The sequence below is a fragment of the Curtobacterium sp. AC273 genome (assembly GCF_979253735.1).
The window spans coordinates 1-55,468 of sequence record NZ_CEEDDU010000013.1 but is presented as its reverse complement, the minus strand read 5'-3'; the positions used below and the strand labels follow the sequence as shown (position 1 = coordinate 55,468).

Sequence of the window (55,468 nt, the reverse complement as noted above, 5' to 3'; positions counted from 1 at the left end):
GGTAAGTCGGGACCTAAGGCGAGGCCGACAGGCGTAGTCGATGGACAACGGGTTGATATTCCTGTACCGGCGAACAACCGCCCAAGCTAATCCAGTGGTGCTAAGAGTCCCAACCCGGTTCCAGCGGATCCCTTCGGGGTGATGCGGTCCGGTCTAACGCTCGAACCCATGCTGGTGCGGTTAGCGTATGAACAGGTGTGACGCAGGAAGGTAGCTGAGCCAGGCGATGGTATCCGTAAGGTGAACCTGGTGTAAGGATGTAGGGCTGACGATAGGCAAATCCGTCGTCTGTGTGCCTGAGATCCGACGCGTACCCGTAAGGGGAAATCAGTGATCCTATGCTGCCGAGAAAAGCATCGACGCGAGGTTGCAGCCGCCCGTACCCGAAACCGACTCAGGTGGTCAGGTAGAGAATACCAAGGAGATCGAGATAATCGTGGCTAAGGAACTCGGCAAAATGCCCCCGTAACTTCGGGAGAAGGGGGGCCGGACACGTGACCGGATTTACTCCGCGAGCGTTGAAGGCCGCAGAGACCAGTGGGAAGCGACTGTTTACTAAAAACACAGGTCCGTGCGAAGTCGCAAGACGATGTATACGGACTGACGCCTGCCCGGTGCTGGAAGGTTAAGAGGAGGGGTTAGCCTTTGGGCGAAGCTCTGAATTTAAGCCCCAGTAAACGGCGGTGGTAACTATAACCATCCTAAGGTAGCGAAATTCCTTGTCGGGTAAGTTCCGACCTGCACGAATGGCGTAACGACTTCCAGCTGTCTCAACCGCGAACTCGGCGAAATTGCACTACGAGTAAAGATGCTCGTTACGCGCAGCAGGACGGAAAGACCCCGTGACCTTTACTACAGTTTGGTATTGGTGTTCGGAGTGGCTTGTGTAGGATAGGTGGGAGACTGTGGAGCGGGCACGCTAGTGTTCGTGGAGTCATTGTTGAAATACCACTCTGGTCACTTTGGATGTCTAACGTAGGACCCTGATCGGGTTCATGGACAGTGCCTGATGGGTAGTTTAACTGGGGCGGTTGCCTCCCAAAGAGTAACGGAGGCGCCCAAAGGTTCCCTCAACCTGGTTGGCAATCAGGTGGCGAGTGTAAGTGCACAAGGGAGCTTGACTGTGAGACTGACAGGTCGAGCAGGGACGAAAGTCGGGACTAGTGATCCGGCAGTGGCTTGTGGAAGCGCTGTCGCTCAACGGATAAAAGGTACCTCGGGGATAACAGGCTGATCTTGCCCAAGAGTCCATATCGACGGCATGGTTTGGCACCTCGTGATGTCTGACTCGTCGCATCCTGGGGCTGGAGTAGGTCCCAAGGGTTGGGCCGTTCGCCCATTAAAGCGGCACGCTATGAGCCGGGTTTAGAACGTCGTGAGACAGTTCGGTCCCTATCCCGCTGCGCGCGTTGGAAATTTGAGAAGATCTATCCCTAGTACGAGAGGACCGGGATGGACGAACCTCTTGTGTGTCAGTTGTTCTGACAAGGGCACCGCTGATGAGCTACGTTCGGACCGGATAACCGCTGAAAGCATCTAAGCGGGAAGCCGTCCTCGAGATGAGATTTCCATGCACCTTGAGTGTGAGAGGCTCCCAGCAGACTACTGGGTTGATAGGCCGGATGTGGAAGCGGGGACTAACGACCCGTGGAGCTGACCGGTACTAATAAGCCGAAGACTTGACAACACAACTATTTCCCACACCTTCGGGTGTGGGGCTCGCGTCCACTTCTGTGGTTCCCGACAGACGATCGGGAACATGAAACTGAATGGGCCGCGCCGACGCGCGCGGGATAGCTTGATCCGTAACAGGTCAAGTCGAAGGTGTTCCGGTGGTCATAGCGAGAGGGAAACGCCCGGTCACATTCCGAACCCGGAAGCTAAGCCTCTCAGCGCCGATGGTACCTGCAAGGGGGACTCTTGTGGAGAGCATAGACGCCGCCGGACTCAACGTTGCAACACCAGGGAACCCCTGACCATCCGTGGTCAGGGGTTTTCTGCGTTCAACGGGGTGTTCTGCGCAGGGAGCGGGGACGCCACAGGATCAGCCGACGGAGGAATGATGACCGAAGCCTGGCCGGCGATGCCCGAGGGCTCCCGACTGGCATTGCGGGAGATCCTCATCCACGGCGTGCTCTCGCGGGCTGAGGATCGCTCGGTCGCTCGGGCTCTCGCGTGCAAGCCTCACGCGGGCGATGCGCACCCTCGTGGCACACCGGATGGTCGTCGAGGTGGGCACGGATGTGCGTGGCGCCACCGGGCGTCCGCCGGAGTTGCTGCAGACGAGCACGGGGAGTGGGAGTTCCTGGGCGTCAAGCTCACGAAGGACCGGCTCTACGCCGCAGTGACAGACCTCGGCGGCCGTGTGCTCGCCCTGCACGAGGAGTCGATCGAGTCCTTCGTCGCCCGAGGACCTGGCGGACCAGGTCTCGGCGGTGTCCGAGCAGCTCCAGTGCGGTCCACCTCGGCGATCTGTGCCGTGGGGGCCCTGCCTGCTGGGTGACATCGTGCTTCGTGACGGTCGGGCCGCCGTGGTGTCGTCGCAGTTCCTCGGCTGGCAGGACGTCCCCCTCGCCGCCATGGTCGAGGAGCGTTCCGGGCTGACGGTGTTCACCGCGAACGACGTCCTCATCGCCCTGACCTCGCGAAGGAGCACTGGCTCGGCGCGGGCGCTTCGGTCGCCGGTCGATGGTGCTCGTCACGGTCGGCAGAGGGCATCGGGCTCGGGCTGATCGGCAAGGACGGACAGAGTCTCGATCGGGGAGCATCGGGCGCCTGCCGGACGGATCGGGCACAAGGCACGTCCTCGGCGGAGGGCCGGACTGCGGCCTCGGTCACCACGGCTGCACCTCGAGCTTCCTGCCGAGCCCCGTGATCGCACAGGAATCGCCGGATACGACGGCAAGACCTACGACGAGGTCGTCGAGCTCGCCCGCGCCGGGGACACCCGGGCCACGGCGGCGTTCGAGGATGCCGGGCGCGCGCTCGGGGTCGTGCTGGCGAGTGCGGTCCTCATCGCGGACCCGGTCGGCGATCGTCCTGACCGGCGACGGCCTGCCGGTCTACGACCTCGCGCGGCCCGCCGTGGACGAGGCACTCCGCGCTGCCCTGGCGCCTGCACGACGAGCCCGCCCAGCCGATCGAGGTCCAGCCGTTCGAGTTCTCCGAGTGGGCCCGGGCCGGAGCGGCGCTCGCGATCCGCCGGCTGCTGGGTGAGTGAGGCGCGCAGATCGGCGCCGACGGGCTTAGTTACACACGTTGACAAACTCGGGGAGACCTGGAGAGGCTGGTGCGGTCCACCCATCGAAGGGAGATGCGTCGTGCCCGCTGCCCCAACCGTTCCCTGGCCCACCGACGGCTTGTCGTTCGGCGGTGACTACAGCCCCGAGCAGTGGCCGCGCGAGGTCTGGCACGAGGACGTCCGCCTGATGCGCGAGGCGGGGGTGAACTCCGTCTACGGTCGGGGTCTTCTCGTGGGCGCTGCTCGAGCGGTCGCCGGGGGAGTTCACCTTCGAGTGGCTGGACGAGGTGCTCGACCTGCTGCACGAAGAACGGGATCGCGGTGGACCTGGCGACGCCGACCGCCGCACCGCCGAACTGGCTGCTGACCGCCCACCCCGAGATCCTAGCCGGTCGACGCCACTCGAACGCCGCGAGCAGCCTCGGTGGACAGCTTCGTGGTGTGCGGCCTCGGTGACGTTCTGGGAGCACGCGCTCCGCATCGTCGGGGCCCTCGCCGAGCGCTACGGTCGGCACCTCGCGGTCCGGCTGTGGCACGTCAGCAACGAGCTCGGCGGCGGGAATGGACGGCGCTACCGCGAGGAGTCGGCTGCCGACTTCCGCGACTGGCTCACCGACCAGTACGGGGATCGTCGACGCCGGCGAACGCCGCGTGGGGCACGGCCTTCTGGGGGCACATCCTACACGTCGCTTCCGACGAGGTCTCGCCGCCGCGCGGGGTCGGCGGTGCCCCGAACCCCGGGCTGGCGCTCGACTTCGAGCGGTACTCGTCGGATGCGCTGCTCCGGCACTTCGACGCCGAGAAGGCCGTGATCGAACGTCACTTCGGAGGTCCTGGTGATCACGAACTTCATGGTCGGCGCGGGCTCGCAGGTCGCGGACTACGCCGAGTGGGCCCGGCACGTCGCGATCCCGGCGAACGACCACTACACGCTGGTCGACGACCCCCGGCGCGAGCAGGACCTCGCCCTGGCCGGGGACCGGATGCGCGGCATGACGCGCGGCCGCGGCCCGTGGCTGCTCATGGAGCACTCGACGGGCGGCCCGGAGTTGGCAGCAGCGGAACCGTGCGAAGCGATCCTGAGCGAGTCTCGTCCGGGAACGCGCTCGCCCACGCCGCCCACGGCTCCGACGGGGCCCTCTTCTTCCAGCAAGCGCGCAGTCGACCCGCGGCGCGGAACAGTTCCACCCCGCGATGCTCCCGCACGCCGGCACCGCGACGCGGGTGTGGCGGGAGGTCCTCGCGCTCGGCCGGGCCCTGCGTGCGCTCGAGCCCGTGCAGGGCAGCCGCGTCGAGCCGGCCCGGGGCGTGGCGATCGTCGTCGACGAGGCCTCCGCCGGGCGCCTGCAGTCCGGCCTCAGCGCCCCACCGGGGGCCGCGCTACGCCACCGAGATCCGTGCGTGGCACCGGGCCTTTCCTGCACGACCGGCAGGTGCTGACCGACGTCGTCCCGCTCGACGCCGACCCGGACGGCTACGACGTCGTGGTCCTGCCGACCCTGCTCATCGTCGACGACGCCTCCGGCCGCCTCGGCTCGCCGCCGTAGTCGACCGCGGTGCCGCCCTGGTCGTCACCTACCTGTCCGGGGTCGCCGGACGAGACCGCGCGGATCCGGACCGGCGGGTACCCCGGCGCCTTCCGCCAGGTCCTCGGTGCGCGTGTGAGCGAGGAGCCTGGACGCCACTGCAGGTCGACGAGACGCGGACGCTCGACGACGGCGGCGTAGTCACCGACTGGGCCTGCTGAAGGCCGTGGTCATCGAGGACGCCGAGGCGGTGCTGTCGTACGACGGATCCGCTCGCCGAGTGAGTGCGGCGGTGACCCGCCGCGCCGCTGGTGCGGCGGCGCCTGGTACGTGTCGGCGAGGCTGCCCGACCAGAGCACCCAGCGGGTGGTGGACTGGATCATCGCGGAGGGGGCGGTCCCGCGGACGGTCACCGCGCCCTCCAGGGCCTGGAGGCTGTGCGTCGCGTCCGTGACGACGGCTCGGCCTTCCTGTTCCTGCTGAACCACACTCGACGGCGACGGGGTCGTCCTGGTCGGCCGCCGGGACCGACGTGCTCGACGGGACCGTGCACGGGCCGGACACGGTCGTGCCCGCCGGTCGCGTCCGCGTACCCGCGAGGAGCGCGCAGTCGTGACCGTCCTCGATCGCGAACCCACGCCGGCCGGGGCCGCGGAGCCGGTGCGGCACCTCCAACGTCCTGCGGGGCGGCGGGGCGTCCCTCGTGCTCGGCGACCGCCGTGGACGGACTGCCCGAGGTGCTGCACTGGGGCGCGGACGTCGAGCCGCTCGCGCTGGTCACCGACGCCGAGGACCTGCTCCGCGCGCCGGACGGCCGGTCACCCCGAGCGGGTTCGACGTGCCGTGGCCGCTCTCACCGTGCTGCCGACCGAACGTGACGGCTGGGAGGGGCGTTCCTGCGATCGCCGGGCATGTCGACGGGGAACTACCGTTCGCCCTGGGCGGCGCGACGTCGAGGTGGTGGCCGGAGTCCGGTAGCGCCTCGTGACCGCGACCTCCGACAGCCTGACGCTCGCGAGTGCGTTCACCCTCGACGAGGCCGGCGTGCTGCGCGTCCGGCACGCCGTGACGAACGCCGGGCACCGGCCCGTGCACCTGCAGGCGCTCGACGCCACGCCACCCGTCGGGGAGCGGTCGCCGAGGTGTTCGACCTCGCCGGCCGGGTGGACCCGCGAACGCACCCCGCAGCGCGCCGTGCCCTGACGCAGGGCGCGCACACACGAGAGACCCGACGCAGCGGCCGCACCGGGCACGACGCCCCGACGCTGCTCGTGCTCGGCACCGCCGGGTTCTCGGACGACACCGGGGAGCCGGGGGCCGTGCACCTGGCGTGGAGCGCGGACCTCGGTGTACCGCCATCGACGTCCTCCAGGAGGCTCGGCCGGTGCTCGGCGCGGGCGAGCTCCTGCGATCGGGTGAGGTCGTGCTCGCCGAGGGCGAGACCTTCACCAGCCCGGACGTCGTGTTCGTCTGGAGCGACGCCGGGCTCGACGGGCTGTCGGACCGACTGCAACGACTCCCTCCGCGCCTCGACCCGGTCACCCGCGGCGACCGCGCCCCGTGGTGCTCAACAACGTGGGAGGCCGTCTACTACCGGCAGGAGCTCGGGGCGCCCGCAGCCCTGGCCACCGCCGCGGACGTCGGCGTGGAGCGCTTCGTGCTGGACGATTTCGTGGTTCCTCGGCCGGCGCTCGGACGGCACGGCACCGACTGGAGCGTCGACCCGGACGGTCTGGCCGACGGCCTGGCGCCGCTCGTCGACCACGTGCGCGGCCTCGGCATGGAGTTCGGCCTCTGGTTCGAGCCCGAGATGGTCAGCCCGGTGTCCGAGCTGGCGGCGGCGCACCCCGAGCGGATGCTCCAGCGGCCCGACGACGACGTCCGCACTCTGGCGGAACCAGTACGTCCTCGACATGGCGAACCCGCTCGCCCGCGCACACGTGCTCGAGGCGATGTCGGCGGTCATCGGGGAGCACCACGTCGACTTCGTGAAGTGGGACCAGAACCGCGACATCGTGCACGCGGTCCATGACCGTCGGGCCGGGATCGACGCGCACACCCGCGGGGTCTACGCCCTGATGGACGAGCTGCGACTCCGGCACCCGTGGCTCGAGATCGAGGCGCGCGAGCGGGGAGCGCGGACCGACCTCGGCGTGCTCGAGCGGACCGGACCGGGTGTGGGCGTCGGGACTCGAACGACGCCATGGAACGCCTGCCGATCCAGCGCTGGACCGAGCTGCTGCTGCCCCTCGAGCTGATCGGGTCGCACGTCGGGCCCGAGGTCTCGCACACGACCCGGCGGCACCTCGACCTGGACTTCCGGATGGCGGTGTCGCTGTTCGGCTCCGCGGGCATCGAGACCGACATCACCCGCCAAGCCGCCCGACGAGCTCGACCGGATCCGGGCGTGGGACGGCGCTGTACCGGCGGGAGCGCGGGCTGCTCACTCCGGGCGGGTGCGGCACCTCGACCTGGGGGACCCCGGGTTGGACGCCACCGCGGTCGTCGCCCGGGACGGCTCACGCGCGCTCGTCCGGGTCGCACGGACCGTGACCGGACCGGAGGTCCCTCGCGGTGCCGTTGCGGATCCGCGGGCTCGATCGCAGCCGACGCTACCGGCTGGCTCCGGTGGACGGGCTCGCCGTGCCGCGCGGCCTCGACCCGGTGCCGCCGCCGTGGCTCGGCCGGGGGCACCTCGAGCTGACCGGGGCGGTGTTCACGGACGTCGGGGCGCGGCTGCCGATGCTCGCGCCCGGGGACCGCGATCGTGCTCGGGCTCGACGCGGTCGACTGACCCGGGCCGGGCCGGGTCCCGTCCCCCGTCGCCCGCAAAACGCAACTGTGGCGGTTGCTCTTTCGCGGTACTGCGCTGCGAGCAACCGCCGACGTTGCGTTTTGCGGGCAGGGGCCAGGGCGGGCCGAGGCGGGCGCCGGCTAGCGGTGGAGTGAGCCGGCGTGGCGCAGCACGAACGGGGACGTCAGGGAACCCGGGTCGATGCCGGGAGCGCCGGACACGGTGAACGTCACGGACTCGCCGGAAAGCAGCGACACCAGGCCGTCGTCGACCCGCGCCGCACGGTCGACCCGGTCCGGGAAGAGCGAGACGTCGCGGGCGTACGAGCGCGTCGTCACGGTCACGTGCGCGCCGTCGGGGTCGCCTCGACGGACGCCGAGAGCGGGTCCGCGTCGAACACCTGGTCGACGACCTCGGCGAAGTCGTGCACCCGTGCGAGGTCCCCGCCCCGGTGACGACGAGGACCTCGAACCCGGCGTCCTCCGGGACCGCGAGGGACTCCGGCAGCGTCGCCCGGTCGGCGTCGGCCGGGTCGGCGGCGAGCGGGAACGACGCGGACTCGAGCACGGTGCCGTCGAACGCCACACGGGACACCGTGACCTCGTCGGACACCGGCACACCCGACGCGTTGACGAGCACGACCTCGAGCCCGCCCTCGGACGAGCCGGCTGCCCGTCAGCGGCACCGGCTGGTACGCCTGCCGCACCGCGTACCAGACCGGCTTCCGGATGCCGGCGTGGTCGACGAGTGCCCACGAGACCACGGGCCAGTCGTCGTTGAGCTGCCAGACGACCATGCCGGTGTTGTCGGGCGTGCGGGACCGGAACCACTCCATGCCGAACCGGATCGCGTGCGCCTGGTTGAGCTGCGCGGCGAAGTGCCAGTCCTCGATGGGCCACTCGGAGATGGTCGCCGCCGAACCCAGGTGCCCGACCATGCCGTCGGCGAGCTTCCGGTTGCCCTCGTGCGCCCCTTCTGGTGCACGAGCATCTCGTGGCCGTCCGGGTCGAGCGGTTCGCGTCACGACGTCGAGAGGGTCGACCACGCGGGCGACCCCGAACTCGAACTCGGCGACGAAGCGGGGCTTCCAGTCGCGGTACCCGTTAGTCGCGCTGGTTCCACACGTCCCAGATGTGCACGCTGCCGTTGCGCTCGTCGTTCGGCGTCAGGTACTCGTCGAACGAGAACGGGCTGCCCGGCGTGTACGGCCGGGTCGGGTCGAGCTCGGCGACGACGGCGGGGAGCAGCGAGCGGTAGTACCCGTTGCCCCAGGTGGCGGCTGACGAGCGACGGCCGCTTATCCCCACTCCGCGTAGGCGACGAGGTTCTCGTTGTTGCCGTTCCACACCACGAAGTGAGGGGTGCGGAGCTGAGGCGGGTGACGGCCTCGCGGACCTCGGGCTCGACCTCGTCGGCGAGCCAGGGCTCCTCCGCGTAGGCGGCGCAGGCGAACAGGAAGTCCTGCCAGACGAGCACGCCGAGTTCGTCCGCACCGGTCGTACAGGTCCTCGGACCTCGTAGATCCCGCCGCCCCAGATGCGGAGCAGGTTCACGTTCGCGTCGACCGCGTCCTGGATCCGGTCGGCGTAGCGCGCGGGGGTCATCTCGGTGAGGAACGGCGTGATCGTAGGATCAGGTCCGCGCCTCGACGATACCGGCGCGGTCGGGTCGCGCGGGAGGCAGGGACGGTGCGCCGCCGGCGTCGGCGCGCGGCATGTTGACCGGCATCAACCCGGCACGGCCGAGCGTCCGGACGGCGTCGCCGACCTCGACGCGGACGTCGTAGAGCGGCTAGTCACCCTCGCCCAGTGCGCCACCGGGCGGCGACGTCCGGCAGCCTCGAGGCGCACGGTCGCCGATCCGTCGGTCACCGGCCGGGACCCGCCTACGATCGGTGCGTCCGGGCCGGGAGAGCGCGGTGTCGGGAACCGACGACGCTGCGGACGCGGTGCGGTGCGGGGCCACGGTGATCCGTGCCTCCAGGCCACGACGGATCCCGGACCCAGCTGGCGGACGCGGCCGGTGCCGTGCCGATGGCCTGCGAGAAGCGAGCCGCCGAGCCCGCGGACCTCGACGTCCACGGGGCGGTCAGTCGACGCCGGTGGTGCCGTCGACGTCGACGAGCGGGCGGACCGCGGCGATGCGCACGCCGCTCCACGACTCGATGCCGATCGACTTCCAGATGCCGCTCGTGGCGACGTCGATGCCCCAGTCCCACCCAAGTTCGACGCGTTCTTCCGGAGCGCGTTGTACGGGTGGGTGGTTGACGTGGGGGAGCTCGCCGCCGTGCTGCGTGGGAGAGGCGGGACCGCGGCGGGGGACGGGGGCGTCGAAGGTGACGACGACCGCGTTCGTGCCGGGGCGGAGCAGGTGCCCGACCGGGAAACGGTACGAGCGGTGCTGGTTCCGCGTGGTGCCGACGACGATGCCGTTCACCTCGACGGTGGCGAGGGTGTCGAGGCCCTCGGCGACGAGGTCGTGGCGCTGGGCGCCGGTCGCGCCGGGTGCGTCCGTCGCGCTGTCGGCTGCGTTCTCCGGCCACTCGAACGTTCGCCGGTACCGCCAGACGGTGTTGCCGATCCACTGCGTGGCAGCCTCCTGGTCGCCGTCGAACGGGTCGGCGATCCGCCCCGCTCGCAGCAGGTCGGTGTGCACGCAAGGGCCGGGGACCACCGCCTCGACCGGGAGAGCGGAACGCTGCCGACTCGGCGGAGCCCGCTCACCGCCTCGACCGTCCACGTGCCGTCCAGTGTCGTCCGCTCCATCGCGTCTCCCATGCTCGTCGGCCGCTTCGTCGCAACTCTCTGACCACCCTTAGTTTAAGCGTGTAACAATCGCGCTCACAACGTGGACCTGCGATGACGCAGACCGGAAGGACAACGATGTTCAAGACAACCCGTTCACGGCTCGCCATCGGGCGGCGCCGTGCTCCTCGCTGCCGGCCTCGCGCTGCAGGCGGCTGCCAGTGCCAGCGGCTCCGCCACCGCCGGCGACGCCGACTCGACCCTGGTGGCGTACACCGGACAGTCCGGCGACTACCAGATCAACTACAACCCGTGGTCTGCCGTCGAACATCGGCGGCGTCGGCACGATCTACGAGTCGCTCTTCTTCATCACCAACGTCAACACGAACGACCCGAAGCCGCTCCTCGGCAAGTCGTCGGAGTGGAACAGCGACGGCACGCAGCTCACCATCACGCCTCCGCGACGGCGTGCAGTGGAGCGACGGCAAGCCGTTCACTTCGAAGGACGTCGTCTTCACGCTCGACATGCTCAAGAAGCAGAAGGCGCTGAACTCGATCGGCTACGACGGCACCGCGAAGGCCGAGGGCGACTCCACGGTCGTCGTGACGTTCGCCAAGCCGTCGTTCGTGCTCGGCCCGAACCTGCTCGGCAAGACCTGGATCGTGCCCGAGCACCTGTGGAAGGGACATCGACCCGACGACCGACGTCGTGCCGGAAGCCCGTCGGCACCGGTCCGTACACGCTCGGCACCTTCAAGGCGCAGGCGTTCACGCTCGAGGCCAACAAGAAGTACTGGGGCGGCGCCCCCGCGGTGAAGACGATCCGCTACCTGTCGCTCTCCGGCAACACCGCCGGCGCCGACGCCCTGGAAGCAGGGGTCGATCGACTGGCAGACCGGCCCGGTGCCGAACATGGACCCCATCCAACCACCAAGGGCGTAGCCGACGGCATCACCGTCGGCCAGAACCAGATGGCGCTCCTCACGTGCTCGTCCGAGGCGATGGAGTTGCACGGGACCCGCAGACCGACCAGGCCGTCCGGCACGCGATCGCCGACGCGATCAACCGCAAGCAGCTCAACTCGCTCGCGTTCATGAACACCGCCAGCGACATCTCGCCGACCTTCGCGCTCCACCACGACGCAGAAGGACACGATCTCGAAGGACATCGAGCCGGCGGTCATGCCGAACGGCGCCGACACGAAGGCCGCTGCCTCGACGCTCGAGGACGCCGAAGCCGCTGCGGCGCCGACGGCATCTACGCCAAGGACGGCAAGAAGCTGTCCCTGACGGTCGAGGTCGTCACCGGTTGGACCGACTACATCACCGCGATCGACACGATGACGCAGCAGCTGAAGGCCATGGCGGGCATCGAGCTCAAGGCGCAGCAGTCGTCGTGGAACGAGTGGACCGACAAGAAGACGAAGGGCAACTACGAGCTCGCGATCGACTCGCTCGGCCAGGGCCCGACCGCGAGACCCGTACTACCTCTACAACAACTACTTCTCGACGGCCAACACCGCGAAGGTCGGTGAGGCGGCACCGATGAACATCGCCCGGTACAGCAACGCCGACGTGGACAGCGCCCTGACGAAGCTCGCGGCGACGAACCCCGAGGACAGCGGCCGCCACGCAGCCGCTGCTCGACACCATCCAGCAGCACGTCGTCGAGGACATGCCCTACATCCCCGTCATGACCGGCGGTACCACGAGCGAGTTCCACTCGCCAAGTTCACCGGCTGGCCGACCGACGACGACCTCTACGCCTTCCCGGCGGTCTGGGCGAGCCCGGACAACGCCGAGATCTTCAAGGCGCTGAAGCCGGCGAAGAAGGGCTGACCCCGATGGGATCGCGACCGAGGAGCACTCGACGATGACCTACTTCCTGCGCAAGATCGGCTTCTACGTCGTCGCACTGTGGGCGGCACTGACGCTGAACTTCATCATCCCCAGGCTCCTGCCCGGCAACCCGGTGGACATCCTGCTCGCCAAGCTCCAGCAGCGCGGCGGACAGGTGACCCCGGCGACCCGGCAGGCGTACGAGCGTTCCTCGGTGGCGATTCCTCGGAACCGCTCATCGTCCAGTACGGCCAGTACCTCGGCAACGTGTTCCGCGGTGACCTCGGTGTGTCCGTCAGCTACTTCCCGGCGCCCGTGACCGAGGTCATCGCGAGCTCGCTGCCGTGGACCATCGCCCTCGTCGGGATCGCCACGATCCTGGCGGCCGATCATCGGCGTGGCACTCGGGGCGTTCGTCGGGTGGAAGCCGGGGACCTGGCTCGACTCGTTCGTCCCCGCCACCACGCTGCTCGCCGCCGTGCCGTACTTCTGGCTGGCGCTCATCCTCGTCTACTTCTTCGCCACCGGGATCCACCTGTTCCCGGCGCAGGGCGGCCACGACGTCGTGCTCACCCCGGGCTTCAACTGGGAGTTCATCGGGTCGGCGATCCAGTACGGGATCCTGCCGGCGGCGACGATCGTGCTCGCCTCGCTCGGCGGCTGGCTGCTCGGCATGCGCAACATGATGGTGTCGACGCTGTCCGAGGACTACATCACCACCGCCCAGGCCAAGGGCCTGTCGAACGGCAAGATCCTGCGCAACTACGCGGCCCGGAACGCCGTGCTGCCGTCCGTCGCCGGCTTCGCGATCTCCCTCGGGTTCATCGTGTCCGGCTCCGTCGTCACCGAGCAGGTGTTCTCGTACCCGGGCATCGGGTCGAAGCTGCTGTCCGCCGTGACCAACAACGACTACGCGCTCATGCAGGGGATCTTCCTGTTCATCCACCCTGGCGGTCCTACGGCGCGAACCTCGTCGTCGACCTGCTGTACGGGATCATCGACCCGCGGACGCGGGCCCGAACTGGGGAGGAGACGACATGACCCAGCACATCCAGCAGGACACCGAACCCACCATCGGCGCGCTCGCCGGAAATCGCGCCGATCTGACGCGCAACGCCACCGCCGCGCGTCCCGACCGAAGGGCGGCGTTGCGCCCTTCCTGCGGCAACCCTGCACCCGTGGCTCGTCACGGGCATCGTGCTCGTCGCCGGCGTCACGCTGTTCGGCGTGATCGGCCCGCTGCTCGTCGGCGACCCGACCACGATCGGGACTCCGGGCTGCAGGGACCGAGCGAGGCGAACCTGCTCGGCACGACGCAGACCGGGCAGGACGTCCTCGCCCAGCTCGCCTTCGCCACCCGCGGCAGCCTGCAGATCGGCCTGATCGTCGGCGTCCTCGCCACGGTGCTGTCCGCGTTCTTCATCCTCGGCGCCTACCTCGGCGGCATCATGGACGAGGCGTTCTCGCTCTTCTCGAACGTCTTCCTCGTGATCCCTGGCCTGCCGCTCGTGATCGTCATCTCCGGCCTGGTGCCGCGCGAGCACGCGGGCTGGACCATCGCCGTGGTCCTCGCGATCACGTCGTGGGCCGGCTCCGCCCGGGTGCTCCGGGCGCAGACGATGTCGATCCGCAACCGCGACTACGTCTCCGCGGCGCGGGTCGCCGGGCGAGCGGCCGTGGCGGGTGATCGCGGTCGAGATCCTGCCGAACCTGCTGCCGTCCTGGCGTCGCAGTTCGTGTTCGCGGTGATCGCGGCGATCCTCGAGGAAGTACCGGTTCGTGATCCTCGGACTCGGGGGCGTCGAACTCGTCGACGCTCGGCTGTCCTTCTACGCGCAGAACGGCTTCGCGCTCGCGAACGGCGCGTGGTGGTGGTTCGTGCGCCGGGGCTGCTCATCGCCCTGCTCGGCATGGGCCTGTCCCTCGTCAACTTCTCGATCGACGAGGTCATCAACCCGCGCCTGGCCAACGTGCGTGCGCAGCGCCGCCGTGAGCGTCGCCTCCCGTCGCGCGGCACGTTCCACCCGGACTGGAGGCACGGCTCGCGTCGCCACCGCCGGTCACGACAGTGCGCATCGACAGTGCGCAGCACGACACGAAGAGGACCGACTGATGACCGCCACCGAGACCCTGACCACCGGACCAATCGCCGCCACCGCGGCCGGCCGCCGCGACGCCGTGCTGACGATCGAGCACCTCGACGTCGTCTACGGGAGACCGAGCACCCCGTGCACGCCGTGAAGGACGACGCCGCTGGACGCTTCCTCGCGCCCGGCGAGATCCTCGAGGCTCGCGGGGGAGTCCGGCTGCGGCAATACGACGCCGGCCTACGCCATCACCCGGCTGCACAAGCCGCCGGCGAAGGTCACGTCGGGCAGCATCACCTTCCACGACCGGGACGGCAGCGACGTCGACCTGCTCGGCCTCGGCGACGAGCAGCTGCGGGCCGTGCGCTGGTCGAAGCTGTCGATGGTGTTCAAGGGGCGATGAACGCGCTCAACCCGGTCACCACGATCCGGGCGCAGCTCGACGACGCCCTCAAGGAGCACCGCCGCGGGATGTCCCGCAAGGAGCGCCGGGCCATCGCCGAGGACGCGCTGAGCCGGGTCGGGGTCGACCCATCCCGCATCACGGCGTACCCGCCACGAGCTCTCCGGCGGCATGCGGCAGCGCGTGATGATCGCGATGGCGATGCTGCTCGAACCGCAGATCATGATCATGGACGAACCGACGACGGCGCTCGACGTCGTGGTGCAGCGGGAGATCCTCCGCGAGATCGTCCGGCTCCGTGACGAGCTCGGCTTCGCGGTCGTGTTCATCACGCACGACCTGCTGCTGCTGCTCGAGATCAGCGACCGGATCGCGATCATGCTGCGCGGCGAGGTCGTCGAGTTCGACCGGGCGTCGGTGATCCAGCACGAGCTCCAAGCACCCGTACACGCAGCGGCTGCTGCAGTCGTTCCCGAGTCTGTCGGGGGAGCGCAAGGCCTATCATCAGCGGGGTCGATTCGGGAATCGCCACCGACCAGGCGGTCACGTCATGACCAGTGTCACCGTCAGCCACCTCGGCAAGGACTTCCACACCCGCGAGGGCCTGCGGCGCAAGACCCTGCGCGCCGTCGACGACGTGTCGTTCGAGTTGCAGCCGGGCCGCACCGTCGCCCTGGTCGGCGAGTCCGGCTCGGGCAAGTCCACCATCGCCCGGATGCTCGCGAAGCTCGAGACCACCACCCGTGGCTCGATCGACGTCCGGCTCGACGACGGCACCCCGGTGCTCGGCAAGGCCTGTACCGCCGGCACGTCAGATGGTGTTCCAGGACCCGTTCTTCGTCGCTCAACCCGTTCCACTCGATCGAGCACCACATCGCCCGGCCGCTGCAGCTGCACCAGTGCACGCGCGGGGCCGACGAGACCGCCGCCCGCGTGCGGGAGCTCCTCGGCCGCGTCAACCTCGACGAGGACTTCGCGACCCGTCGCCCGCACGAGCTCTCCGGCGGCCAGCGGCGCGTCGCGATGTATGCGCGCTAGCCCCGGGTGCGCAGGGTGCTCGTCGCCGACGAACCCGTCTCGATGCTCGACGTGTCGATCCGGCTCAGCGTGCTCAACCTGATGGGACGCCTGCAGCGGGAGGACCGGCTCGCCGTCCTGTACATCACGCACGACCTGGCGACCGCAAGGCACTTCTCGGACGAGATCCTGGTGCTCTACCGCGGCCGTGTGGTCGAGCGCGGCCCCTCGGACGCCGTCATCCTCGACCCCCACCACGACTACACCCGGCTGCTCGCCGAGGCGGCACCGGACCCCGAGCGCGGCGAACGGCGGGTGACGGCGGGGCCGGCGCTCGACCGCTCCACGATCGACAACACCACCTGCTACGACCACACGATCGGCCAGTGGGTGTCGAGCGAGCCGGCTCCGGTCGGCGCGCGGATGAGTGCCGGGTCCACGTTCGTCGACTGGGTCGCGGACGGGTTCGCCGCGCGCTTCCGGATCGGACCCGACCAGCCCGCGGCCCTGGTGTCGTTCGTGGGCGCCGGCGGGGTGCTCGCCGACGGCCCGCTCTCCGACGGACCCGACGACCCGCAGCCGCTCGTCGAGCTGACGACTCGGGCACGGTCGGTTCCCGGGTGGGTTCCGGCACGTGGACTCCACGATCGGGGCGCGACTGCGACCCGTGTCGCACCGCATGTCCGAGGACGGGACCGACCTGTGGTTCCGGGTCGTGCAGGCGGACGCAGCCACGGGCCTCCAGGTCGAGTCGGTCTTCCGGGCGCGAGCCGGCGTCGCGGCGTTCGGACGTGGACCGAGGTACGCGCTGAGCGGGGCGAGCAGGTCGTGGACTTCGTGTCCTCGTTCGCGACCGGGGCGTTCCTGACGGACTCGGGTGCCGGCGTCGACGACCTGGCGCTGACGCACGCGGACAACGACTGGGCGGCGGAGAGCCGCTGGCGGACCGATCCGCTGCGTGACATCGGACTGGCGCGGATCGACCGGGAGGCCAGCACCACCGCCCCCCAGCCGCCCCGTGGTGCAGAACCGTGAGTCGTGGTCGACGGGTGAGGCGCTACCGATCGGGGTGCTGGCCGGGACCGTGCCGGCCGATGCCGAGGTCGTCGTACGCGCTCGTGCGGCAGGTCGAGCGCAACGGGCCGTGGCTGTACGAGCTGGGGAGACCCGGCGGCACGCGTACGTGCTGTGCAGCGGGCCGACCGACCAGGAGCACCAGTGGACCGCGGTCGTCCGGCCCGGGCAGCCGTTCGTGTCGGTGCCGGTGTCGGTGGGGATCGCCGGGTCGGTTGGTGGTGCCTTCGAGGTGCTGACCGCGCAGCGGCGGCGTTCCGACATCTCCGCGAGGCCGATCGAGCCCTGCCGCTCGTGTTCAACGACTACATGAACACGCTCATGGGCGACCCGACCACCGAGAAGCTCCTGCCCCTGATCGACGCGGCCGCCGAAGCCGGAGCGGACCTGTTCTGCATCGACGCCGGCTGGTACGCCGAGGGGCACTGGTGGGACACCGTCGGAGCGTGGGAGGAAGCGGCGTCGCGGTTCCCGACCGGGCTCGGGGCCGTCCTCTCGCACATCAGCGCGCGCGGGATGCAGGCCGGGCTGTGGCTCGAGCCCGAGGTGATCGGGATCCACTCACCGCTGGCGTCGTCGCTGCCGGACGATGCCTTCGTGCAGCACTACGGGGTGCGGGTCGCGGAGCACGGGCGGCACCTGCTCGACCTGCGCTCGCCGGAGGCCCGGGCGCACCTCGACGCGGTCGTCGACCGGCTGGTCGGGGGCTCGGGCTGACGTTCTTCAAGATGGACAACAACACGATGACGGGGCCGTGGTCCGGGGCGATCGAGCACGCGCGGGCATTGCTCGACTGGCTCGACGACGTGCAGGCCGGTACCCGGCGTTGCTCATCGAGAACTGCGCCTCCGGAGCGATGCGCGCCGACTTCGCGATGCTCTCGCGGCTGCACATGCAGTCGACGTCGGACCAGCAGGACCCGGTGCTGTCCGCGTCGATCGCCGCCGCTGCTCCTGCGGCGATGCTGCCGGAGCAGGCCGGGAACTGGGCGTACCCGGCGCCGTCGATGTCGGACGACCTGTTCACGTTGTCGCTGGTGAACGGGGTGCTCGGGCGGATGTACTTATCGGGGTACCTCAACGAGATGTCGGCGTCGCAGCGGTCGGTGGTGGCTGCGGCGATCGCAGCGCACCGGGAGGTGCTCGGGATCGTCGACTCGTCGGTGCCGGTGTGGCCGCTCGGGCTGCCCGGCTGGGAGGACCCCTGGGTCGCGCTCGGGCTACGGGCTGCTTCCGGGGAGCTGTACCTGTCCGTGTGGGCGTTGCCGGGGGCGTCGTCGCGGGTGTCGTTGCCGCTGGGGTCGTTGGGTCGGACCGGTGCCGACGTCACCGTTGAGGCGCTGTTCCCGACGGCACTCGGGCCGTGGTCGGTTTCCTGGGACCGGGCCTCGGAGCAGCTGCACATCGACCACGCTGGCGCGACGCCCACCGCGCGGGTGTTCCGCGTCCGGTCGCAGGAGGCGGACGCGGGGCGGTAGAGGGACGCGGGCCGGATGGCAGCCGGTGTGCGTCCTGGTCTGGAGGCGCGGTGCGAGTGCGGGCCGCGCCTCCGGGCCGTGACATCAGGCAAGTCCGAGGGAGGGCCGGCTGCGCGAGTCCGGTGATCAGTAGTCATGGCGAACAGACGGACGATGCCGTTCTCGTCGTTGTCGGATCTGGACCGCGATCCCCGGGTTTCACGGTCCGGATCGGACACGGCCGAATTCGGATGCCAGTCGGCAGCGGCCTTCGGTCGGTGTGCGCTGAGGTTCGTTCGCTCGACCACGACCCTGCGATGGTCAGAACGTGGCAGAACGGGGGGAGCGGACGGCGGCAGCGGGTTCGTGGCGGCGCGATCGAGGGGAACGTCGATGACGCGGCACGTGCCGTGGGACCCCTGGCCCGACGTGCGCTGGGATGCGCTGGCCGTCGTCGGTGGTCTCGTGCTCGAGGTTCCCGAGGGGGTGGACCGTCAGCCGGACTCCGGACGGCGTTCGCCTGGACCGGTCGAGGGAGGGCCTCGATCGACTTCGGTCAGACCGTCGGTGACCCCGTGGCGCAGGTCTCCCGGCTGCTCGGTGACCGGCCGGACGCGCTCCTGCTCGAAGCCGCGGAGGACCGGGTCACCGTCGCCCTGACCGAACCGGACGACGTCGTGGTCCGAGACCTCCGGGTCGTGCGGGATGTGCGGGTCCGGGTCACCGTCGCGTGCTCGGCGCGTGACTGGCCGGTGGTCGTCGCGGTCGTCGACGGGATGCTCGACTCGCGGTGGCGCCGGTCCCTCGACGAGCCGATCGCCGGGAACGGGGCGCTCGCCGCAGCCGCCGGCCGGGGCCGACCCTGCCGTGGCGGACTCGGTCGGGGTGCTCGACCAGCTGGTGCGGTTCCGTGACCGCGGCATGGTGCCGGCGGCCGCACGATGATCGGAGGCCGGGGTCGCCGCGCGCGAGCTCGGGTTCGTCGGGCGGTTCGGCGGCCTCACCGACAAGGGTGACGAGCTGGTCGGGCCGGTGGTCGACCACGACGCACTGCTCGTCGTCGAGTCGAGCACCCCGCGAGCGACACCCCCGCCACCTGCAGTGGGCGTGCTGGATGCAGGGGCAGAAGTGCGTCATGCGCGCTGGTCAACCGGACGGCTCGGAGGCGCTCGGCATCGTCCGTCCCGGGGCGCTCGTGGCGCATCTGCTCCGGTGGCTCGACATCGACCCGGTCGACTCGGTGGGCGTCGGCGAGGCGGTGACGATCACGACGGCGCGTACGAGGACCGCTCCGGTCCGTGCCCGAGCGACGTCGAGTGGTTCCGGCGCGCCTGGGCAGCACCGCGGTGGCGAATGGTCAACGGCTGGAGTCACCAGGCGGGGAAGGGGTGTGCACGGGCTGATCGTGCCGGTGTCGGGGCGCTGACGTGGGCACGCGGTGAGGACACGATCACGCTGCGACCCGAGCGCACCGCGGTGGTCGTCCGGAGTGCTGTCGAGGGCGTCAACGCCTTCGTCACACTGACCAGCGGCACCTGACTGGCTCGCTGATCAGCGGAGGAGGCCGAGCTCCATCGCGCGGGTCACCGCACGGGTCGGTCGTTCACGCCGAGCTTCTCGAACACGTGCCCGAGGTGCGTCTTCACCGTCGTCTCGCTGAGGAAGAGCGTCCGGCCGATCGCCGGGTTCGAGTTGCCTGCGCGACGAGCTGCGGCACCTCGAGCTCGCGCGGCGACAGGGCCAGTCCGGCGGCGGGCTTGCCGGTGGTCCGGCGGACGAGCGCCGCAGCCCTTGAGGGAGCAAGCGCCGTCTCACCGCGGGCCGTCGCACGCAGCCCCGCGAGGATCTCCGACTCCGGCGCGGCCTTGAGCAGGTACCCGGCAGCGCCGGCCTCGATCGCGGCGAGGATCTGGTCGTCGGACTCGTACGTGGTCAGGATGAGCACGCGGATCGCGGCTCGCGGTCGAGGATGCTCGCGGTCGCGGCGTCGCCGTTCATCCCCGGCATCCGAGGTCCATCAGGACCACGTCCGGCCGCTCGGCGAGGTGATCGCCGGCTGCCTCGCCGTCGCTCGCCTGCCCGACCACCTCGACGTCGTCGGCGTCCTGCAGCAGGGCGACGATCCCGGCGCGGACGATCGGGTGGTCGTCCGCGACGACGACGCGGATCACCGGGTCACCTCCGTCGCGGGGACGGTGACGGCCGGGGAGGCGCGGCTCGGCGCCGGTGGGCAGCGCCACCGCGACGACGGTGCCGCGTCCGGCATCGCTCGTGATCGTGCAGGACCCGCCCGCGAGGGCGAGTCGCTCGCGCAGCCCACGCAGGCCGTGGCCCGCGGTCGGGACGGCCAGGTCGAACCCGACCCCGTCATCCGCGATCCGCAGGCCGACCCGGTCGGCCGCCACGTGCAGTGCGACGTGCACCGAGTCGGCGTCGGCGTGCGCACGGATCGGCCAGCGCCTCCTTGTCCGGCTCGGAGCAGGACCACCTGTGCGTCGCGATCGAGTGCGGAGTCCGGGGCGTCGACGGTGACGGCGACGCCGGTCTCGCGGGCGAAGCGTTCGCCGAGGCGGTGGAGTGCAGCGCCGAGACCGTCGCCCGCGACCCCGGCGGCTCCGGCAGCGACGAGGGGTGCGGGATTCTTCGAGGGGTGCGCGCCGACTCTTCGAGACGGTGAGCCGTTCGTCGAGGCGGTCCACACGGTCGGCGGCGAGGTCGCCCCGAGCCCGTTCAGTGAGCATGACGATGCCCGCGAGGTTCTGCGCGACGGTGTCGTGGGGCTCGCGGGCCAGGCGCTCGCGTTCGCTCGTGACCCCGGCGTGGCGGTGGGCTTCGGCGAGGGAGTCCTGCGTGGCACGGAGCTGCTCGACGAGCTGGCGGCGCTCTTCCGACAGGCCGGCGACGCTCGAGATCCACACGCCCATCGCGCAGGCGCCGATCACGCTGATGCCCTCGATGAGGAGGGTGCTGACCAGGGCATCGGGGCCGCTCGCGATCTGCAGGCCGATGCCGCTCGCGATCCCCACGGCGATCGACAGCACGACGGCGGTGCGGACCCGTTCGGACTGGACCCAGACGAGGGGGAACACGATGCACTGCACGAACGCGGTGCTCGGGGCGACCGCCGGCAGGACGAGCGCAGCGGCGATCACCAGCGGCAGGAAGGCCGCGGCGGCGCGAGGGCTGTCGTAGCCGCGGTGCCCGTACGCGGCGTAGGCGACGACGAGCACCACGATCGCCAGGGACGCGGGCCAGCGGCTCGCCCACGGCGACCAGCCGAACGCGGTGATCACGGCGGTGAGGAGCATCGTGCCCGCGAAGAACACGTGCAACCACCGGTTGCGCACCCACATCTCGCCGCTCATGAGCACAGCATCCCATCCCGCTCGCGCCGTTCCGGAGTTCTCCACAGGGCGGATCACGCGTCCTTGCGGTTCCACCGGAACGTCAGCAGGCAGGCCACCGCGCCCACGACCAGCCATGCTGCCAGGACCAGGATGCCGAGACCGAGGTGCCACGCGCCTCCCGGCTCGGCGGACGCGAAGCGTCGTCGGGCAGGAAGACCGACCGCATGCCCGACGCCATCCAGCGCAGGGGGAAGACGGACGCGACGTTCTGCAACCAGTCGGGCAGCTGCGTGAAGGGGAGGTAGACACCGGAGATGAACTACAGGACCAGCACGATCGGCACGATCGTGGCGGTGGCCCGCCGACCCTCGCGGGGGAGCGCGGAGATGGCGATGCCGAGCACGCAGCTCGTGGCGACGCCGAGGACCATGATGCCCGCGAAGGGGCGCCCATGCGCCGCCGTCGGTGGGCAGGTCGACGCCGAAGACCAGGCTCGCGATCGCCAGGAGCAGGGCTGTCTGCACGATCGTCGTGACGAGGACCATGCCGATCTTGCCGATGAAGTAGCTCAGGACCGGCAGCGGGGTGCCGCCGAGCCGCTTCAGCGTGCCGTCGCTGCGCTCGCCGGCGATGTCGACGCCGAGCGACTGGGTGCCGGAGAGCAGGATGCCCGTCGCGACCAGGCCGGGCAGGTAGTAGGTGGCGTAGTCGACGCTGACGTTCAGGCCCGCCTGGATGTCGGGCGCGCTGCTGAACGCGACCGAGCAGAGCGCCAGCATGACGATGGGGAAGAGGAAGGTGAAGAAGACCGCGTCGGGAGCGCGGAAGTACGAGCGGAGTTCGTAGCCGATGCCGGTGGGCGCCGATGGTGGCTGCGTTGACGGTGCGGGTGGTGTTCGCGGTTGCGGTGCTCATCGTTGGCCGACCATTCCGAGAGGTAGACACGTCCTCGAGGGACGGAGCGGATGACTTCGAGGTCGTGCATGGCGTCCAGGTTGCTCCCGGATCCAGTGCCGTCGGTTCGTTCGTGCGCTGTTCGTGCTGTTCGCCGGCATCGTCGCGCCAGGTCACGCGGGGCGTCCGGGCCTCGGCGCGCCGCCGATCTCGTCGATCGGTGCGATGTCGAGCAGCTTGCCGTCGGCGATCACGGCGGCGCGGTCGGCGAAGTGTGCGGCCTCGTCGAGGTAGTGCGTCGTGAGCAGGATCGTGGTGCCCTCGCGCTTGACCTCGTCGATGAGGTCCCAGAAGCGGCGACGGGCCTCGGGGTCGAAGCCGGTCGTCGGTTCGTCGAGGAACAGGACCTCCGGCCGGCCGATGATCCCGAGGGCGACGTCGACGCGTCGGCGCTGCCCGCCGCTCAGCCGGCTGATGCGGGTGTTGCGCTGCGTCTCGAAGGCCCGGTCTTCTCGAGGAGCTCCTCGACGCTGCGGTGCCGGGGGTAGAGCGTCGTGAAATGCCGGAGCTGTTCGGCGACCGTGACGTTGGGGGACTCGGCGCTGGTCTGCAGGACGATGCCGATGCGGGCGTTGTGGCTGCGGCTCGATGCGGGCCAGGTCGTAGCCGAGGACCGTGACGTCACCGCCGGTGCGGGTGCGGTAGCCCTCGAGGACCTCGACCGTCGTGGTCTTGCCGGCGCCGTTCGGGCCGAGCAGGGCGAAGGTCTCGCCGCGGTGGATGTCGAAGCTCACGTCGTCGACGGCGACCTTGCCGGTGGCGTACTGCTTGCCGCGGTGAAGCGGACCTCGATGGCGGGGGTGTCGGGCCTTGAGACCAGCGTGCTCGGTCGCGGGGGCGGAGGAGGGATCGGCGGGGTCGGTGGTCCGGTTGTCCTCCGACGGGAGGATGGCTCTGCTCTCGTTGTGACGTTCCGGTTCGCGAACACCAGGGCCGCGGAACCGGAACAGGTCGATCGAGTCAAGTAGTCGGGGCGGATCCACTCCGTCAGCGGCTCGAAGTGCACGGGCGGCAGGACCTCGTCCGGATCAACCGCGTGCACGCTGGTGACGATGGTGGCCTCGCCGTACTCCAGTGAGCGGCGGGCGATGCCATCCCGCTCGTCGACCACCAGGAGGTCGTCCGTGTCGCTGCGGGTCTCTCACGGTGCTCGAAGGTCACCAGGATCGAGTGCTGCCCGATGTGCTGGATCAGCACCGGGTGGAAGCTCTCCGGGCCACGCCCCCAGCGGAGCATCAGCTCCGGCGCGGCCAGCCGCACGACACCTCCGGCGACGGTGCTGTGCTCAAACGTGTCCTGGGCGGGCCGTCCGAAGGTGTCCAGGACCCTGTCGCGGGTACGAGATCGTCGGCTGGTCCGAACGGTCGAGGGTCCTGACCGCTGCCGGTGCTCGTCCAGGTCGAGCCGGAACTGCCAGTACTCCCCGCGGTGAGACCTGGCGTGGACCCCCTCGATGACGTGCCGTCCGGACCTCACGCAGCGCGCGACCTCTTCGGCGACCGCGGGACCGTCGGGGCGGGTGAGGACCTCGTCGAAGCGCATGGTCCCATCCTGCCCGTCCTGCCCGGGGAACCCGACGTGCGGCTCCAGGCCATCCGCGTGGAGGCGATCCCGCCGTCGACGTCGATCGTGCCGCCGTTTACGAACGCTTGCCGGCCTCGTCGGACGACCCACCGCACCGCGCGGGCGATGTCCACCGGCTGCACCGGTCGGCCCGCCGGGGTGCCTGCGTCATCGCCGCCAGCGCGTCCGCCGAGTCCGCGTTGCCCGGCGTCAGCCGTCGCGCCCGGCGCCACGGTCGCGACGCGGATGCCCCTGTGCCCTACTCCGCGGCCCAGGCACGGGTCGAAGCCGCTCGACCGCGGCCTTCGTCGCCGAGGTACAGCGCCATGAACGGCACGCCGACCCGCGCCATCCACGAGCCGATGTTCACGATGTTCCCACCGCCGTGTGCCGCCATCGCCGGTGCGAGGGCGGCGACGAAGACGTGCGGGGCGCGGATGTTCGTCGCGAGCAGGGCGTCGACGGTGTCGTCCGACAGCGACTCGGTCAGGCCGCCCGGGTAGACGCCGGCGTTGTTCACGAGGACGTCGACGTGCGCGCGCCCCCCCGGCGGGGGGGGGGGGGGGGGGGGGGGGGGGGGGGGGGGGGGGGGGGGGGGGGGGGGGGGGGGGGGGGGGGGGGGGGGGGGGGGGGGGGGGCGGCCCCCCCGCGCCGCCGCCGGGGGGGGGGGGGGGGGGGGGGGGGGGGGGGGGGGGGGGGGGGGGGGGGGGGGGGGGGGGGGGGGGGGGGGGGGGGGGGGGGGGGGGGGCGCTGCTCGGTCGCGGCCGGCGGCGAGTGCGGACCTCGCTGCCCGACAGGTCGGTGACGAGCGTGAGCGGCCGACCGCCCTGGCGTTCGATGTCGGTCGCAACGGCACGCGTGCGGGCTTCGTCACGGCCGGCGACGGCGACGGTCATGCCGGCGCGGCGGCGAGCTCGCGAGCGACGGCCTCGCCGATGCCGCTGGAGGCTCCGGTCACGAGGGCGGTGCGGTGGGTGTCGTTCGGTGCGGTGGTCATGGTCCGATGCTCGTGCCGACGAGCGGCTCCGGCTGCTTGCCCGGACCCACGAAGTCCGTGCCGATCGGGCGCAGGGCCTCGGCCGTCAGACCCCCTCGGTAGGTTGGCGGACGTGGACGATCTCTCACTGCGCAGCATCTCGACCGTGCCCGCGGCGATCCGCAACCGCCCACGCCGCCGTCCTCGGAACCGACCACCACGACCCCGGCCGCACGCGCCGGGTCCGCGCACCGTGCCGATGCGCTCGGCCTCACCGTGTCGCGCGTGCTCGAGCCGGACCGGCCTGTTCGACCTGCCGGTGCCGTTCGCCGTCGTTGTCCGTCGTCCTCCGCGAGGCGCAAGCGCTCTATCGTCGGGGACGACGACCAGCTCTAGAGCCGCGAGCGCTTCATCATCACCCCCGTCGACCTGCCCGTCACGTCGCCGGTGTCGTCGACTTACCGCCGGCAGCGACGGCTTCGTCTCCGCCGTCTGGCGGCTCGACCCGACGGTCGTCGGCGAGGTCGTCGCGTCGAGTGTCCGCGCCGACCGCCCAGCCTCGCGGCGAGGTGCCCCGACTCGGCACCTGGACCGAACCGCTCGCCGACGCATTCGCCCGACCGCCTCGCCCTGCTCGACACCCCCGAGGACGCGCCGGTGCTCTTCCCCCTCGTCTCGCGCGAGATCGTCCTCCGCCTGCCGCAGACCGAACAGGCACCGCGCATCACCGCCGCACTCGACGGCTCCCGGCGCACCTCGGTGCTCGTCGCCGCCGCGACCGCCACCCTGCTCACCGGACCATAGCCGAGCCGTGAGTCGATGGACCGCCTCACCCGCGAGCTCCGGGTCAGCGGAGTCCACCCTGTTCGCCCCGCTTCAAGGGGAGGCGACCGGCATGACCCCCGCCCAGTACACCTCAAGCGGACGCGGCTCGGCGAAGAAGCGACGGCGGATGATCGTGCACGGCGACACCGCCGCACGCGCGGCCACGGCCCGTCGGCTTCCGCAGTGCATCCACTTCTCGCGGGACTACCGGGAGGCGTACCGAGGCCGTCCGCCGGCGGCGAACGCCCGTCGCCCGGCACGAGGCGCAACTCGCGTTGGCGACGGCCGGTGTAGCCGTGGGAGACGGCCCGCAGGCGGACTGGAGGCGCGGGGCGGGCTGGTGCCGTGCCTCCACGGCCGTCAGGGGGAGACCCGTACCGCACCCTGTGAGGTTGCACCGGAGCAACGCGCGGGTACACCGGAAGCATGCAGGTCGTCGGAGGTCGAACAGTTCGGAGAGGCCGAAGGCCCTCGCCGTCCTCGAGGTCCCGGAGCCGCACGCTGGTTCGGGGTCGGTGCGCATCCGTGTGCACGCGTTCCGCGATGAACCCGACCGACACCGAGGGCGGGCCGGGCAGCGTGACTCTCGCGGGCGTCGCCGCCGTACGTGCCGGGGATGGACGCTGCCGGGGTCATCGACGAGGTCGGAGGCCGACGTGTCGGGTGGTCGGTCGGCGACGAGGTGATGGCCCTCGCGCTGCCGCTCCAGCACGCACGGTGGGGCGTACGTGCAGGAGCTCGTCGCGCCGGTCCGGGTCGTTCACGCGGGTGCCGCGAGGAACGTCCGCTCTCCGCTGCTTCTACAGCTGCCGATGAACGGGTTGACCGCGTTGCAGATCCTCTCTCGGGCTGCATTGGCTCCGGGGGCAGACGCTCGCCGTGACCGGGGCTGCGGGGCTGCTCGAGAACTACCTCGTTGCAGCTCGCTCGTGCCGCGGGTGTGACCGTGATCGCCGATGCTGCTCCTGCCGACGAAGGCGCTCGTGCGGTCGCTCGGGCCGGACCACATCGTTGCCGCGGGGATCGGGACTAGCGGACGCCGTCCGTTCGATCGTGCCGGGCGGGGTCGATGCGCTGGCCGATGCCTCCGTGCGAGGCCGAGGTCGTCGATGCGGTGCAGGACGGGGGAGCGTTCTTCAGCGTGCGGGGCTGGGGGAGCAACGGGGCTCGGGGGATCCGGTTCGACAAGATCATGGTGTTTGAGGAGTACCGGTCGTTCGACAAGCTCCAGGCAGCTGCGGCGTGCGGTGGAGAAGAGCGGGACGGTGACGCCGAGGGTGGCGGAGGTGTTGCCGGCCTCGCGGGCTGCGAGAGAGCGCATGAGCGGCTCGAGGGCGAGGGGACGCGGGGGGCGGTTCGTTGTTGACGTGGTGGATGTGAGTCAACGCGACGGCACATCGGAGACGCGGTGCGGTTGGCGGAATTGTTGGCAGGCTCGTCGTGGTGGCGATCGACCTGGGCTCGTTGAGGATCGCAAACTCATCGGAGTCGAGATCACCGCCCAGCACACCAGGCGGGTCGACCGAGGCCTCGGGACGGCACCGACTCATCACTCTGCCTGCCGTGTCCGCTGTTTACGACTTTCGAAGGAAGGGGAAACAGCATTGCGCCCGTCGGCGCAGTACGGCCTAGCGGTGAGGGGCAGCTCCCGGCCGAGCGCGCGCACGTGGTGCCAGTCGGCGTCGATGTTACGCGCACAGCTCGGCAGCGGGGAGGCGGCAGCGGTCCTCGCCGCCGAACTGGGTGACGAGCATCGCGAGAACGAGGGGTGCGTAGTCCGCCCGGAGGAGCGCGCCGGGACGTCGTCCCGCATCGTTCGTTCGAGATCGACCGCGCGGGCTCGGGCGGCGTGCGGCAATCCGCCGCCGTAGCTTTAGGTCGAAGAAGCATCAACCCGTGCGTGGCTGGAGTGCTAGTGGGTGCACAGTACTAAGTAACGGTCCCGGAGAAGGTTCGGCGACTCACTGAGCAAGTGGACAAAACAGCCGCCGGGGAACCAGGATTAGTTCTATGTCTATCCGGTCGGCCTTGGCCAAGGAGCTGCTCGACCATGCACCCGAGGACTACGTCTCCCACCGAGTTACAGATCCGCGTTCCCATCGTTTTCGAACCGCACGAGCTACATTGAGTGGAAACAGTCGTTGGCCGAATCCCTCCAGGTCGACCCTTACGGAGTCATTCTCGTCGGTAGTGCCTGCACTGGCTTCAGCCTCAGCCCGCAGAAGAACTTCCGAGAGTTCAACCAGAAAAGCGATCTAGATGTCGCTGTGATTTCCGATCGGCACTTCGATGAAGCTTGGCGCTTTCTCCGGGACCTCGGCTCGGATATTCACAAGCTACCCGCTGATGCTAAGCGTGCCGTTAACTCACATAGATCTGGGCATGTGTTTGACGGTGTTATTGCAACCGATCGCTTTGTTCAGTATCTGCCCTTCGGCAGGACCTGGGTCCCAGCCCTCGAGCTTGCAACGACAACGCAGCCCGCTGATGGGCGGGCGGTCAAGGTGCGATTATACCGCGACCTCTTCGCTCTTCGGTCTTATCAGCCCGCGGAGTAGAAGAAGCTCGAACGCGACTTATGGAAGGCATGTGATGACACAGGACTATCTGGGAACAACCACGCTGACGGCGGCTGCAATAAAGCGCCTATCTGATAACGGGCAACTGGAGCTGAGGCCCCCATTTCAACGTAATCCAGTCTGGCTCGATGCTCAAAAGAGTTATCTTATCGACACGATTCTGAATGGGTATCCCGTTCCCGAGATGTACATGCAAATCGTGCAAGACGAAACCGGGTTCGAGACACATGTCGTAGTCGATGGCCAGCAGAGGTTGACTGCTCTTCTCGACTTCATCGCAGGCGAGTACGCGTTGAGCGGGCTTGACAACGAATGGAACGATTCCAACTGGAAATCTATCCGAAGGTCAGAAAAGGCCATCTATTCCTACACGTTCATTGTGCGTGTTCTGCCCGAGATGTCCACGGAGCAAATTCGGGCAATTTTCCAACGAACTGGAATCGGAACGTCGTTGCTTTGAGTCGGCAGGAGCTTCGCTTCAAAACCTATTGGGGGAGAGTTCATTCAGTCGATGGAACGTATTGCTACGTTTTCCATTTTGGCGGAGTTCTGGATTATTCACCGCACAACGAGAAGTTCGACGTATGCTTGACAAAGTTGAGTACGTAAGCGAACTCGCCGTTGGGTCGCTGCATGGCGTGCAAAACAAAAAGGTGCTTTAGAGCGATGGTTTACCATCTATGAAGCCGAGTTTGAGGATCGAGACAAAGTTGAAACAACGTTTGTAACGGCGCTTGGCGAGCTGGAACACTTGGTACCAAACTTAGGGCGCTCCAGGTGGTCCAAAAAGTCGATTTTTATACGTTGTTTTTGTACGTCGCTTCTCGCGAAAAAGAGCTTCCGCTGAGCAGCGAAGAGCGTGCGCAGATGAAGGAACAGCTGGCCACCTTCGCAGAGCAGGTGGACGTAGTCCTACGGCTCGATCCATCGAAGTCTGCGACGGTCGTGCGCTCGGTGCTCCGCTACTCTCGAGCAGTTCAGCGAGCCGCTAGCGACTTGAAGTAATCGACGGACCCGTGCCGAGGCGCTTTCGGAGTATTTGAGCGGAGAGCGTTCGACTGTTGATCTCAATGGCCCAGCGGATGAGAGTGTCGAGGAATCGAGGTGTAGAAGAGGATCCGTACGATGACGAGTGAAGGGATGCGGCGCTAAGTTTTACATGGGAGACTCGCGTTAGCCGGAGAAGGTGAAGGGCCGTCGGTCAGTGCCGTGATGGTCGAAACGCAGACGGTACTCGGGGTGAGCGTCGTGCCTCACAGCGGTGGCATGGCAGACATCAATCCGCGACCAAAGTCCGGGTTTGGGTTTCAGGAGAGTAAAGGGTGAGCTAGCTCGCGGCGTCGCTGATCTCATTCCACAGGAGTTCGAAATCTGGTTCGTCGCGGAACCGTGGAGCGATGCCCGGGCCAGGTCTTTCAGCCGTCGCTTAGCGAGGGCCGGCATTTCTGCTCGAATGCGGTCAGGAACGCGACCTGATAGGCCGGAATGTGTTGCGCCGCAGCCCATTCGAGGAGTTGCGCCTTTCGCTCAACGTCAATGGGGCCGTCCGTATGGACGGCCTCGATGGCCCAGAACGTGCCGTTTGCTCCGGCATCGAAGAGCAGTGCATCGGGAAGTAGCTGGCTGACCGCTATGGAAACCCCAAGCGTCTGTAGCCGCTGCTCGTCAACGTAGGCTTGCTTTTCTCCAGGTTCCGAGATCGCAAGGACTAGGTGTGCGAAAGCTTGCGAGGTGCCCACTCCTCGACAACGCCTTTTGGGATCAGCGAAGCGTGACCAGGCTCGGAGCCGGACGACCATCAGGGAACGTGACGACGGCATCGGTCGCGCGTGCATGGTCGCGGACGGCCATGGCAACTTCGCACGGGCGCTGGTGGTCATGTGAGTTTCAATCCACGTCGTGATTGCGGCGTCAAGGTCATCATCTTCAAGCGTGGGGTCGAAGAGATCCGCGAAGTGGTCAGCGGAAGCCCATCGGGCTGCTGACAGTGGTTTTCACGCCCGGTCGCGTCACCATTGCGTTGTTGGCGCGCAGGAGATTCCATGAGTCGTCGCGGAGCGACTCGCGCGAGTCTTGCGCGTACCACTGCTCGAAAGCGATGTCCCATGAGCTGAGAAGCGCGGCGACCTTCTCGCGTCCGCGCATTGCGGCTTTACCCACGAGATCCGATGCTCTTCTGTGGTCGCTATAGAGGACATTTTCTTGCATCCACAGAGGCCGTGGAAGGCCGTGCCCAGACGGTGTCTGGCCCCGGGCCGACAGCTCCCGCATGTCGGCGCGGCGACGCCGGCCGAGATTGGGCTGGAAGGGTTGTGTCGAACGCCTCTCGGGGGAAGATCTTCAGAAGCCGTTCGGCGGCCGGCTCCCGGCTGATGATAGGGCGGAGCGATGGCATCAGCTGAGCCTGTACGCCTTCGCCACGGCCGACTCAAGCTCCTCGCCGCGAGTCCTCCCAAGAGGCGAGTACTTCAGCGTCAGGGAGAGGCAGCGCAGCGGCTCGTAGCTCGACACGGCGACCGTGCCACTGAGGCAGCGCATGACACGATCGAGGGTCCGCGTGGCGAGGATACGTGCGACAGCGCCCGCGATAGTAGCGGAAGCGGCGTCGTAGGCAAAGAGCACATTGACGTGGTTCTCCACGATGACGCTTCCGCCGAACTCCTCCAGCCTTCCGGACGTGAGCTCGGCCGGGACAGGAGCGCCTCGTCTGCTCCGGCGCTGTCGTGCGTTGCACCAGCACGGCCGGCTCGTTGAGTGTCATCACCTCGGCATCGTGGTCGTCCCTGAGAGCTAGGTAGCGCTGCGCATTCCGCGCGGGAGCGCAGCGCACTTCGCCGCCGTCGATGTCCGCGCCCCACCAAGATCACCCGTCGTGCTCTGCCCGGGCGAGCGAAAATGTGTTCGCGTCGCCGGTTCCACACAAACGGCCCGGTCGAAGCGCGATAGCCGACGGTCGATAGTGTGAGCGGAAGCTGTGCTGCGGCTGCCGCGATCACTGCATCAATTGGATCCGCCCGGAATGAGCCAAGGGCCTTCACCCTTTGGCGGTGTGATGGATGCGACGGGCTCTATGTTGCCATTGGCCGTGCCACGGTGGTCTGAGGGTGGCGTTTGCGTTGGAATACGGCCAAGCAGGGTGTCTGCAGTTACCCCGGTGAAGGAACCGCTGCGATTGAGGACAAACGCCACGCTTCTTAACAGTGCCTGTTCCGGGAAGTACCGCCGGAGCGATGCTGGTAAACCCCGCGGCGAAGCTTGTCCGGGACGAGTGCGCTGAGCAGACCATCGATGGTGAGGTTGCGAGCGCCTTCGGCCATGAAGAGGCCGTAGATGTTGGCGTCCGTAGAGCACGTGAGCGTACTGCTCACGGGTTGCGGCGTCTAACGGCACCCGGCCGTAGGGCAGGTTCATGATCGATCACCGCTGGCGGGAGAGCGGAGTCCAATCCGTCCCCGTCGGATGAGAGGGCAGTGGACGCCGATTCTTCTCAGGCACCCGGGCGAGCGTCAGCAGCATCTCGGCTGCGAGAATCACGCTCCTACCCGCAGCGGCCCGTCCTGATCGATACCTTCGATCAGTTGCGGCAGTGCAGCGATTGTCAGTGCCGCATCGACGAGCGGCTGTGGCGCGCAGGTGCTCGCGAAGCGGTGGTAGAACAGCGCCCGGATCAGCCGCCGGATCTCGCAGCAGTCCGGGTAACCGGTGATCTTCGCTGGTCCAGCTCAACGCCGCTCGGGTCTGCGCCCACGGGTAGTCCGCTAGATCGGCAGAGGGTGTAGTGCTGGCCATGCGCGCGCGGCTCGAAGGGGACAGGGTCTGCACGTATGCCTGTCCGAGCTCATGTCCGGACCGGTCGCGCAGGTCTGGGGCATCCGGCGAGTCATTGAACGACAGCGCGACTGCACCAACGGCGTGCTCCGGATCGAGCCATCGACCGGAGGAGCCGACGTGTGCCGCCCGATGCGCCCACCATGAGCGCAGTGAAGCGAGCATCTCGGTGGTGGCATCCGGCCGGTACAGCTGTTGATGCGGCCGCAGCCTTCGTTCCCGTACGTGCCATGTGACAACGATATGGGTGAAAGCAGCGCATCGCAGCGGCGTGCCCGCCCGCACGTGTCCGAATGCACCCATTATCCGATGGGGTCGACAAGGTCCGACGTGCTCGGTACATGGTCCAGTCATGGACGTCGACGCCTCGTGCCGACCGGAGTAGTGTCGTGAGTGCCTGTCATGATGAGGGTTGGAAGGGAAACGCGTGGATGCGAAACCTGAGCACGAAATCGTGGCCGCCCGTCGTCGGCAGTTCGACCGGGTCCGCCTGCTGAATGAGGAGATGGACCGGTTGACGATCGATGTCGACCAACGAGCCGCAGCGTCTCGAACAGACTCATTCTTGGCCGTTGCTGCGGGCGTTATCATCGCAGCATCCGTTGCTGGCGCTGTGGACCGTGCTTCCCTGGATCGGCGTCCTCGCGTTGGGCTTCGCGTGTGTCGGACTGTTGTGCGCCACAGTGGCGGCTTCGACCAGGACGCCGAGATCGGGCTCGTTGCGCAGCGACTTGCCGATCTTTACCTGGACTCGGAGCTGTACGCAGCCGCGATCGGGGAACGCAGTTGGTTCGACAAAAGGCCGACGTCATCAGCGCACGTGAATCTGACCTAATCAAGCGGGCGCATTGGGTGGCAACCGAGGTCCACTGCGCTGCTGGTGGTGCTGCGCTTGCGATCGTATTCGCAACTCAGACCCTGGGAGGGTGACGATGGGACGACCGGGCTTCGACGAAAATGCACCAGGCGATAGTGGCGACGACGAATCCGACGCCGGACTCATTGGGTTCGTCAAGAGAGTGGCGATGGCACGGGCTTCCTGACGGCGAGCGCCAACGAAGACGACACTTACACGGCAGACGGCGGGGGTGAGGAACACAAGCGGTAAGCGATCCCGTGGGTCTGAAGTTGCGGCCGCCGCGACGGCGCGTATTCAAACATATGGTGCGGCCCTATCAGCGTGTACGCGAGCAACTGGTCACGCTCAGAGTTGGCGGCTCTCCCCTATACGTGGGAGCGGCGTCAGTTCCCGTCGCGGACGGCCAGGGTGACGCGACCGTGACAGGAGACTTCGTGGCGGTTCGCGTTGGTTCGCTCGCGGATCTTCGTGAGTTCTTCCAGAGCCCCGCGCTTGGTCGCGTTACTTGCGATGGTGGGGCTGGTGCGATTGGAGCGGCCAGATCCTGACGCACTCGGCAGCCGACGACCCGCGTCGTCCCCGGCTGTGGAGCTCGCGTCGGACGGCGAGCTCGGGTGCAGTGTCCCGGCGGCCGAACCGCGCCATGTGTCGTCGGCGCGCGTCGTCCGCTTCCCAGTGCTCCATCTCGAGGATCGTCGTCGAGTGGTCTCGACTCCGCACGGTCGGACGGCGCTCGGTGGACGAATGTCAGCGGAGCACGGTTGTGAGGGCGAGCAGCCATCGGAGGAACGGCACTGGCAAGTGCCCCGATGACGGCAACGCGGTCGTCGGCTGGTAGGTCACACCAGCGTGATCGCCACCTCGCCGCAGTACCTCCCGCCGACGCCAACTGCACTGACCGACCCCGCAGGCCTCGGCGCCCACCGACCTCGGGCAACGGCAGCCCGGCGAACCGCTCCGCCCGAGTGCTCAGCCGGATCATCCGCTTCGGCAGCATCGGGCCGGTTCCGGTCGGGGACCACCAGCGCCTCGATGACCGCCGGGTGCACGCCAGGGGCGGCGGTGCCGTCGAGCACGACCAGGTCCTCCCGGACGAACGACCCGAGCCGCGACCACGAGTGGTCGGTCGGCGCGGATCCCCGACGTACACGTCGTCCACGCCGGCGTCCACGAGCGACAGCGCCTGCAACAACGGCGGCATGTTCGGGTGCTCCTCGACGGTCGGCAACCCTTCGCCGAGCATGCGTCGGCGGACCGAGTCTCCCGCGATGAACGCACCCACACGCCAGCCGAACTGCCGGGCGACTGAGACTGACGCCGCCACCGAGGACAAGCGCCAGCCCGGTCCACTCCCCGCGGGTAGAAGTTGTGGATCAGCTCGACGTCGAGATCAGCGAACGGCGTCAGCTCGTCGGCCCGCAGGGTGCTCGCGTTCAGGGCGATCGGGAGCACCGAGGCGATCTTCCGGATCGAAGATGCCGAGAACCGAAGTCGATCCGCACCCGCGCGACGCTTGATCGTCCGCAGGAACTCCCACGGCGAATCCCCGAGCAGCCGAGCGGTGTTGGGAGAGACGTCGGCCACGACCGTCAGCCCCATCGACGAGGCAGCCGACACGATCGCGGTCGCTGCGGCACGAGCACCGGCGGGGAGTCCTCGGGGATGTGCAACGAGGTGAACGCGAGCGTCGCACCCGCCTCCGCTGCGGCCGCGAAGGTCGGGCCCGCCGGTGGAGCATGCGCCAGGTGCGCGCTCGCGCCCGGCCGCATCAGCGCGAAGCCCCGCCCGAGCAGAACCGGCAGTGGCGCCGGCATCGGCGCCGGCTGCAAGGTCCCCGCGGCGCCGGCAGCAGGAGGCGCATCGGTCGCGTCCGCCGGCACGGCCGACGACACCAGGTCGAGCCCCGGGCGCGGACTGCTCCTCGGAGTCGGCCTTGACCGACGCAGAGACCCCGAACGGCAACGTCGCCACGAACCCGACGACGTACGCCACGATCAGGCCCGACCCGTACCCGAGCAGCGCCCAGCCGTACCCGGAGGAGCCGTTCAGCAGCAGGATGAGCGACAGGTCGAGGCGCCGCTGATGGCGATCGCCCCGACCAGGTGCCCGAGCTGGTCGAACAGCCCGACGACACCGCCACCGAACGCACCACCGATGCGCGCGGTGATGAACGGCCGACCGAGGGGGAGCGTCACACCGTAGATGAGGGGCTCGCCGACACCGAAGAGCCCGGCGGGCAGCGCGCCACGGATCGTCCGCGAGAGCGCTTCGTTGCGACGGAAGCGCATCCAGAACGCGATCGCGGCACCGATCTCCGGCACCACCCATCGCGAGGACGGGCAGCAGCGGTCCGCGGTCTGGTCGATCAGCGTGGTGTGGATCGGCGTGAGCGCCTGGTGTGCATGCCCGTCATGACGAGCGGCAGGAAGAACCCGCCGAGGATGAACCCGGCGAACGCGCCGCCGTTGGCGAGGAGCCAGGTGGCGGCGGTGCCGATCGCGACAGGCGACACCCGGCGACGGACATCAGCACGCCGAGGGTGATCGACCCGGCGACGAGCACCGTGACAGTCGGCACGACGATGAGCGCGATGACGTCCGGCGTGTGCCGGCGCATGAACCGTTCGACCAGGGCGGCGAGGATGCCGCCGGCCATCGCCGAGCACACCACCCTGCCCGAGGCAGGCGTCTGCCCGAACACGGTCACGTTGGCAGCCCCGGCGGCGACGACGATCGCGCCCATGGCGCCACCGAGGATCGGCGTGCCGCCGAACTCCTTCGCGGCGTTCATCCCGACGAAGACGGCGAGCAGGGACAGGAACCCGGACGACAGGACGCCGAGGAACGGCGTCACGCCGAACAGCCACCCGAGGTTCGTCAGGATGCCGTTGATCCCGGCGATGAGACCGCAGGCGATCAGCGCGGGGATGAGCGGGATGAAGATCGCGGAGATGCGGCGGATGGCGCGCATGGTGTTGCCGTCCGAACAGGCGCGCGCCGACGCCTTGATCTCGGCGCCGCGAGCCGCCAGCTTCGTCAGGTGAAGCACCGGACGCACCGGACGCACCGGACCCACCAGCCGCAGCGCCTGCGGGGCGGAGGCGCGCAGTGCCTCCAGGTCGACGGCCACGCGTCGACCGAGACCCGGGCCGAGCACGATCTCAGGTACGGAGCCGGCCGCGATCCGCGGCCATGACGCCGTCGGTCGCCTTGAGCTCGTCGAGCGAGACGGACGATTCGGAGACGACCTCGACCCGCAGTCAGGTCATGCAGTTCTCGACGTCGGCGATGTTCGAGGACCCACCGACAGTGTCGAGGATCCGCTGTGCGAGTTGCTGTGCATCGGTCATTGATGGTGCTCCTCGGGGGAAAGGATTCGGGTTGCGGGGAAGGGTCAGAGAACGGCTCGGAGGGAGCCGGAAGCATCGGCGAGACGCTCGCGGGCGTCGACGCGGACGCCCCGGTGAGGATCACCGCGATGGCGGTCTTCACCTCGCCGTCGCTCTCGGACAGGGCAGCGGAGACCTCGTCGTCGGGAGCGCCAGTCATTACGAGCGTGAACGCCCGCGCGACGAGCTTCGCGTTCGTGGCACGCACGTCGACCATGCCGCGGTTGCCGTACGTCTTGTTGCTGCGCACCATCGCGAGCGTGGTGAGCATGTTGAGGACGAGCTTCTGCGCGGTCCCCGCCTTCAGGCGGGTGAACCCGGCGATGAACTCGGGACCGACGACGACGTCGATGGCGATGTCGGCGTGCCGCCCCCCGCGGCCGAACCCGCGTTGCACGCGACCGAGACCGAGAAGGCGGAGCGGCGGCGGGCCTCCCGGATGGCGGCGATCACGTAGGGCGTCCTGCCGGACGCGCTGATCCCGACGACCACGTCGTCGGCCGACAGGCCAGCGTGCGTCGAAGTCGCGGACGGCCGCTTCCTCGTCGTCCTCCGCGCCCTCGACGGCGGTCGTCAACGCGACCTCGCCCCCGGCGATCAGGCCGACCACCTGCGACGGGTCGGTGCCGAAGGTGGGCGGGCACTCGCTGGCGTCGAGGACGCTAGCCGGCCCGGCGATGCCCGCGCCGACGTAGACCTTGCCGCCGCGCTGAACGCTGCGGCGATCCGGTCTGCCGCCTCTGCGATGGCCGGGAGGCGGCTCGACTGCCGCAGGCGCGCTGCGGTCGCCGGCGTTCATGCGCTGGGCAGCCTCGAGGGTGGAGACCAGGTCGATGTCGTCGAGGCTCGCGTCGGTCGCCTCGGTGGTGAGGTCCTTGAGTTCGTCGCGCAGGTGGTCGTGGTGCACGTCGCGGTGGAGATCGTCGTGGTGCAGCTGGTCGTGGGGCATGGTGCTCGATTCGGGAACGGTGGTGCGTGCGGACCGCGTGGCGGCTGCGGGCCAGGAGAGGGGACAGGAGCGCTCGTCGGTGCGCTGGGCGACGACGATGAACAGGGCGTCGACGATGGCGAGCTGGCTCATCCGGCTGCCCATCGCGGCGGGGCGCAGGTCGCTCTCGGCGCCGGCGACGCCGAGCAGCACGAGGTCGGCGTGGTGGGTGAGGAGCGAGTTCGCGTGGCCGGTGATCGCGACGACGGTGGCCTCGTGCATCTTCGCCTCGGTCGCGACCTCGAGTGCCTCGGTCGTCGTGCCGGAGTGGCTCGATGATGACCAGGACGTCGTGCGGGCCGAGCACGCTCGCCAGGGTCAGGGCGTTGTGCGGGTCGTCGGCGATCGAGCTCGCGATGCCGATGCGTTCGAGCTTGAGGTGCTCGCGCGCGACGATGCCGCTCGCGCCGACGCCGTAGAGGACCACGCGGCGGGCCTCGCTGATCACCGCCGGCCGCGGACTCGGGCGTGCGGGTCGAGGTGCTGGGTGTCGCTCATCACGGCACGGACGTCCTCGGTGACCTTCGCGATGACGGTCAGCACGTCGTCGTCGACGCTGACGCCGGCGTGGATCTCGGTCTCGTGGCGCTCGTGGATGCCGCGTTCGACGGCGCGGGTCTTGCCGCTGCTGCGCTGCAGGTCGAAGTTGGCGTAGCCGAGGTGCTGGGCGAAGCGGGAGACCGTGGCGGGAGACGCCGGCAGCACCCGCGAGTCCGTGGCGCTCGTGGTGGCGCACGGCGGCGGATCGAGGACGGCGTCGGCGATGGCGCGCATGCTCGTCGGCATCGTGCGGGACTGGGTGCGGACGAGGGCGAACGCGTCGGCGCGGTCGGTGCGATCGGTGATCGTCATGCGCTCCATGAAAGCGCATTGCACGCTCGCGCGCTGACCTGCAAGTTACTTTCGTGTTTCGTCGGTGTGGCGAGGCGGGGGTGCTCGAGGGAGCAGAAATCGTCGAGTCCGGTCGCGGTACTCGACGATTACCTCCCAGACCGAGCCGCGGAAAGCGCTGCGGGCGGCGCTGGTTCGTGGTTCGAGGGTGCGTTCGCACAACGCAAGCGCGTTCGAGCCGTGGCGATGCGCGGCTCGGGCGTCCGTGCGTTGTGCGGGAGGGGCAATGGGAGCCGGCCGTGTGCCGGGCAGGAGGGTGCGGGGCGGGGTGGGGCGTGCCTCCAGGCCGGCTCGCGAGGCGCGTCGTCAGCCCGGTGCAGTGCCATCAGTGGCGCGTCGGACGTAGCGGCGGGTGCCTCGGAGTTGGCGGCTCCAGATGGCCAGGAAGACGGCCGCCACGATCACGAGCACCGCGCACAGGGCGCGACTGAAGCTGACGCTGAAGCCGTCGTCGTCGACCCGAGTTGGCGAAACAGGCGCTGCGGGCCAGAGATGCCTGCGTAGGGCAGGAGGAACTGCGCGCCCACGCGAGGGATTTGAGTAGACGAGCGCGACGCGGGCGTAGACGAACGCGGTTGCGCCCGGTTCGGAGTCGCTCGGGACGATCGGACGGCCGGCGCTGACCCGGACTTCGGAGGAGCGACTGGCCTCGCGGGGCGACGCAGCAGGACGCGGAGGGTGTGCGGCTGGGCCGGTCGTCATCCACATGAGCGAGGAAGGCTCCGGCGAGACCCGCGACGGTCATCGCCCAGCCGACGACCTGGACGGCACGGTCCACGGCGTCGACGTGGGGGATGAACCAGCCGAGGACCGCACCAGCGAGGAGCCCACCGAGGACGACGACGAGCGTCCGTCGACGAAGCGCGTCGTGCGCAGGCTTCGAGCTTCTCCATGCGGGCAGCAGGCGGTGCGGCGGCGGCGCAGCGGCTGCGCGATCGGACCCTGTGGGCGCTGGAGCAGCACCCAGTACAGGCCGACCGAGGGGACGGGCGCCAGGACGAGGGCGAGGACCATCAGGCCCACGGCGACGAAGCCCTTCGACGGGTCGCGGAGCGGGTCGACAGCAGCTCCGGCCTGCGACGGAGTTCGTACTCGATCGCGGTCAGGGACAGGCTCGTCAGGACCATCGTGCCGATGTAGAGGCCGTGCGAGACGCGGTCGTCGTCGCCTCCGGTGTCGAGCAGGTTCGCGGCGAACAGCAGGAACACGATGCTGATCAGCCAGACGAAGTTCAGCCGCATCACCTGCGGGTTGTAGGAGCGGACGTGCTCGAAGACCTGGTGGTGCAGGGTCCAGAAGCGCGCGATCACCCAGAACGTGACGAGGAACTCGAGCAGCGCCGGCCGGGCCTTGCCGAGCAGGTCCCCGGCGGTCTCGTCGCGGCTCAGCTCGCCGGCGAGGTCGACCAGCGGGAGGATGAGGATCGTGATCGCGATGGCGACCGTCGCGTCGGAGAAGTTCACGAGGCGGTCGAGGCCGCGGTCGGTGCGTGCCTGCTCGGTCTGCTCGCTCATGGGCTGAGTGTGGGAGGCCCGTAGCATCGGGAGCGTGAGCTTGACGTGACACTTGGCCGAGTACCGACACTTCAAGGGCGGGGAGTACGAGGTGGTCCTGCTGGCGAAGGACGTCGAGACCGAGGAACCGGTCGTCGTGTACCAGGCGCTGTACGGGGAGCGCGGGCACTAGGTGCGGTCCCTTGCGGACTTCACGGCGCACGTCACGCGCGACGGGTACGACGGGCCGCGGTTCGTGCCGATGGTCGACGGTGACGGTGACGGTGCCGGCGCCGGCGACGTGCGCGACCGGCGCCCTCGCGGTGATCGAGCTCCAGCAGCACCGGTCCGCGTGGGGCGGGACGACTTCCGGTCCGAAGCCGAGCGCCTCCGTTCCGCGCTGGCGGGCAAGGTGACGGCGCTGGAACACATCGGGAGCACCGCCGTGCCCGGCCTGGTGGCGAAGCCGGTCATCGACCTGGCGGCGAGGGCGGCCGAGGATGTGGACGTCCTCTCGCTCGGCCCGACCGTCGAAGCGCTCGGCTACTGAGCAGCTACCTCGAGCCGGGCCGAAGAACCACGGCGTGTACGTGCGTTCGACCGGGACTGCCCGCACCCACCATCCTGCACGTCTTCCGCGCCGACGAGTGGGAGCACTGCAACCAGCGGCTCTTCCGTGACGCCCTGCTCCGGCGACCCGGACGCGCGAGCCCGGTACGGAGCGGCGAAGGAGGCGCCGCCGCGGCGGAGGACGGGCGCGCGTACACGGCCTGGACAAGCGGGCGGTCGTCGAGGAGATCCTCAACGAGGAACGGGCTCGTCGAGGTCTGCCGCCGACGTCGGCCTGGGACAAGTGAGGGATCAGGACAGCGTCGCTGTCGGCGGGCGGCCCTAGGCTTCCAGGGCACCAGAGGACGAGGGGGAACGCATGCAGATCGGCGTCGACGGGAACGTGCTGCTCAGCCCGAGCGACCTCTCCACCTGGGCTGCCTGCGAGTGGGCCTCTTCCTCCGCCGCCTCGACGTGAAGCTCGGCCGCGGAGACGCCCACCTGCCGGAGTCGCACGACGACATGCTCGAGCGCACCGCCCGGCTCGGCGACCAGCACGAGCTCGACTACCCTCGCGATCCTGAAGGAGACGCGCGACGTCGCCCTGTTCGACCGCCCCACACCGCCCGACTACGCCGCGGCGGCCGAAAGCGGCGCTGGACGCCATGCGGAACGGCGCCGACGTCCTGTACCAACCGACCTTCCACGTGCCGGCCTCCGCCGACGGCAGCGGCTTCATCGGCTTCGCGGACTTCATCATCCGCAACGACCGCGGCGAGTACGAGGTCTACGACACCAAGCTCGCCCGGCACGCCAAGACCAGCGCACTGCTGCAGCTCGCCGCCTACGCCGAACGGATGCAGGCGCACGGCATCCCCACCGGCGAGCAGGTCCACCTCGTGCTCGGCGACCGGACGACGACCACGCACGAAGCTCGCCGACATCGCCCCGGTGTACCGCACGCAGCGCGCCGAGCTGCAGCGGGTCATCGCCGAGCGCATCGCGGCGGACGAACCGCTGCGGTGGGGTGACCCGCGCTATGAGCTGCGGGCGCTGCGACGTCCTGCTCGACCCAGGTGGCGGACCACCGCGACCTCGTGCTCGTCGCGGGGATGCACCTCGACCAGCGGGCGAAGCTGATCCGGCACGGAGTGCGGACGATCGACGACCTGGCGGACCGCACCGCGGCGGTGCCGGGCTTGTCGCGTGGGACGCAGGACAGGCTGGTGCGGCAGGCGCGCCTCCAGGTCAACACCGAGCACGCGCGCGACGCGAGCCGCGCGCCCGGCATCCCACACCAGCCGCTGTACGAGGTCCTCGACCCGCGCGCCCTCGAGCGCGATCCCGCGCCGGACGCGGGCGACGTCTTCTTCGACTTCGAGGGCGACCCGCTGCACACCGAGGACGGCGTGCACTGGGCCTCGACTACCTGTTCGGGCTGGTCGACGACCGCGCCGAGTTCACGGCGTTCTGGGCGCACACGATCCGCGATGAGCGGCAGGCGCTGCTCGACTTCCTCGCGTTCATCCAGGCGCGGCGCGAGCAAGTACCCCGGCATGCACATCTACCACTACGCGGCGTACGAGCGGACGCACCTGCTGTCCTGCGGCTCGGCACGGGGTCGGCGAAGAAGCGGTCGACGACCTGCTCCGGCGCGGGCGTGCTGGTGGACCTGTACCCGATCGTGCGGAAGGCGCTGGTGGTCGGCAGACAGCTACCGATCAAGAAGCTCGAGCCGCTGTACATGGGTGAGGACCTGCGCGAGAGCGACGTCACGAACGCCGCGGACAGCATCACCGCCTACGTCGACGCGATCGAGGAGCTCCGGAACGGTGACCCTGCGGCCGGGCAGCACATGCTCGACGAGGTCGCCGACTACAACGCCTACGACTGCCGGTCGACGCTGCGGCTGCGCGACTGGCTCCTGACGTTGCGGACGCCGGCGCCCGCGCGCGGGCCGGAGCCGGAGCCGTCCGAGCTCCTGCCGCCCATCCCCGTCGACCGCGAGCCGAACCCGGTGTCCGTCGCGCTCGCCGCCGAGCTCGAGGACGTCGAGGCTCTGGACCGCACGCCCGACCAGACCGCGTTGGCGCTCGCCACAGCCGCCATCGACTGCCACCGCCGCGAGGCCAAGACCTTCTGGCAGGACCACTTCGACCGCCTGCGGAACCCGGTCGACGACTGGGCGGACACCCGCGACGTCCTCGTCGTCGAACGCGCGTCCGTCGAGCGGGACTGGGACACGCTGCCGCGTGCCCGCTCGCAGTCACGAGGACTCCGGTTGTCGGGGACGCTCGCGCCCGGTTCGCGGCTCCGGCCTGGAGGCGCCCCACCTCGTCTACGACGACCCACTCCCCGCCATCGGTCGACTCCCCGGGCCCGGGTCGAAGGGCGCATCGGCTCGCGCGGTCGTCCTCGACGTCAGCGACAACGGCGACGCCACCGAGGTGCTGCTCAAGGAGAGCCTGCCTGCTCGGCGGCGAGCCGCACCGACTTCCCGGTCGCCATCGCTCCGGCAGCGCCACCGCGGGCGAAGCCCCAGCCCGAGGCGATCGCGGAGTGGGGCCAGACGGTGCTCGACGAGCTGCCGTCGATGCTGCCCGACCCGGCACTCGACCTACTGCGCCGAGTCCCGCCGCGCGGGGGGATCGCTCCGGTGCAGGGCGACGACACGGTGTCCGCCGTGGTGGCGACGCTGCTCGGGCTCGACCGGTCGTACCTGGCGATCCAGGGCCTCCCGGCACGGGCAAGACCTACGTCGGGTCGAACGTCGTCGCGCGGCTCGTCCGCGAGCACGGCTGGCGCGTCGGGGTCGTCGGTCAGTCGCACGCGACGTCGGAGAACTTCCTGTCGGCCGTGGTGCGGGCGGGTGTCGCCGCGGACCGGGTCGTCAAGGTCCCTCGCTCCGGCGCGGATCCCGACGACGTCGACGCTGCGGCGTGGACGCCGGCGAAGAACAACGCCGCCGTCGCTGCGTTCCTGGAGTCGTGCGAGGCCTCGGGCACCGGGGGAGTCGTCGGCGGCACCGCGTGGACGTTCGCGAACGAGACGACCATCGGGCGTCGCTCCCTCGACCTGCTCGTGGTCGACGAGGCCGGACAGTTCTCGCTCGCCCCGACCATCGCCTCGTCCATCACGGGCATCGCGGCTGCTGTTGCTCGGTGACCCGCAGCAGCTGCCCCAGGTGTCGCAGGGGTCGCACCCGGAGCCCGTCGACCAGTCGGCGCTCGGGTGGCTACCGACGGCGGGCACGTGCTGCCGCCGGAGTTCGGGTACTTCCTCGCCCGCACGCGTCCGGATGGAGCCGGCGCTGACGGCGTCGGTGTCCCTCGTTGTCCTACGACGGGCAGCTCGCGTCGATGGTCTCCGGACGGCACCTCGGCGAGCGCCGACCCCCGGCGTGCACGCGGTGCCGGTCGCGCAACGCCGGGAACACGACGTCCTCGCTCGAGGAGGCCGCCCGTGTCGTGCAGCTCGCGCGGGACGTCGTCGGACGCCGCTGGGTCGACGGCGACGTGTCGCGTGACCTCACCGACGAGGACGTCATCGTCGATCAGCGCCCCTACAACGCCAGGGTGCGGTCATCCGGCAGGAACTCGACCGGGCCGGCATGGGGGGGACCCAGGTCGGCACGGCCGACACTGTTCCAGGGGCGCGAGGCCGTCGTGTCGATCGTCTCGCTGGCGGCGTCGAGCGCTGCCGACATCCCGCGTGGGCTCGACTTCCTGCTCATGCCGAACCGGTTGAACGTGGCGTTGTCGCGGGCGAAGTGGGCGGCGTACCTCGTGTACTCGCCGGCGCTTGACCACGGGGTTGCCGCCGTCCATCGCCGGGCTGTCGTTGCTGTCGCGGTTCATCAGCTCGTCGAGCCGCGCCGCTGACGACGCGGTCTGACGCCGGAGCTCAGCCGCCCTGCACCGTGCCGACTATGCAGAACTTGTAGGTGGCGATCGCTCCGAATCGCGATCCGACGACCGTGATCGACCACCCGACCGGTCTGCCTGAGGACACGGAGCAGAGGACGCGCGCCGTCAGGAAGGGCGGCCGCGGCCCGGCCATCGGGCAGCACGACCAGGTCGAATCGCCCCGAACGACAGTCAGGGTCTCCGGGAAGGAGCCGCTGGCGAACTCCTGGCGGAGCACGAACGCGAGTGTGCTGGCACTCTGCGAGCGCGGACTGTTTCAGCCTCGAACGAGGTGGGCGCCGTCCCGTTCGGTGGCCCGCCGGTCTCCGGTTCGGGTGCCGCGGCGGGGACGGGTTCCGCCACGGGGACCGCAGGCGCTGCGGGTGCGGTCGGCGCTGCCGTGGGAGCCGTCCGATCGGCATCGACGGCGGATCATGTCGATGGCCGTCACACCGCCGAGGACGGAGCCCCGCGATTCGATCAGCAGGGACAGCGCCGGCAGGTGCACTCCAACGACCGACAGTCCCACCCCGAGGACTGCGTACGCCATGAGCGCGGTACCGACGGTCTCGAGGATCGCGCCGCCCCGACCGAACGCACGAGCGACCGCTCCGTTCCGGTACCAGTCCTTCACCAGGCGACTGCCGACCACGATGGCGGGGATGCCGATCGAGGACGCGATGAACCCCGTCACGGACGCCCGACCGCTGCGGTTCAACCAGTGCCAGGACCAAGCTGCCCGCACCGAGCAGCATCGCGAGTGTCGTTTAAGGCCCACGGTCGAGTGGCGCGTCTCGGCTCGACGACCGCGGTTCTCGTCCGAGGACCTCGCGGCGTCGGACCGGGAGGAGCGTCGGCGAAGTACCCCGAAGGGGACCACCCTCGTGGCCCTGGACCGCCCAACGGCATCGTCGCCCTACTTCCTCGATGTCGCCTCCATCCTGCCGTCGGCCCGGGAGATGAGCGATCCCCTGCAGAACTGGGCGCGTGTCGTTCGCTCGACGAGGAACTGCCCTTCCCTCGCTTCCGCCACCGGCGGCGCGCCGCAGCCCACACGTTGGTTGCTTGTGACGGATGTCGGATCCGGACGACCATCTCGGGGGGGGGGGTTCGCGGTCCGATCCGACACGGCGCAGAACGCGACTGTCTCCGCTCGGGGTGCTGACGCCAGAACGAGGGCTACCGCACCCGGGACCCCTGGGACGGTTGCACCATGGGGGAAGCGAAGGGTGGCGCGCAGCTGACGCTCCGCGCACGGAAGCCTCGGCTACGCGGTGATGCAGGAGTGTCTCGCGATCCAGTCGGCCGCTCCGGCGCGGACGGGCTGGCAGCGGTTCTGGGGGCATCGATCCGCCAAGCACGAGGGGATGCCCGGTCCTGGTTCAAGGGCGCGATCGGCGAGCGGGACGTCGCACGGGCGCTCGACGCGCTCGGGCCGGAGTTCACGGTGCTCCACGCGGGTGCCGTCGGGAAGACCGCTCGACCGACATCGACCACATCATCGTCGGGCCGACCGGCGATCTTCTCGACCAACACGAAAAGGAATATCCGCCGGGCAGACGTCTGGGCGGCGGACGCACCCTCACCGTAACGGGCAGCGGACAACCGCACATGCGCACCGTGCCGTCGCCGAGGAGCGTGCGACGGCGCTGCTGTCCGCGGCCGCGGGTGGGCCGATCCTCGACCGCAGCCGGTGCTCGTGGTGGCGGCGGCGAAGCTGCGGTTCGGCGACAAGGCGGCCCCGGCGGTCGTCACCCACAGGCCGGACCAGGTCGGCGCGTGGATCACCGGGTTGCCGCGGGTGCACTCCGACGAAGCGGTGCGGTACCTCGCCGATGTCGCCGAGGAGCGCCGGACGTGGCACGTCGACGCGCTGGTCGTCCTGAACGACACGCTCCGCCATGTGCAGCGGTTCGAACGGCTCGAGCGGGAGATCGACCAGGCCCGAGGCGCGGCGACGACGCGCTGCTGCGGAAGGGCCGGGTCGTCGCGGGCCTCGAGGCACCGGCCGGCGGCCTGCTCGGCTACTGGTGGGCGAGCGGCTGCGATCTCGCTCGGGCAGTGACGCGACGGACGGGCGCGGACGGGTCAGCTCGTCGCGTCGCCGTGGTGGCGGCCGTCGTCGCCGCGAGCACGCCGGCGGTCATGGCTGCCGCCTGGATGTCCGACAGCACGGCGCGGACGGCGGGTGGAGGCCCACTCGCCCTCGCTGATCGACCGGACGAGGGCCTTGTCGACCGCGCCGAACTGGTTCCGCAGGGTGCCGGTCGCGTCGAGCAGACCGATCACCGTCACCAGGTACGGGGCTCGGCGGGGTCCGCTGCGCCAGCACGTCGGCAACCCGGCCCGGACGAGCGACTCCGGGCCGCCGTCGAGCTCGGGATGGCCGGGGTGGTGGTGAACAGCACGAGGGTGGTGCGCTGCTCCTCCGAGACGATGCCGCGCTGCAGGAGACCGGCCAGGACCGCGTCACGGAGCGGGCGCTTGCCGAGGCGCTGCACCCACCACCTCGCCTTCCGGCGGCGTGACCGACACGGAGTAGACAGCGCGCACCTGCTCGAGCACCCCGTCGAGGGCGGCGTCGCCGGTGGGGGTGCCGGTGGCGATCCCGGACGCGGCCGTCCTGCAACGTGATCGCACCCCGCATGGCGAGAGGTCCACCAGCGCGGCGCCGGCGAGACCGAGGTCGAGTCGTTGACCGTCAGTACTGCGACGCCCGTCGGGGGCGATCTGGAGCAGCGCGAAGGCCTGGGGGATGGGTCAGCAACTCAGCCATGTCCGCATGGTGCCACGCGGGGCGGAGGGGTGCCGCGCCTCCAGGCCGACGCGCAGGACACCGTGAGGTGCGCCGCGCGTCGGACCGGATCCACGAGTACTTGGCGGACTGGCCGCCGTCGATCGGGACCACCGTCGCGTTGACGTACGAGGCGTCGTCGGAGAGCAGGAAGGCGACGACGGCAGCGATCTCGGGCGCCTCGCCGTAGCGCTTCGGACGGGTTGACCTGGATGAACTCCTCGGCGGCCTTCCGCGGGTTCTCCGGGTCGAGCTGCTTCATCGAGTTCTCGATCATCGGCGTCCAGATCGCTCCGGGGGGCGATGGCGTTGATGCGGATGCCGTACTGGCCGTACTCGACGGCGGAGTTGCCGGGTGAGGCCGACATTGCCGTGCTGGGCGGCGGCGTAGCCGGACTGGTTGCCGATGCCGCGGATACCACCGACGCTCGCGGTGTTCACGACCATGCCGCTTCCCTGCGAACGCATGACCGCGAGCACCTTCTCGAGGCCGAGGAACACACCACGGAGGTTGATCGAGACGACACGGTCGAACTCGGCGGCGGTGAAGGACTCGGTGGGGTTCTGCTTGCCCTCGATGCCGGCGTTGTTGAAGAAGCCGTCGATGCGTCCGGAGAAGCGCTCGGTGGTCGCGGCGACGTACGCCTCGACCTGGGCCTGGTCGGAGACATCCGCGACAGTGGTCAGGACCTGCGCGTCGGGGGATGCCTCGAGCACGGCGGCCTTCGACGCCTCGAGCCCTTCGGCGGAGACGTCGACGAGGGAGAGCGCGGCGCCCTCGGTCGCCAGACGGACAGCAGGTAGCGCAGCCGAGGCCGGAGCCGCCGCCGGTGATGAGGACGGCGCGGTCGGTGAAGCGGGTGGTGGGCATGGGGTGGCCTCCTGGAGGTCTTCGACGGTGAAGGGGCTACTCGGGGTCCGCGCGGCGCTCGTGGTGCGGCGCAGGGCAGCTCGAGTCCGGTCCGGTGCAGCTGCATCGAGGTACTTAGACTACACCTGTCGTTCAGCGTTCAGCAGCCTCCGAGGATCCGGGCCATCGCATCGTGCTCCGCCGGGGCGACCCACAGTCGGTACCCGCCTTCACCGCGTGCACCTGGTGTCGACGTAGGTGCAGCGGAAGGACTTTGTCGGCCGGCAGCCAGGTCAGGCGGGCGTCGCCCGAGCGCTTCTGCGCGTTCGAGTGCCCGCCGACGGCGAAGAGGTTCTCCGGGTCGTTCGCCAGGGCCTCGCGTTCGGTCTGGCTGAGCTGCTGGGCGCCGGTCCGCCACGCGTTCTCGAGCGCGACGACGTGGTCGATCTGCACGAGGGTCGAGGTCCGGTTCCCGTGCACGAAGTCGACCGTCGCCCCGGTGTACGGCGACAGCGTCCCCGTCAGCACCGTGCACGGCCCTTGACGGGTGATGGCGGTGAGGTCCTGCGCCAGCACGTCGTTGCGGGTGTCGCACTCGTTCCGGTCGACGTCGAGCCACGCGGTGCCGAAGTCGCCCTCGCGGTCGTAGCCGGTCGCCGGCGCTTTGCCCTTGACCGGCAGGGCAGCGAGCTGGGCCTCGTGCGCTCGCAGCGCTGGTCGCGGTGCCGCCTGCGGTCGGACTGAGGCGCGGCTCGGCTCCGGCGCGTCGGGTTCCTTGCTCGGATGGTGGGTGCGTCGGTCGCGGCGGCGGTCGCCGCCGGAGCGGCTTCGGCATCGGGCGCGAGCACCCCGGTGGTGTGGAGTGCGTAGGCGCCGACCGCGAGGGCGAGGACGACGATGACGGACATGAGGCTGGTGCGGGCACGGCGTCGGCGGGACGTCATGCGGGGTGGGGCTCCTCGGTGGTGCGGCGGTGCGGGTCCGGCGGGACCGGGATCGATCTTCCTGTGAAGGACCGACATCGTCGGGCGTAGACACGGGCAAGGACCGATTACGCGAATCCGTCCGTGTCCGTCACCGGTGGGTCGATGCCGCCCGGGCTTCGGCACCCGGCAGATCCCCGACGCCGATGCTCCCGCCGCGGTGGGCTCGGCACTCGAGGCCGGCTACCGCCACATCGACACCGCCACGGGCTACAGCAACCAGCGCGGGGTGGGGAAGGCGATCGCATCGTCCGGCCTGGCCCGCGACGACGTCTTCGTCACGACCAAGCTCCCGCCGGACAACGCCGACCGTGTGCGCGAGACCATCGAGGAGAGCCTCGAGCAGCTCGGCCTCGACCACCTCGACCCTCTGGCTCGTGCACTGGCCGCCGAACGGCGAGGCCCGCCCGGACGTCTGGGAGCAGGTCGTCCAGCAGGCCGACGGCCTCACCCCGCGCGGTCGGGTGAGCAACTACCTGCTCGCGCAGATCGACGAGCTGGTCTCCGCGACCGGAACGACCCCGGCCGTGAACCAGATCAAGTGGAGCCCGGTCGAGTACGACCGTGCGGGATCGCCGACGGGCTGTCCGAGCGCGGGGTCGTCCTCGAGGGCTACAGCCCCTTCAAGGCGAGCAACCTGGTGGACCCGACGCTCGTCTCGATCGCCGAGGCGCACGACGTCGACGCCGCCCAGGTGATCGTCGCGTGGCACGTGGCGCACGAGTTCGTCGTCATCCCGAAGTCGTCGAACCCGAGCGCATCGCCTCGAACGCCGCCGGAGCCCGCATCGAGCTGAGCGCCGACGAGGTCGCACGGATCGACGCCCTCGGCCACTGACCCGGCGCACGCTGCGTCCGCACAAGCGCGAAGCTCTGGCCGCCGAACTGGTGCACGCCGCGGTTCGGCGTGACTTCCGTTGCGGCGGCACGCCGAACCGGACGCGCGCACGCCCGGCACGCCTGGCCCGCCCGGCGCCGCCAGCAGCCCCCGGCCCGCTCAGTCCAGCAGCGACCGGATGTCGTCGGCCGTCAGGTCCTCGGCGAACAGCGCGTCGTCGTCGATCATCGTGGCGAACAGCTCGGCCTTCTTCGCCGCGAGCGCGAGGACCTTCTCCTCGATGGTGTCCTCGGCGATGAACCGCTGCACGTTCACGGACTGCGTCTGGCCGATGCGGTGCGTGCGGTCGACCGCCTGGTTCTCGGTCGCGGGGTTCCACCACGGGTCGAGCACGAACACGGTGTCGGCCTCGGTCAGGGTCAGCCCGAACCTGCCGGCCTTGAGCGAGATGAGGAACGCCGGCGCGGTGCCCGTCCGGAAGCGGTCGATCACCTCGGGCCGACGCCGCGTGGACCCGTCGAGGTACTCGTACTCGATGCCGCGCTCGTCGAGCGCGGCGACCATGCGGAGGAACGCGAACTGGCTGAAGACCAGGGCACGGCGGCCCTCGGCGGCGAGCTGCTCGAGTTCGTCGAGCAGCAGTTCGAGCTTCGCGGAGGACAGGTCCTCCCGCGAGCCGTCGACCAGCGCCGGTGACAGTGCCAGCATCCGCAGCAGCGTCAGCGACCGGAAGACGATCATCCGGTTCCGCGCCAGGTCGTCGATCAGGTCGAGCACCTTCAGGCGCTCCCGGTTCAGCGTCCGCTCGTACAGAGCCCGGTGCTCGGGGTCGAGCGTCACTCCGACGACCTGCTCCTGCTTCGTGGCAGGTCGGCGGCGACGCTCTCCTTCGTCCGTCGGAGCATGAGCGGCCGGATCCGCTGTCGCAACCGCTCGGTGAGTTCCTGGCGCGCGACGCCCCGCAGGTCGGGGAGGCCAACGGCTTCAATGCAGTCGTCGCCGAACCGCGACCACGACGACAGCAGCCCGGGCGCGACGACGTGGAACAGCGCCCACAGGTCGGTCAGCCCGTTCTCGAGCGGCGTCCCCGTGATCGCGAACTTCACCGGCGCGCGGAGCTCCACGGCGGCGCGGTGCGTCTGCGACTGCGGGTTCTTCACGAACTGCGCCTCGTCGAGCACGAGCGCCGACCACGACAGGTCGGTGTACGCGGCCGCGTCGAGGCGGAGCAGCGCGTACGACGTGACGACGATGTCCGACGCGGCCGCCGCCCGAGCCACCCGGGCCGGGTCCTTCAGCGAGGTCGCGGTGACGGTGGTGACCCGGAGCGACGGGGTGAACTTCGCCGCCTCGTCCGCCCAGTTGCCGACCACGGAGGTCGGCGCGACCACGAGGAACGGCGGCCCCTCGGGCGAGGCCTGCCGCGCGGCCGCGATCATCGCGAGCACCTGCGTGTGCCAAGTCTTGCCGAGGCCCATGTCGTCGGCGAGCACCCCGCCGATGCCGTGCGACAGCAGGAACGACAGCCACGCGTAGCCGGCGTGCTGGTACGGCCGGAGCTCCGCGTGCACCGAGTCCGGCAGGGGGACCGACTCCGGCGGGGTCGCCCCGAGCAGCCCGGACGCGATCGTCTGCCAGCGTTCGTCGTGCGAGGTCTCGTCGGCGAGCTGGTCGAACTCTGACCAGAGCCCGGCCTGCAGCGGCGGGGCCACCGTCATCGGCTGGTCGGGCTCCCACTCGTCGAGGTCGCGCGCTTCGTCGATGAGCCCCTTGAGCCGGTCGAACGCCGGGTCGCCGAGCGACAGGTACGAGTTGTCGACGAGCTTCATCCGCCGGTCCTGCTTGGCGAGCGCCTCGGAGCAGCGGCGTGAACGGCACCTGCTTGCCGTTCACGGTGACGAAGATCCCGAGGTCGAACCAGTCGTGCTTCGGACGGCATGGTCGTGACCGTGATGTGCGGCCGTCCGGTCAGCCGCTCGTAGTCGACGCGCTCGCCCTGCACCACGGTGCGGACGCCGAGCGCGGGGAGCGCCGGCAGCAGCTCGGTCGCGAACACCGCGACGTCGGCGCCGTCGACGGTGCCGTCCACGAACCAGTCCAGTCCACCGCCCGGGCCAGCGCCGGTTCCAGGGCCTGGAGGCGCGGCTCGGTCCGCGTCGTCGGCCGTCGTCCCCGACGTGGTCGGCTCCACGGCGTCGTCCGCCGCACGCAGACCGCTCAGGTCCGGCAGGGGGCCGTGCAGCGCGACCGGGTCCTTCTCGGCCGTCGACGTGCCAGCGCCACCTGCAGGTGCACGCGGTCGTCCGTCCGGGGGAGTCGCGCCGGCTCGAAGGTCGCCGGAGCATCGGCGCTCGGGCGGCGTGCGCTCCGGGAGCGCGATCGAACCGTCGGAGCTGACGAGCCCGAGGGCGCCGCGCAGCCTCGGGGACCAGTCGGCTAGGAACTCGTCGACCTCGGCCGCGGGCACCGTGATGCGCGTGCCCTCGACGAGCATGCGGCGCTGGTCCTCGGGTACCGGGCCGGAGGTCGGGGCGAACACGACGTGGAACTCGCCTTCGCGGAAGACGTAGAGCCCGTGGTCGCCGATCAGTATCCGGGCGGCGCCGTCGACCACCGGCCGGCCGTCGAGGACCGCACTCGCCCCGAGCACCAGTCCGTCCTCGTGCTGGGCGGCATCGATGGAGCACCCGCGCCTCGGCGCCGAGCACCGCACCGCCCTCGCGCTTGCCGGTCACGAAGGCGATCCCCAGCGCCTGTGCCTGCCCGAGCAGCGGCCAGAGCAGTGGGCTGCCGAAGCCGTCGAGGTGGATCCAGTCGAGCCCCACCTGGCAGCCCGGCGAGCTGCCCGGCGCGGTGGAGCGCGTGGCGAACCAGGTGGAACCAGCCGTGCTGCTCGGGGGACAGGCCGAACCGGTTCATCGAGTAGGGGAGCGTGCCCCACGTCAGGCTGCCCGCGCACCCAGTTGCCGGCGTCGCTCCGGGTCACCGCGGACGCCGAGCCGCACCGACCGCGAGGCCGTGGGCAGTGCCCGACCGGCCGCCCGCGCGCGGGACGCGAGCCGGGCCGACACCGCGTCACGCAACTCGAACTGCAGGCCCATGGGCGTGCCCTGCGGAGCGACCGACTGCTCGTCGTCACCGGCGGCGGGCGCGAGGTCGCCTCCAGTCAGAGGGCGGCGGAGCCGGCGCTTCCGCACGTGGGCCAGCCGCGGCGGCGAGGCACGGGCGTTGATGGTGAGGAGCGCGGCGGCGACGTGCTTGCACTCGCCCTGCAGCGGCAGCGCCAGGTGCTGGGGGTGGACCGGCCGGACGAACTCGCCGCGCGCCGGGGTGGCTCGATCCGACCTGGTACGGGTCGTCGGCCGAACCGGAGACCGTCGCGGTGACCGTGCCGTCGTCGTCGTGCCAGTCGGCGTCGTCGACCAGGCCGGCGCGGACGAGGTCACGGGCCTGGCCGAACGCCTGCGGCCCGACGAAACGGATGACGTCGACGGCGTCGATCATCGGGGCGGCTGGCACGCGTCGAGTCTGCCAGGTGCCACCGACCGCAGCAGCGCGCAGCCGCGGCCATACTGGGACGGTGACGACCATGCGAGGCGAACTGCGATCCACGGCCACCCGCGAAGCCGAGGGCAGCGGGGATGACATCGAATCGGCTCGGCAGGCCGCGATCGCGGCGCTCGACCTGGACGGCTTCGAGTTGCAGTAGATCAACGCGGTCACGAGCAAGGCGACCTGGGAGATGATCGTCCGGGCGATCGCGCGGCTGCGGGAATGCCACTGCCGCACGAGGTGACCGGCAAGACCTCGCCGACGCGCTGCGGGCGTTCCGCGAGTCGATCCCCGAGGCTGGCAGGCACAGAACATGCGCGAGGTGCGGCAGTAGGCGATCGGCCGCTGCGCGCACCGGGTCTACTTGGGGGCGTCGGACCGGAGCCGATCCCCGGCAGGATCGTTGTCGGTCCGTCCGGGTGGGAGTCGCATGTTGCAGTCACTGGTCTACATGAGTTCGGCCTCCTCCGAGCCGTTCGACGAGGAGGCCCTCGCGGCGGTGCTCGAACACGCCCGCGCCGAACACCGCCGACGCGGGCCTCACCGGCATGCTCGTGCACCGGGCCGGCCGCTTCATGCAGCTGCTCGAGGGCCCGTACGACGCCGTGATCGCGACCTACGCCCGGATCGTCGAGGACCCGCGCCACGAGGAGGTCCGGCTGCTCGTCGAGGAGTCGATCCACACGCGGCGCTTCCCGGAGTGGTCGATGGCGTACGACCGCGAGGCCGACGGCGGCGACGTGCCCGAGGGGTTCAGCGGGTTCCTCGCGGCGGGGACCGGAGTGCGACACGAGCCGGCCGCGGGAGCTGCCGCGCTGGTTCCGGAACCACCCGACGGCGACCCGACGGCGTCGAGCAGCAAGGCACCGCCGCGAGGCGTGAACCCCGCGGCGGCGGCGCGCTGCGGCGGCCGTGCGCTGCCAAGCCAGTCGCCGATCGGCTTGCCGGTCGACTCTCCCGTCGCCAGCTTGCTGTGCCGGCGCGAGTAGCCGAAGTACACGCCGAGGCCGATCGCGAACCAGATCGCGAAGCGGACCCAGGTCTCCCAATTGCAGGAACGCCGAGCTTGGCCAGCGACGCGATCACGCCGATGATCGGGATCACCGGCATGAACGGCAGCCGGAACTGGCGGTCGAGGTCGGGCTGGCGGTAGCGGAGCACGATCACCGCGGAGCAGACCACCACGAACGCGAGCAGGATGCCAATGTTCGTCAGCTCCGCCACCGACGCCGATCGGCAGGACGCCCGCCAGGATCGCCGACGCGATGCCCAGGATCCACGTGACCCGGGTCGGCACGTGTCGCTTGGGGTCGGTCTTGCGAACCACTTGGCACCAGGCCGTCGCGGCTCATCGAGAACCAGACGCGGCTGGCACCGAGCAGGAACGTCACGAGCACGGTGATGATGCCGACGATGGCGCTGATCGCGATGACGTTCGCGACACCGCCGAGGCCGAGCAGACCGCGCGAACGCCGACGAGAAGCCCGAGGCGGGGGTCGATGTCGGTGTACTTCTGCATCCCGGTGAGGACGAGCGTCGCCAGCACGTACAGGACCATCGAGATGCCGAGGGACAGCAGGATCGCCTTCGGCATGTGCTTCCGGGCGTCGGTGGACTTCTCGGCCGCGGTGGACATCGCGTCGTAGCCGAACACGGCGAAGAACACGGTCGCGGCACCGGTCATGACGCCGCCAAGCCGAACGGGAAGTACGGCGAAGTAGTTCGCGCTGTCGATGTGGAACATTACCGAGCACCACGATGAGCACGACGAGCGCCACCTTGATGCCGACGGCCACGAACTCGAAGCGGGCGGCGCTGCGGATGCCACGGGTCAGGACGAACGCGGGAGCAGGCAGAGGATGATCCGAAGACGTCGATCACGTGGCCGTCTGCCGGTCCCGGGGGCGCCGAGCATCCAGGCGGGCAGGTCGATGCCGAACTGGCCGACCAGGAACCCGACGTAGCCGGAGATGCCGATCGCGACCACCGCCACGATCGCGGTGTACTCGAGCAGCAGGTCCCAGCCGATGAACCAGCTGACTGAAGCGGCGCACGAAAACGCGAAAGCGTTTCACGATAAATGCGAAAACGGTTAAACACCCAAATCTCCAAACTGAACGAAGTACA

General features: G+C 69.8%; 57 protein-coding genes, 2 rRNA genes and 15 pseudogenes (1 of these 74 cut by a window edge). 39 read left to right on the top strand and 35 right to left on the bottom strand.

The features are described 5' to 3' along the window. From ACZ8AI_RS20180 to ACZ8AI_RS20145, 8 genes and pseudogenes are all read left to right on the top strand, one after another. Positions 1–1,687: ribosomal RNA gene (locus ACZ8AI_RS20180) — 23S ribosomal RNA — on the top strand (it extends 1,448 nt beyond the left edge of the window). A 141-nt stretch (positions 1,688–1,828) separates the two neighbouring features. Continuing rightward, positions 1,829–1,947 (top strand): 5S ribosomal RNA (gene rrf, locus ACZ8AI_RS20175). Between the two features lie 197 nt (positions 1,948–2,144). Further along, a complete protein-coding gene (locus tag ACZ8AI_RS20170) occupies positions 2,145–2,348 on the top strand; it encodes a helix-turn-helix domain-containing protein (protein ID WP_464859720.1) in 204 nt (67 codons plus the stop codon). An 87-nt stretch (positions 2,349–2,435) separates the two neighbouring features. Continuing rightward, positions 2,436–2,732, top strand: coding sequence for a hypothetical protein (locus ACZ8AI_RS20165; RefSeq protein ID WP_464859615.1), 297 nt, complete (start codon positions 2,436–2,438; stop codon positions 2,730–2,732). A gap of 261 nt (positions 2,733–2,993) precedes the next feature. Further along, positions 2,994–3,419: pseudogene (locus ACZ8AI_RS20160) on the top strand (hypothetical protein); the annotation flags it as partial. Next, positions 3,392–3,595: pseudogene (locus ACZ8AI_RS20155) on the top strand (hypothetical protein); the annotation flags it as partial. The pseudogenes ACZ8AI_RS20160 and ACZ8AI_RS20155, both read left to right, overlap by 28 nt. Continuing rightward, positions 3,517–3,810: pseudogene (locus ACZ8AI_RS20150) on the top strand (beta-galactosidase); the annotation flags it as partial. The pseudogenes ACZ8AI_RS20155 and ACZ8AI_RS20150, both read left to right, overlap by 79 nt. After that, a pseudogene (locus tag ACZ8AI_RS20145) lies at positions 3,771–4,788 on the top strand (beta-galactosidase). The pseudogenes ACZ8AI_RS20150 and ACZ8AI_RS20145, both read left to right, overlap by 40 nt. Before the next feature lie 209 nt (positions 4,789–4,997). On the opposite strand, the gene ACZ8AI_RS20140 reads toward ACZ8AI_RS20145, so the two are convergent. Further along, on the bottom strand, positions 4,998–5,255 hold the full coding sequence (locus ACZ8AI_RS20140; RefSeq protein ID WP_464859614.1) for a hypothetical protein: 258 nt from the start codon (positions 5,253–5,255) through the stop codon (positions 4,998–5,000). A 231-nt stretch (positions 5,256–5,486) separates the two neighbouring features. Here ACZ8AI_RS20140 and ACZ8AI_RS20135 point away from each other — a divergent pair, with 231 nt between their 5' ends. The 6 genes and pseudogenes from ACZ8AI_RS20135 (at position 5,487) to ACZ8AI_RS20110 (ending at position 7,471) form a co-directional block, all read left to right on the top strand. After that, on the top strand, positions 5,487–5,645 hold the full coding sequence (locus ACZ8AI_RS20135; RefSeq protein WP_464859613.1) for a hypothetical protein: 159 nt from the start codon (positions 5,487–5,489) through the stop codon (positions 5,643–5,645). 106 nt (positions 5,646–5,751) lie between these two features. Continuing rightward, positions 5,752–5,970, top strand: a complete 219-nt coding sequence (locus ACZ8AI_RS20130) for a hypothetical protein (protein WP_464859612.1) — start codon at positions 5,752–5,754, stop codon at positions 5,968–5,970. Continuing rightward, positions 5,910–6,050, top strand: a pseudogene (locus tag ACZ8AI_RS20125) (hypothetical protein); the annotation flags it as partial. The gene ACZ8AI_RS20130 and the pseudogene ACZ8AI_RS20125, both read left to right, overlap by 61 nt. A gap of 101 nt (positions 6,051–6,151) precedes the next feature. Beyond that, positions 6,152–6,799, top strand: a complete 648-nt coding sequence (locus tag ACZ8AI_RS20120; RefSeq protein WP_464859611.1) for an alpha-galactosidase — start codon at positions 6,152–6,154, stop codon at positions 6,797–6,799. Beyond that, positions 6,681–7,025: an alpha-galactosidase gene (locus ACZ8AI_RS20115; RefSeq protein WP_464859719.1), complete on the top strand. Its 345-nt coding sequence runs from the start codon at positions 6,681–6,683 to the stop codon at positions 7,023–7,025. The genes ACZ8AI_RS20120 and ACZ8AI_RS20115 overlap by 119 nt, the downstream gene beginning before the upstream one ends. After that, complete coding sequence (locus tag ACZ8AI_RS20110; RefSeq protein ID WP_464859610.1) at positions 6,971–7,471, top strand: alpha-galactosidase; 501 nt, start codon at positions 6,971–6,973, stop codon at positions 7,469–7,471. The genes ACZ8AI_RS20115 and ACZ8AI_RS20110 overlap by 55 nt, the downstream gene beginning before the upstream one ends. A 230-nt stretch (positions 7,472–7,701) precedes the next feature. Here the strand turns inward: ACZ8AI_RS20110 and ACZ8AI_RS20105 are convergent, their stop codons facing one another. The 4 genes from ACZ8AI_RS20105 to ACZ8AI_RS20090 all read right to left on the bottom strand — a co-directional run bounded on the left by ACZ8AI_RS20105 (position 7,702) and on the right by ACZ8AI_RS20090 (position 10,216). Beyond that, the gene (locus ACZ8AI_RS20105) at positions 7,702–7,905 is read right to left on the bottom strand and encodes a hypothetical protein (protein WP_464859609.1); all 204 of its coding nucleotides are present in this window, start codon (positions 7,903–7,905) and stop codon (positions 7,702–7,704) included. After that, a complete protein-coding gene (locus ACZ8AI_RS20100; RefSeq protein ID WP_464859608.1) occupies positions 7,902–8,606 on the bottom strand; it encodes a hypothetical protein in 705 nt (234 codons plus the stop codon). Before ACZ8AI_RS20100 ends, ACZ8AI_RS20105 begins: the two co-directional genes overlap by 4 nt. Positions 8,607–8,664: 58 nt before the next feature. After that, on the bottom strand, positions 8,665–9,165 hold the full coding sequence (locus ACZ8AI_RS20095; protein WP_464859607.1) for a hypothetical protein: 501 nt from the start codon (positions 9,163–9,165) through the stop codon (positions 8,665–8,667). A 484-nt stretch (positions 9,166–9,649) separates the two neighbouring features. Beyond that, positions 9,650–10,216 (bottom strand): glycosyl hydrolase 2 galactose-binding domain-containing protein, encoded by a 567-nt coding sequence (locus ACZ8AI_RS20090; RefSeq protein ID WP_464859606.1) that lies wholly within the window; start codon positions 10,214–10,216, stop codon positions 9,650–9,652. Between the two features lie 203 nt (positions 10,217–10,419). Here ACZ8AI_RS20090 and ACZ8AI_RS20085 point away from each other — a divergent pair. The 13 genes and pseudogenes from ACZ8AI_RS20085 (at position 10,420) to ACZ8AI_RS20025 (ending at position 19,719) form a co-directional block, all read left to right on the top strand. After that, positions 10,420–11,402, top strand: a pseudogene (locus tag ACZ8AI_RS20085) (ABC transporter substrate-binding protein). Then, entirely contained in the window at positions 11,291–11,839 is a 549-nt protein-coding gene (locus tag ACZ8AI_RS20080; RefSeq protein ID WP_464859605.1) for an ABC transporter substrate-binding protein, read from the top strand. The pseudogene ACZ8AI_RS20085 and the gene ACZ8AI_RS20080 overlap by 112 nt, the downstream one beginning before the upstream one ends. A gap of 10 nt (positions 11,840–11,849) precedes the next feature. Then, positions 11,850–12,143: a hypothetical protein gene (locus tag ACZ8AI_RS20075; protein ID WP_464859604.1), complete on the top strand. Its 294-nt coding sequence runs from the start codon at positions 11,850–11,852 to the stop codon at positions 12,141–12,143. A 34-nt stretch (positions 12,144–12,177) separates the two neighbouring features. Next, positions 12,178–12,462, top strand: a complete 285-nt coding sequence (locus ACZ8AI_RS20070) for a hypothetical protein (RefSeq protein WP_464859603.1) — start codon at positions 12,178–12,180, stop codon at positions 12,460–12,462. 78 nt (positions 12,463–12,540) lie between these two features. After that, the gene (locus tag ACZ8AI_RS20065; protein ID WP_464859602.1) at positions 12,541–13,374 is read left to right on the top strand and encodes an ABC transporter permease; all 834 of its coding nucleotides are present in this window, start codon (positions 12,541–12,543) and stop codon (positions 13,372–13,374) included. A 217-nt stretch (positions 13,375–13,591) separates the two neighbouring features. Continuing rightward, positions 13,592–13,750, top strand: a pseudogene (locus ACZ8AI_RS20060) (ABC transporter permease); the annotation flags it as partial. A 1,433-nt stretch (positions 13,751–15,183) separates the two neighbouring features. Next, a complete protein-coding gene (locus ACZ8AI_RS20055) occupies positions 15,184–15,753 on the top strand; it encodes an ATP-binding cassette domain-containing protein (RefSeq protein WP_464859718.1) in 570 nt (189 codons plus the stop codon). After that, a complete protein-coding gene (locus tag ACZ8AI_RS20050; RefSeq protein WP_464859601.1) occupies positions 15,687–16,685 on the top strand; it encodes a hypothetical protein in 999 nt (332 codons plus the stop codon). Before ACZ8AI_RS20055 ends, ACZ8AI_RS20050 begins: the two co-directional genes overlap by 67 nt. After that, on the top strand, positions 16,672–17,037 hold the full coding sequence (locus ACZ8AI_RS20045) for a hypothetical protein (protein WP_464859600.1): 366 nt from the start codon (positions 16,672–16,674) through the stop codon (positions 17,035–17,037). The genes ACZ8AI_RS20050 and ACZ8AI_RS20045 overlap by 14 nt, the downstream gene beginning before the upstream one ends. Continuing rightward, complete coding sequence (locus tag ACZ8AI_RS20040) at positions 17,019–17,441, top strand: alpha-galactosidase (protein WP_464859599.1); 423 nt, start codon at positions 17,019–17,021, stop codon at positions 17,439–17,441. The genes ACZ8AI_RS20045 and ACZ8AI_RS20040 overlap by 19 nt, the downstream gene beginning before the upstream one ends. 37 nt (positions 17,442–17,478) lie before the next feature. Beyond that, entirely contained in the window at positions 17,479–18,201 is a 723-nt protein-coding gene (locus ACZ8AI_RS20035; protein WP_464859598.1) for an alpha-amylase family protein, read from the top strand. A 554-nt stretch (positions 18,202–18,755) separates the two neighbouring features. Then, positions 18,756–19,094, top strand: coding sequence for a hypothetical protein (locus ACZ8AI_RS20030; RefSeq protein WP_464859597.1), 339 nt, complete (start codon positions 18,756–18,758; stop codon positions 19,092–19,094). Between the two features lie 118 nt (positions 19,095–19,212). After that, on the top strand, positions 19,213–19,719 hold the full coding sequence (locus ACZ8AI_RS20025) for a hypothetical protein (RefSeq protein ID WP_464859596.1): 507 nt from the start codon (positions 19,213–19,215) through the stop codon (positions 19,717–19,719). A 12-nt stretch (positions 19,720–19,731) separates the two neighbouring features. On the opposite strand, the pseudogene ACZ8AI_RS20020 reads toward ACZ8AI_RS20025, so the two are convergent. The 5 genes and pseudogenes from ACZ8AI_RS20020 to ACZ8AI_RS20000 all read right to left on the bottom strand — a co-directional run bounded on the left by ACZ8AI_RS20020 (position 19,732) and on the right by ACZ8AI_RS20000 (position 24,564). Further along, a pseudogene (locus ACZ8AI_RS20020) lies at positions 19,732–20,351 on the bottom strand (response regulator). 513 nt (positions 20,352–20,864) lie between these two features. Next, positions 20,865–21,104, bottom strand: a pseudogene (locus ACZ8AI_RS20015) (histidine kinase); the annotation flags it as partial. A 494-nt stretch (positions 21,105–21,598) separates the two neighbouring features. Beyond that, a pseudogene (locus ACZ8AI_RS20010) lies at positions 21,599–22,378 on the bottom strand (ABC transporter permease). Between the two features lie 216 nt (positions 22,379–22,594). Then, positions 22,595–23,464, bottom strand: a complete 870-nt coding sequence (locus ACZ8AI_RS20005) for an ABC transporter ATP-binding protein (protein ID WP_464859595.1) — start codon at positions 23,462–23,464, stop codon at positions 22,595–22,597. Between the two features lie 489 nt (positions 23,465–23,953). Then, a pseudogene (locus ACZ8AI_RS20000) lies at positions 23,954–24,564 on the bottom strand (SDR family NAD(P)-dependent oxidoreductase). On the opposite strand from ACZ8AI_RS20000, the gene ACZ8AI_RS19995 reads away from it, so the two are divergent. The 3 genes from ACZ8AI_RS19995 to ACZ8AI_RS19985 all read left to right on the top strand — a co-directional run bounded on the left by ACZ8AI_RS19995 (position 24,557) and on the right by ACZ8AI_RS19985 (position 28,884). Then, on the top strand, positions 24,557–26,392 hold the full coding sequence (locus ACZ8AI_RS19995) for a hypothetical protein (RefSeq protein WP_464859594.1): 1,836 nt from the start codon (positions 24,557–24,559) through the stop codon (positions 26,390–26,392). The pseudogene ACZ8AI_RS20000 and the gene ACZ8AI_RS19995 sit on opposite strands and share 8 nt — an antisense overlap. A 69-nt stretch (positions 26,393–26,461) precedes the next feature. Next, entirely contained in the window at positions 26,462–26,728 is a 267-nt protein-coding gene (locus ACZ8AI_RS19990; RefSeq protein ID WP_464859593.1) for a hypothetical protein, read from the top strand. Between the two features lie 1,709 nt (positions 26,729–28,437). Further along, positions 28,438–28,884, top strand: a complete 447-nt coding sequence (locus ACZ8AI_RS19985) for a DUF262 domain-containing protein (protein WP_464859592.1) — start codon at positions 28,438–28,440, stop codon at positions 28,882–28,884. A gap of 955 nt (positions 28,885–29,839) precedes the next feature. Here the strand turns inward: ACZ8AI_RS19985 and ACZ8AI_RS19980 are convergent. From ACZ8AI_RS19980 to ACZ8AI_RS19925, 12 genes and pseudogenes are all read right to left on the bottom strand, one after another. Then, positions 29,840–30,163 (bottom strand): BsuBI/PstI family type II restriction endonuclease, encoded by a 324-nt coding sequence (locus tag ACZ8AI_RS19980; protein WP_464859591.1) that lies wholly within the window; start codon positions 30,161–30,163, stop codon positions 29,840–29,842. A 220-nt stretch (positions 30,164–30,383) separates the two neighbouring features. Further along, positions 30,384–30,632 (bottom strand): hypothetical protein, encoded by a 249-nt coding sequence (locus ACZ8AI_RS19975; protein ID WP_464859590.1) that lies wholly within the window; start codon positions 30,630–30,632, stop codon positions 30,384–30,386. Positions 30,633–30,818: 186 nt separating this feature from the next. Then, positions 30,819–31,064, bottom strand: a complete 246-nt coding sequence (locus ACZ8AI_RS19970; protein ID WP_464859589.1) for a hypothetical protein — start codon at positions 31,062–31,064, stop codon at positions 30,819–30,821. A 2,363-nt stretch (positions 31,065–33,427) separates the two neighbouring features. Then, the gene (locus ACZ8AI_RS19965) at positions 33,428–34,435 is read right to left on the bottom strand and encodes a MupG family TIM beta-alpha barrel fold protein (protein ID WP_464859717.1); all 1,008 of its coding nucleotides are present in this window, start codon (positions 34,433–34,435) and stop codon (positions 33,428–33,430) included. A 41-nt stretch (positions 34,436–34,476) separates the two neighbouring features. Next, positions 34,477–35,082, bottom strand: a pseudogene (locus ACZ8AI_RS19960) (hypothetical protein); the annotation flags it as partial. Between the two features lie 74 nt (positions 35,083–35,156). Beyond that, on the bottom strand, positions 35,157–35,432 hold the full coding sequence (locus ACZ8AI_RS19955) for a PTS transporter subunit EIIC (protein ID WP_464859588.1): 276 nt from the start codon (positions 35,430–35,432) through the stop codon (positions 35,157–35,159). 88 nt (positions 35,433–35,520) lie between these two features. Beyond that, the gene (locus ACZ8AI_RS19950) at positions 35,521–36,159 is read right to left on the bottom strand and encodes a PTS transporter subunit EIIC (protein WP_464859587.1); all 639 of its coding nucleotides are present in this window, start codon (positions 36,157–36,159) and stop codon (positions 35,521–35,523) included. Then, positions 36,147–37,298, bottom strand: coding sequence for an N-acetylmuramic acid 6-phosphate etherase (locus ACZ8AI_RS19945; RefSeq protein WP_464859716.1), 1,152 nt, complete (start codon positions 37,296–37,298; stop codon positions 36,147–36,149). Before ACZ8AI_RS19945 ends, ACZ8AI_RS19950 begins: the two co-directional genes overlap by 13 nt. 258 nt (positions 37,299–37,556) lie before the next feature. Next, positions 37,557–37,748: pseudogene (locus ACZ8AI_RS19940) on the bottom strand (phosphoheptose isomerase family protein); the annotation flags it as partial. A gap of 183 nt (positions 37,749–37,931) precedes the next feature. Continuing rightward, positions 37,932–38,339, bottom strand: coding sequence for a MurR/RpiR family transcriptional regulator (locus ACZ8AI_RS19935; protein WP_464859586.1), 408 nt, complete (start codon positions 38,337–38,339; stop codon positions 37,932–37,934). 780 nt (positions 38,340–39,119) lie between these two features. Beyond that, positions 39,120–39,392, bottom strand: coding sequence for a hypothetical protein (locus tag ACZ8AI_RS19930; RefSeq protein WP_464859585.1), 273 nt, complete (start codon positions 39,390–39,392; stop codon positions 39,120–39,122). After that, the gene (locus ACZ8AI_RS19925) at positions 39,392–39,892 is read right to left on the bottom strand and encodes a TMEM175 family protein (RefSeq protein WP_464859584.1); all 501 of its coding nucleotides are present in this window, start codon (positions 39,890–39,892) and stop codon (positions 39,392–39,394) included. Before ACZ8AI_RS19925 ends, ACZ8AI_RS19930 begins: the two co-directional genes overlap by 1 nt. A 52-nt stretch (positions 39,893–39,944) precedes the next feature. Between ACZ8AI_RS19925 and ACZ8AI_RS19920 the strand changes: the two genes are divergently transcribed. Both ACZ8AI_RS19920 and ACZ8AI_RS19915 read left to right on the top strand, forming a co-directional pair. Further along, a complete protein-coding gene (locus ACZ8AI_RS19920) occupies positions 39,945–40,064 on the top strand; it encodes a DUF1653 domain-containing protein (protein ID WP_464859583.1) in 120 nt (39 codons plus the stop codon). After that, on the top strand, positions 40,065–40,421 hold the full coding sequence (locus tag ACZ8AI_RS19915) for a GrpB family protein (protein WP_464859582.1): 357 nt from the start codon (positions 40,065–40,067) through the stop codon (positions 40,419–40,421). A gap of 341 nt (positions 40,422–40,762) precedes the next feature. On the opposite strand, the gene ACZ8AI_RS19910 is transcribed toward ACZ8AI_RS19915, so the two are convergent. After that, complete coding sequence (locus tag ACZ8AI_RS19910; RefSeq protein ID WP_464859581.1) at positions 40,763–40,936, bottom strand: hypothetical protein; 174 nt, start codon at positions 40,934–40,936, stop codon at positions 40,763–40,765. 149 nt (positions 40,937–41,085) lie between these two features. On the opposite strand from ACZ8AI_RS19910, the gene ACZ8AI_RS19905 reads away from it, so the two are divergent. From ACZ8AI_RS19905 to ACZ8AI_RS19895, 3 genes are read left to right on the top strand one after another with little or no spacing between them, the layout of a single operon-like run. Then, positions 41,086–41,451 carry a hypothetical protein gene (locus tag ACZ8AI_RS19905; protein WP_464859580.1) on the top strand — a complete coding sequence of 122 codons (366 nt, stop codon included), beginning with the start codon at positions 41,086–41,088 and terminating at the stop codon, positions 41,449–41,451. Then, positions 41,448–43,946, top strand: a complete 2,499-nt coding sequence (locus ACZ8AI_RS19900; protein WP_464859579.1) for a ribonuclease H-like domain-containing protein — start codon at positions 41,448–41,450, stop codon at positions 43,944–43,946. The genes ACZ8AI_RS19905 and ACZ8AI_RS19900 overlap by 4 nt, the downstream gene beginning before the upstream one ends. After that, positions 43,936–44,301, top strand: a complete 366-nt coding sequence (locus ACZ8AI_RS19895; RefSeq protein WP_464859578.1) for a hypothetical protein — start codon at positions 43,936–43,938, stop codon at positions 44,299–44,301. Before ACZ8AI_RS19900 ends, ACZ8AI_RS19895 begins: the two co-directional genes overlap by 11 nt. A 301-nt stretch (positions 44,302–44,602) precedes the next feature. Here the strand turns inward: ACZ8AI_RS19895 and ACZ8AI_RS19890 are convergent, their stop codons facing one another. Then, positions 44,603–45,019, bottom strand: a complete 417-nt coding sequence (locus ACZ8AI_RS19890) for a hypothetical protein (protein ID WP_464859577.1) — start codon at positions 45,017–45,019, stop codon at positions 44,603–44,605. A 519-nt stretch (positions 45,020–45,538) separates the two neighbouring features. Here ACZ8AI_RS19890 and ACZ8AI_RS19885 point away from each other — a divergent pair. Both ACZ8AI_RS19885 and ACZ8AI_RS19880 read left to right on the top strand, forming a co-directional pair. Next, positions 45,539–45,916 carry a hypothetical protein gene (locus ACZ8AI_RS19885; RefSeq protein WP_464859576.1) on the top strand — a complete coding sequence of 126 codons (378 nt, stop codon included), beginning with the start codon at positions 45,539–45,541 and terminating at the stop codon, positions 45,914–45,916. 111 nt (positions 45,917–46,027) lie between these two features. Next, positions 46,028–46,390, top strand: coding sequence for a hypothetical protein (locus ACZ8AI_RS19880; protein ID WP_464859575.1), 363 nt, complete (start codon positions 46,028–46,030; stop codon positions 46,388–46,390). 23 nt (positions 46,391–46,413) lie between these two features. Here the strand turns inward: ACZ8AI_RS19880 and ACZ8AI_RS19875 are convergent, their stop codons facing one another. The 5 genes and pseudogenes from ACZ8AI_RS19875 to ACZ8AI_RS19855 form a co-directional block, all read right to left on the bottom strand. Continuing rightward, positions 46,414–46,614, bottom strand: coding sequence for a hypothetical protein (locus ACZ8AI_RS19875; protein WP_464859574.1), 201 nt, complete (start codon positions 46,612–46,614; stop codon positions 46,414–46,416). A 2-nt stretch (positions 46,615–46,616) separates the two neighbouring features. Then, positions 46,617–46,826: a hypothetical protein gene (locus tag ACZ8AI_RS19870; RefSeq protein ID WP_464859573.1), complete on the bottom strand. Its 210-nt coding sequence runs from the start codon at positions 46,824–46,826 to the stop codon at positions 46,617–46,619. After that, on the bottom strand, positions 46,795–47,082 hold the full coding sequence (locus ACZ8AI_RS19865; RefSeq protein WP_464859715.1) for a GPP34 family phosphoprotein: 288 nt from the start codon (positions 47,080–47,082) through the stop codon (positions 46,795–46,797). The genes ACZ8AI_RS19870 and ACZ8AI_RS19865 overlap by 32 nt, the downstream gene beginning before the upstream one ends. Beyond that, a pseudogene (locus tag ACZ8AI_RS19860) lies at positions 47,027–47,908 on the bottom strand (SDR family oxidoreductase). The gene ACZ8AI_RS19865 and the pseudogene ACZ8AI_RS19860 overlap by 56 nt, the downstream one beginning before the upstream one ends. Positions 47,909–48,122: 214 nt before the next feature. Next, complete coding sequence (locus ACZ8AI_RS19855; RefSeq protein WP_464859572.1) at positions 48,123–49,007, bottom strand: HNH endonuclease family protein; 885 nt, start codon at positions 49,005–49,007, stop codon at positions 48,123–48,125. A 42-nt stretch (positions 49,008–49,049) separates the two neighbouring features. Between ACZ8AI_RS19855 and ACZ8AI_RS19850 the strand changes: the two genes are divergently transcribed. Next, positions 49,050–49,748, top strand: coding sequence for an aldo/keto reductase (locus ACZ8AI_RS19850; protein WP_464859571.1), 699 nt, complete (start codon positions 49,050–49,052; stop codon positions 49,746–49,748). Between the two features lie 200 nt (positions 49,749–49,948). On the opposite strand, the gene ACZ8AI_RS19845 is transcribed toward ACZ8AI_RS19850, so the two are convergent. From ACZ8AI_RS19845 to ACZ8AI_RS19825, 5 genes are all read right to left on the bottom strand, one after another. Then, positions 49,949–50,629: a DEAD/DEAH box helicase gene (locus tag ACZ8AI_RS19845; RefSeq protein ID WP_464859570.1), complete on the bottom strand. Its 681-nt coding sequence runs from the start codon at positions 50,627–50,629 to the stop codon at positions 49,949–49,951. Then, positions 50,626–51,618 (bottom strand): SNF2-related protein, encoded by a 993-nt coding sequence (locus ACZ8AI_RS19840; RefSeq protein ID WP_464859569.1) that lies wholly within the window; start codon positions 51,616–51,618, stop codon positions 50,626–50,628. The genes ACZ8AI_RS19845 and ACZ8AI_RS19840 overlap by 4 nt, the downstream gene beginning before the upstream one ends. Beyond that, entirely contained in the window at positions 51,615–52,439 is an 825-nt protein-coding gene (locus ACZ8AI_RS19835; protein WP_464859568.1) for a hypothetical protein, read from the bottom strand. The genes ACZ8AI_RS19840 and ACZ8AI_RS19835 overlap by 4 nt, the downstream gene beginning before the upstream one ends. Positions 52,440–52,731: 292 nt before the next feature. Then, a complete protein-coding gene (locus tag ACZ8AI_RS19830; RefSeq protein WP_464859567.1) occupies positions 52,732–52,890 on the bottom strand; it encodes a hypothetical protein in 159 nt (52 codons plus the stop codon). 34 nt (positions 52,891–52,924) lie between these two features. Then, a complete protein-coding gene (locus tag ACZ8AI_RS19825; RefSeq protein WP_464859566.1) occupies positions 52,925–53,380 on the bottom strand; it encodes a hypothetical protein in 456 nt (151 codons plus the stop codon). Between the two features lie 509 nt (positions 53,381–53,889). Between ACZ8AI_RS19825 and ACZ8AI_RS19820 the strand changes: the two genes are divergently transcribed. Continuing rightward, a complete protein-coding gene (locus ACZ8AI_RS19820) occupies positions 53,890–54,330 on the top strand; it encodes a BLUF domain-containing protein (protein WP_464859714.1) in 441 nt (146 codons plus the stop codon). Here the strand turns inward: ACZ8AI_RS19820 and ACZ8AI_RS19815 are convergent. Continuing rightward, a pseudogene (locus ACZ8AI_RS19815) lies at positions 54,303–55,382 on the bottom strand (APC family permease); the annotation flags it as partial. The gene ACZ8AI_RS19820 and the pseudogene ACZ8AI_RS19815 sit on opposite strands and share 28 nt — an antisense overlap. Positions 55,383–55,468 lie beyond the last annotated feature (86 nt).

Excerpts from the sequence above, each read along its gene's own strand:
- ACZ8AI_RS20115 (WP_464859719.1), top strand. The coding sequence starts at position 6,681 with ATGGCGAACCCGCTCGCCCGCGCACACGTGCTCGAGGCGATGTCGGCG.
- ACZ8AI_RS20110 (WP_464859610.1), top strand. The coding sequence starts at position 6,971 with ATGGAACGCCTGCCGATCCAGCGCTGGACCGAGCTGCTGCTGCCCCTC.
- ACZ8AI_RS20095 (WP_464859607.1), bottom strand. The coding sequence starts at position 9,165 with ATGACCCCCGCGCGCTACGCCGACCGGATCCAGGACGCGGTCGACGCG.
- ACZ8AI_RS20075 (WP_464859604.1), top strand. The coding sequence starts at position 11,850 with ATGAACATCGCCCGGTACAGCAACGCCGACGTGGACAGCGCCCTGACG.
- ACZ8AI_RS20070 (WP_464859603.1), top strand. The coding sequence starts at position 12,178 with ATGACCTACTTCCTGCGCAAGATCGGCTTCTACGTCGTCGCACTGTGG.
- ACZ8AI_RS20055 (WP_464859718.1), top strand. The coding sequence starts at position 15,184 with ATGACCAGTGTCACCGTCAGCCACCTCGGCAAGGACTTCCACACCCGC.
- ACZ8AI_RS19990 (WP_464859593.1), top strand. The coding sequence starts at position 26,462 with ATGGACGCTGCCGGGGTCATCGACGAGGTCGGAGGCCGACGTGTCGGG.
- ACZ8AI_RS19985 (WP_464859592.1), top strand. The coding sequence starts at position 28,438 with ATGACACAGGACTATCTGGGAACAACCACGCTGACGGCGGCTGCAATA.
- ACZ8AI_RS19975 (WP_464859590.1), bottom strand. The coding sequence starts at position 30,632 with ATGCAAGAAAATGTCCTCTATAGCGACCACAGAAGAGCATCGGATCTC.
- ACZ8AI_RS19945 (WP_464859716.1), bottom strand. The coding sequence starts at position 37,298 with ATGAACGCCGGCGACCGCAGCGCGCCTGCGGCAGTCGAGCCGCCTCCC.
- ACZ8AI_RS19935 (WP_464859586.1), bottom strand. The coding sequence starts at position 38,339 with ATGACGATCACCGATCGCACCGACCGCGCCGACGCGTTCGCCCTCGTC.
- ACZ8AI_RS19930 (WP_464859585.1), bottom strand. The coding sequence starts at position 39,392 with ATGGTCCTCGCCCTCGTCCTGGCGCCCGTCCCCTCGGTCGGCCTGTAC.
- ACZ8AI_RS19925 (WP_464859584.1), bottom strand. The coding sequence starts at position 39,892 with ATGAGCGAGCAGACCGAGCAGGCACGCACCGACCGCGGCCTCGACCGC.
- ACZ8AI_RS19905 (WP_464859580.1), top strand. The coding sequence starts at position 41,086 with ATGCGGAACGGCGCCGACGTCCTGTACCAACCGACCTTCCACGTGCCG.
- ACZ8AI_RS19885 (WP_464859576.1), top strand. The coding sequence starts at position 45,539 with ATGGGGGAAGCGAAGGGTGGCGCGCAGCTGACGCTCCGCGCACGGAAG.
- ACZ8AI_RS19840 (WP_464859569.1), bottom strand. The coding sequence starts at position 51,618 with ATGAAGCTCGTCGACAACTCGTACCTGTCGCTCGGCGACCCGGCGTTC.
- ACZ8AI_RS19830 (WP_464859567.1), bottom strand. The coding sequence starts at position 52,890 with ATGGGCCTGCAGTTCGAGTTGCGTGACGCGGTGTCGGCCCGGCTCGCG.
- ACZ8AI_RS19825 (WP_464859566.1), bottom strand. The coding sequence starts at position 53,380 with ATGGTCGTCACCGTCCCAGTATGGCCGCGGCTGCGCGCTGCTGCGGTC.
- ACZ8AI_RS19820 (WP_464859714.1), top strand. The coding sequence starts at position 53,890 with ATGCTCGTGCACCGGGCCGGCCGCTTCATGCAGCTGCTCGAGGGCCCG.